The organism is Escherichia sp. MOD1-EC5990 (assembly GCF_002965285.1).
Classification (GTDB): domain Bacteria; phylum Pseudomonadota; class Gammaproteobacteria; order Enterobacterales; family Enterobacteriaceae; genus Escherichia; species Escherichia coli_F.
In genome coordinates, this window is the sequence record NZ_PTRV01000025.1 from 1 (window position 1) to 57322 (window position 57322).

Here is a 57322-nt window from a genome sequence, read left to right on the forward strand (position 1 = left end):
GGGTTGACGCCGGAAGAATCAGAGAACAGATACCGTTTTTACTGTAAAACCGTGGCCAATATTACTTGACCACTACAATTTGCATGGTCTTGTAGGCCAATAAGACGTTCATGTCGCATCCGGCATGAACAAAGCGCACTTTGTCAACAATCTGACCTACTTTTTGAGTCAGGGAATTACCGCAAAGCCCACGCCATCATACCCAACGTAACAAAACTCAGGCACGTTCCCCACTCACTCCACTTCCGTATCTGGCTTCTATTTTTGCTACGCCACTGGCAATAATATCCCAACGCAAAACCAAGCTGTGCGCTTATTGGACCGACAAAGTCAATCCACGGTTGAGACCAAAATGGCGAAAAATTCAGTGGGAGCCAGACAACTGTCAGAAAGAAACTGCGCATATTCTCCAGCAACGCAATATTCGCTGGCGCGACATAGAAAATGATATTCCACAGGAGCAACCAGAAATAAACTGGTGCAAATACCAGCCAACAATGCAGTCTGCTTTTCAATTCAGGTGGCGTTCTGCGCGCAAATTGCCAACCAACGCCCACCATTGCACAGAAGAAAAGCGCATATTCAGCCGATAACCATAGTTGTAATTGCAGAAGTGAAATACGCCTGATCATGAGCGGGATAGAGAACAGTATCTCTCCCAGAAAACTCAGCGTGATAACAGAAGCAGCCAGCGCAACCACCGTCGGCCACACCAACAACGGCACAATAACAAAACCAAGAATTAACGGAGGAATATAAAGTCTGATTTTATTCATCATTATTGCACTGATGATTCGTATGATGCGTCATGAATCGGCACATACCCCACATCCTCTACCAATTGCTGTCCCTGCGGGCTTAAAAACCAGTCGACGAATTTCTGCGTTTCCAGCGCAGGGGTTTCGTGCGTCACCATATAAGCATCAATTATGTACGGATAAGTGCCGTTACGGATATTTTCCTCTGTAGGCGCAATGCCAGTTATAGCTAGCAGTTTGATCTGTTTGCGCATTTTGAGCATATTGTCATTCATACGTGTGACGTAATAGTGGAAGGTGTATCCAATGGAAGATGTTGTGTTTTGGTAGTCGGCGACTTCGGTAATTAAACCGCCCATAAGATCGATAACAGTGGATTTTTTGGCTGGCAGCATTGGAGTATCTTGCATAACCAGTCCCTTCATAACCGTTTGGCTTCCAGAATCTTCTGGCCGCTGCCAGACTTTTATACTTTCGTCACCGCCGCCCACTTTATTCCAGCGACTCACTTTACCGCTAAAAATGTCTTTGACCTGCTGTTCGCTAAGTGAATTAACCGGGTTTTTGATATCAACGATAAAGACAAAGGCTTCGCGGGCAAACGCGGTATATTTCAGTTTAACGCCTGCTTCTTCTGCACGTTTTTTCTGTCCTTCCGACGGTTGTGCAACAAAAATAACCGTCGCGGTACCCTTGATCAGACTATCGTAGGCTTCAGCTGTTCGGGTTTGTTGCAAACCATACGCCTGCCAGGCCAGCGAGGTTCGATCCTTATCTTTTGGCTCGGGTACTAATTCATAATACGCGGAGGCATACAGCGGGTATAAGGCTGTAGCGCCGTATACTCTCGGCCATCTTGACCAATCATCGTTGTAACGTAATTCAGGTTGCCCCCGCAGAGTCGTCAGTCCATGGCTGTCTTCTTCCCTGACGCTGTTATAGTAGCCTTCCCGGTCGACACATCCCGCCAGTAAAACCGCACCTAGCAGTAAAACGCCTATGAATTTATTCATCGCGCTGATTCCGTTCTCTCAAAAGTTATTTCATTGTTGTATGCAACGGTACATAACCCACATCTTCCACCAGACTCTGCCCCTGCGGCGTTAAAAACCATTCGACCAGTTTTTGTGTTTCTGACGTAGTATTTTCCCGCGTTACCATAAAGGCATCGACGATATATGGATATTTGCCGTTACGAATATTTTCCGCAGTCGGTGCAATACCGTTAATAGCTAGCAGTTTTATATTTTTATCGGCATTCATTTGTGTTGCGTAATAGCGGAAGGTGTAGCCTATTGAGTTGTTTGTATTACGGTATTCGGCAACAACTTTAATCATTCCCTCCATCATGCTTGCCACTTCGGTTTCCTGCGGCGAGATCATGCGGACATTTTTCATGACCTGCGATTGCATCACTGTCTGGCTGCCAGAGTCTTCCGGGCGTTGCCAGGTCTGGATCTCCTGATCGTTACCGCCAACAGTACGCCAGTTGGTAATTGCGCCACTGAAGATGTCACGCACCTGTTGGTCAGTCAGGGAATTAACCGGGTTATCCGCATTGACGATGAAAACGAATGCTTCACGGGCGAAAGGAGTGTAGTTCAAAGTGACGCCCGATTCCTCTGCACGTTTTTTCTGCCCACCGGAAGGTTGCGCCACAAAAATAATATCGGCATCACCTTTAACAATCCTGTTATATGCATCGGGGGTACGAGAGTTCTCCAGATATTCCCATGTGTGGAAATCTTCCGGTATAACGCTCAACGCATAAAAGGCAGAAGCATAAATTGGGTACGCCGCCGTAGCACCATCGAGTCGCGGCCAGTTTTGTGTAAACTGAATTTGCGGTTTACCACGCAGTGGCGTCAGTTGATTATTGAGTTTATCGGGTCGCCAGGCCCAGGTATCAATATTTTCACGCACACCGACGCCGGGATTAATCTGTTTATATAAATAAGCCTGATAACCAGCGATAAAACCAAGCATGAGAAGGATAAACAGGAGGGAATTACGGCAACGTAACCCGTACGTGCCGGTTAAAGGATATCTGGTCGGCCAGCCATACCCCAGCGAAAAACTAATATGCGCACCAACGGGTATAATGACTATCCACCAGAACTCACCTCCGACTAATGAGACTAACAAAACTCCCAGCCAGGGGAGCATAAGCTCTGCCAACCAACCTGCTCCCATTTGGCGAAATTGATAATCTGCCAGATGTAGCGTGATTATCCAGCCAACCAGAGTTAACAGTGCAGGTAAAAGAAAAAAGCATTGCCGCCAGACGGCTATTTCTCTGTTTTCTGGTGCGCTATCACCGGCCCACACGCGACCAGAGAAAAATAGGATTATCGCCCCCAGCGTCAGCATAAAGACGTTGAGTAGAAGATAAATTGTTGGCGTAAAGAGTAAATTGCAAGCCTCAAGAATAGCGGCAAGCCCGGCCCCCAGCATGGCAATAACCGCTGCCAAAAATTGCGCCAGTATGGGGATGCCGAAAAAAGTCATTATCAGCGAGGTCAAAATCCATTTTCTGTTTTGCATTATTCTTTCCATTCTTTCTGAATGGCGAAATTATACTCCCCCGAATCCCCTTGCCCCTCTGGACACTTCTCCGAAATAAAGGCGAAAAAAAACGGGACCGATTTGGCCCCGTTCTATTTTATAGTGAACTTACAATCTCACTGGATCAATATGCCAGATATGATCGGCGTACTCTTTGATAGTACGATCAGAAGAGAAGTAGCCCATATTGGCAATGTTCAGCATCGCTTTTGCGGTCCACTCTTCCTGAAGCTCGTAAAGTTCGTCGACTTTATCCTGACAATCGACATAGCTGCGATAATCCGCCAGTACCTGGTAGTGATCGCCGAAGTTGATCAACGAATCAACCAGATCGCGATAACGCCCCGGATCTTCCGGACTGAATACACCGCTGCCGATTTGCGTCAGCACCTGATGCAGCTCCTCATCTTTCTCGTAGTATTCACGCGGTTTGTAGCCCTGACGACGCAGTTCTTCCACTTCTTCCGCAGTGTTACCAAAGATAAAGATATTGTCAGCACCGACATGATCCAGCATCTCAACGTTCGCACCGTCCAGCGTACCGATAGTCAGCGCGCCGTTAAGTGCAAACTTCATATTACTGGTGCCGGAAGCTTCCGTCCCTGCCAGAGAAATCTGTTCAGATAGATCGGCCGCCGGAATGATCAACTGTGCCAGGCTAACGCTGTAGTTCGGGATGAACACCACTTTCAGCTTGTCGCCAATCTGCGGATCGTTGTTGATCACTTTCGCTACGTCATTGATCAAATGGATAATGTGCTTCGCCATGTAGTAAGCCGAAGCGGCCTTGCCGCCAAAAATATTCACGCGCGGTACCCACTTCGCATCCGGGTCGGCCTTGATGCGGTTATAGCGGGTGATCACGTGCAACACATTCATCAATTGACGTTTGTATTCGTGAATACGTTTGATTTGCACATCGAACAGCGCTTTCGGATTTACCACCACATTCAGCTGCTGGGCGATATACTCCGCCAGACGCTTTTTGTTCTCCAGCTTCGCCTGATGCACCGCGTGATTAACCATTGGGAAATCACAGTGTTGTTGCAGCTCATTAAGCAGGCTAAGGTCGGTGCGCCAGTTACGGCCCAGGTGTTCGTCTAGCACAGCTGAAAGCGATGGGTTCGCTACCGCTAACCAGCGACGCGGGGTCACACCATTGGTGACATTGGTAAAACGTCCAGGGAAGATTTTCGCAAAATCAGCAAATAGCGACTGCACCATCAGGTTAGAGTGTAATTCTGATACACCGTTAACCTTGTGGCTCACCACAACCGCCAGCCAGGCCATACGCACGCGACGACCGTTGGATTCATCAATGATCGACGCCCGTCCCAGCAGGTCGGTATCGTTCGGATACTGTTCCTGCAAGGTTTTCAGGAAATAGTCGTTAATTTCAAAGATGATCTGCAGGTGACGCGGCAGAATTTTACCCAGCATATCAACCGGCCAGGTTTCCAGCGCCTCGCTCATTAGCGTGTGGTTGGTGTAGGAGAAGACCTGACAACACACTTCAAATGCGTCGTCCCAGCTAAATTGATGCTCATCAATCAGCAGACGCATCATCTCAGGAATCGACAACACCGGGTGGGTGTCGTTGAGGTGAATCGCGATTTTATCCGCCAGGTTATCGTAGGTTTTATGCAACTGATAATGGCGACTTAAAATGTCCTGGATGGTCGAAGAAACCAGGAAATATTCCTGACGCAGACGCAGTTCACGCCCGGAGTAGGTGGAGTCGTCCGGATACAGTACGCGGGATACGTTCTCGGAGTGGTTTTTATCTTCCACTGCCGCGAAGTAGTCACCCTGGTTGAATTTACCGAGGTTAATTTCGCTACTGGCTTGCGCACTCCACAAACGCAGCGTGTTGGTCGCGTCGGTGTCGTAACCTGGGATAATCTGATCGTAAGCCACTCCCAGAATCTCTTCGGTTTCGATCCAGCGCGTTTTTTTACCTTCCTGCTGAATGCGACCACCAAAACGGACTTTATAGCGCGTGTTGTGGCGTTTGAATTCCCACGGGTTACCGTATTCCAGCCAGTAGTCAGGCGACTCTTTCTGGCTACCGTTAACGATGTTCTGCTTGAACATACCGTAGTCATAGCGGATACCGTAACCACGCCCCGGCAACCCTAACGTCGCCAGAGAATCGAGGAAGCAAGCCGCCAGACGTCCCAGACCACCGTTACCGAGGCCCGGGTCATTTTCTTCATCAATCAGCTCTTCGAGATTTAATCCCATCGCTTCCAGTGCGCCCTGTACATCTTCGTAAATTCCTAGCGACAACATGGCGTTGGAAAGCGTACGGCCAATCAAAAATTCCATCGACAGGTAGTAAACCTGACGCGTTTCTTGCGACAACTGGGCACGGTTTGAACGTAACCAGCGCTCCACGAGACGATCGCGCACAGCAAATAATGTTGCGTTCAGCCATTCATGTTTATTGGCGACGACCGGGTCCTTGCCAATCGTAAACATCAGCTTGTAAGCGATAGAATGCTTAAGAGCTTCTACGCTAAGCGTGGGCGATGAATATGTAAACGGAGCATTCATATAGGCGTTTCCTGAAAACTATTTCAAGCGATAGTAAAGCTCACGGTACGACTTCGCCGCGACCTGCCAGCTAAAATCCATTGCCATAGCCTGACGTTGCACAAACCGCCACAGTGAAGGACGGGACCACAGTACAAAAGCACGTCGAATAGCCCGTAACAGCGACCAGGCATTACTATCTTCAAAGACAAACCCACTGGCGACGCCATCTGCAAGGTTCTCAAGAGAACAGTCAGAAACCGTATCAGCAAGCCCACCGGTGCGCCGCACTAACGGCAGCGTACCGTACTTCAATCCATAAAGTTGCGTTAAGCCGCACGGTTCAAAACGGCTGGGCACCAGAATGACGTCCGCGCCGCCCATAATGCGATGCGAAAATGCTTCGTGATAGCCAATCTGAACGCCCACTTGTCCGGGATATTCCGCGGCCGCGGCAAGGAAACCTTCCTGCAGCACCGGATCACCCGCGCCGAGTAGCGCCAGCTGTCCGCCCTGCTCCAGAAGGCCTGGTAAGGCTTCCAGCACCAGGTCGAGACCTTTCTGGCTGGTCAGACGGCTCACCACTGCAAAAAGCGGCACTTTATCGTCAACCTTAAGCCCCATTGCGATTTGTAACTGGCGCTTATTCTCCGCTTTATCTTCCAACGTATCGCGGGTGTAACGCGAGGCCAACAGTAAGTCCGTCTCTGGACTCCAGATTTTTTCATCCACGCCGTTTAGTACGCCGGAAAGACGCCCTTCACGGTGACGCTGTTGCAACAGACCTTCCATACCGTAGGCAAACTGCGGTTCGGTGATCTCGCGAGCGTAGGTCGGGCTGACCGCCGTAATATGATCGGCATAGTACAGACCAGCCTTCAGGAAAGAGATTTGTCCGTTGAATTCCAGCCCATGAATATTAAAGAATGACCATGGCAATTGAATGTCATTCATGTGATGTGCATAAAACATGCCTTGATAGGCCAGGTTGTGCACAGTAAACACCGACTTCGCCGGACGCCCACGCGCCGCCAGATACGCAGGCGCAAGGCCCGCATGCCAGTCGTGCGCATGCACCACATCAGGGCGCCAGAATGGGTCAAGCCCGCTGGCCATTTCTGCCCCAACCCACCCCAACAGCGCAAAACGCAATACGTTGTCAGTGTAGGCAAATAAGTTGGTATCGTGATACGGGCTTCCCGGACGATCATAGAGATGCGGCGCGTCAATCAGGTAAATGCCAACCCCGTTGTAATGGCCGAACAACAGCGTGATATGCCCAGCGAAGGTATCACGGCGAGATACCACCTGCGCATCGGTTACGCCACGGCGAATATCGGGAAATGCAGGCAACAGTACGCGAGCGTCAACGCCGTCTGCGATTTGTGCTGCGGGTAATGCCCCAATAACATCAGCCAGACCGCCGGTTTTAAGCAGCGGGAACATCTCTGAACATACATGTAAAACCTGCATTATCGCTCCTGTTTATGCCCTAACTTCCGTAGCATTTCGCGCGTTACCAGCACGATGCCTTCTTCTGAACGATAGAAACGACGTGCATCTTCCTCTGCGTTTTCACCAATCACCATGCCTTCCGGAATAACACAAGCACGATCAATGACGCAGCGGCGCAGACGGCACGAGCGACCTACCCATACTTCCGGTAACAATACGGCGGAATCAATGTTGCAGAATGAATTCACGCGAACGCGCGAGAACAGAACGGACTGCACCACCACCGAACCGGAGATCACACAACCGCCGGAAACCAGTGAGTTAAGGGTCATCCCGTGGCTACCGGAGCGATCTTGCACGAATTTCGCTGGCGGTAATGATTCATTGTAGGTGCGAATTGGCCAATTGCGATCGTACATATCCAGTTCCGGCACCACTGAGGCCAGATCGAGGTTCGCTTTCCAGTAAGCTTCAAGCGTACCCACATCGCGCCAGTACGGCTCGGCATCCGGGTCGGATTGTACGCAAGAGAGCGGGAACGGGTGCGCATAGGCCAGACCGGCTTCGGTGATTTTGGGAATCAAATCTTTACCAAAGTCGTGGCTGGAGTTCTCATCGCGATCGTCTTCTTCCAGCAGTTCATACAGATAGTCGGCGTCAAAGACGTAGATACCCATGCTCGCCAGAGATTTGCTCGGATCGTTCGGCATTGACGGCGGGTTAGCGGGTTTTTCAACGAATTCGATAATTTTATCGTTCTCATCAACCGCCATAACGCCAAATGCGGAGGCTTCTTCAATCGGTACAGGCATACAAGCGACGGTGCAACGTGCGCCTTTTTCGACGTGGTCGATAAGCATACGCGAGTAGTCTTGCTTGTAGATATGGTCGCCCGCCAGGATCACCACATATTCCGCTTTGTAACGGCGAATAATGTCGAGGTTTTGCGTGACCGCATCTGCGGTGCCGCGATACCAGTTTTCCCCTTTCATTCTCTGCTGCGCTGGCAACAGATCGACAAACTCGTTCATTTCTTCATTGAAGAATGACCAGCCGCGCTGAATGTGCTGCACCAGAGTATGGGACTGGTACTGGGTGATCACGCCCATACGACGGATCCCGGAGTTGATGCAGTTAGACAGTGCAAAGTCGATAATGCGGAACTTACCGCCGAAGTGTACGGCCGGTTTTGCTCGCTTATTGGTTAAATCCTTCAGGCGGGTACCACGTCCTCCCGCCAGTATCAGGGCAACAGATTTCAATGGCAGCTGGCGCGCCAACATTAAGTGATCGTTCTTCTCTAAACTAACCATGACTAACTCCTTTTTTATCATCTCTGGAACACACACAATCCGTGTGCAGGTCCCTGCCAGACAGCCGTAATCACTGGGTTATCCTCTCCAGCGAATGGGGGAATGGCGTGCCACTCCCCAGCAGGTAAAACAATCTCTGTTACCTCAAGCGTGGCGTTAATTGCGATCAAAAAGCGATCCGAGAGCAGAATTTGCAGCTGTTTCGGCCCGTTTTGCCACTCATCCGTGCTTAAAGGTTGAGCATATCGATTTAGCCAACGGACATTGCCGTCGCCTTCTTCCCACCAGCGATTCTCCACCAAAGCGGGAATGCGCTTGCGCAGATGGATTAACGCGGCGGTAAATGCGGTTAAACCACTGCTTGCCTGCGACCAGTCCAACCAGGTTAATTGATTATCCTGACAGTAGGCATTGTTATTGCCATGCTGGCTATGACCATGTTCGTCACCGGCCAGTAACATCGGCGTACCCTGGGAGAGCAACAACGTTGTTAACAGGGCGTGAATGCTGTCGCGCCGCCGTTCAACCAGGTCAAGAGTACCGCCTAATCCTTCTTTACCATGATTGTTACTGTAATTGTTGTTGGTCCCGTCGCGATTTTCTTCTCCGTTTGCTTCATTGTGTTTATGGTTGAAGCAAACGCAGTCGCGAAGCGTAAAACCGTCATGCGCGGTGACGAGATTAATCGCGGCACTCGGCAGACGACCATTACGTTTAAAAACATCGCTGGAGGCAGCAAAACGCCCGGCAAACGCCCCCAGAGGCAAATCATAATGCAGCCAGAAACGACGGGCAGCATCACGGAAATGATCGTTCCACTCAGCAAACAGTGGCGGGAAATTTCCCACCTGATAACCACCAGGCGCAATATCCCACGGTTCGGCAATTAACTTCACCTGCGAGAGCACCGGGCAGTTCTGAATTGCGGTAAACAACGGAGCATCCTGACGGAACTCAGGCGTACGGCCCATGACTGCCGCCAGATCAAAACGGAAACCATCGACGTGGCAGGTTTCTACCCAATAACGCAGGCAGGCGCTGGCATAATCCACCACCGCCGGATGACTCAAATTGAGCGTGTTGCCACAGCCTGTCCAATTGTGATAATCACCATCTTCTCTTATCCAATAATAGCTACGGTTGTCGATCCCACGCAGAGAGAATAACGGACCGTCGAGGTCCAGTTCCGCACTATGGTTAAGCACGATATCAAGAATGACTTCGATACCCGCTTTATGCAGTGCTTTGATTGCATCGCGAAACTCATTCAGCGCCGTTTCTGGCGAGCAGGCATACGCCGGATGCAGGGCAAACATCGCCACCGGGTTATAGCCCCAGTAGTTACTTAACCCCATACGTTGCAGGCGTGGTTCGCTGGCAAATTGTGCCACCGGCAGCAACTCCAGCGCAGTAATGCCCAACTGTTTCAAATAGTTGATCATCACCGGATGCCCCAGGGCTTTATAAGTGCCGCGGATATCGACCGGGATCTCCGGGTGCAGATACGTTAATCCTTTGACATGGGCTTCATAAATGATAGTGCTGCCCCACGGCGTGCGCGGCGGGGCATCATCCTCCCAGTCATAGTGATCAACCGCCACTACACATTTCGGCGCAATGGCGGCGTTGTCGCGATAGTCAGGTTCATTATGACCTGCGTGCAGCAGCGGGTTATCTTTAAACTCCCCGTCAATTTGCCGCGCGCAAGGATCAATCAACAACTTCGCCGGGTTAAAGCGATGTCCCTCGGCGGGTCGCCAGGGGCCATGAACGCGATAACCATAACGCAAACCCGGACGCGCATCCGGCAGATAACCGTGCCAAATGTCGCCACTGTGCCCTGGCAAGTCATAGCGATGTTCCTGGCCATTGGCGTCAAAGATACACAGTTCTACCCGCTCGGCATGAGCGGAGAAAAGTGTGAAGTTGACGCCCTGACCGTCGTAATGCGCGCCGAGGGGTGCGGGTTTGCCAATGGCGAGTTGTGTCATTCTGCCTCCCGAACCAGCCAGATAGTGGCCAGCGGTGGTAGTGTCAGGCTTAGTGAATGCTGACGACCGTGGCTGGCAATCTCATCGCTGTGTACCGTGCCGCCATTGCCTGCATTACTGCCGTGATAGTGCATGGAATCGGTATTGAGGATCTCACGCCATTTACCCGGCTGGTTAATGCCGAAGCGATAATCATGACGCGGCACTGGCGTAAAGTTACTGGCAACGATGATTTCATTCCCGGCTTTGTCGCGGCGAACAAAGATCAGCACCGAGCGTTCTTTGTCATCCACCACCAGCCATTCAAAGCCATACGGGTCAAAATCCAGTTCATGCATTGCTTTATGGTGGCGGTAGGTGTGGTTCAGATCGCGCACCAGACGCTGGACACCGTGGTGCCAGTTATCGCCGCCTTCCAGCAGATGCCAGTCGAGGCTGGCGTCATGGTTCCACTCGCGGCCCTGGGCAAATTCGTTCCCCATGAACAGCAGTTTCTTGCCCGGGAATGCCCACATCCAGCCATAGTACGCGCGCAGGTTAGCGAATTTCTGCCATGCGTCGCCTGGCATCCTGTCGAGAATCGATTTTTTACCGTGGACCACTTCATCATGCGACAACGGCAGGACGAAATTTTCAGTGTAGTTGTAGAGCATCCCGAAGGTGAGCTTACCGTGATGATACTGACGATAAATCGGGTCGAGCTTCATATAGTCCAGGGTGTCATGCATCCAGCCGAGGTTCCACTTGTACCAGAAGCCCAGACCGCCCATATCCTGCGGACGAGAAACGCCAGGGAAATCGGTAGACTCCTCAGCCATTGTCACCGCACCGGAAACCTGCTCACCAAGAATACGGTTGGTATTACGCAAGAATTCAATCGCTTCAAGATTCTCGCGCCCGCCAAATTCGTTCGGGATCCACTCCCCCTCTTTGCGGCTGTAGTCGCGATAAATCATTGATGCCACAGCATCGACGCGCAGCGCATCAATACCAAAACGTTCGATCCAGTAAAGCGCATTACCGACAAGGAAGTTACTGACTTCACGGCGACCATAGTTGTAGATCAGCGTATTCCAGTCCTGATGGTAGCCTTCGCGCGGATCGCTGTGTTCATACAAGTTCGTGCCATCAAATTCGGCAAGCGCAAAGTCATCGGTCGGGAAGTGGCCTGGCACCCAGTCGAGAATCACGTTCAGACCAGCTGCGTGTGCGGCATCAATGAAATAACGGAAGTCGTCGCGAGTACCAAAGCGGCGGGTCGGCGCATACAGGCCGGTTGGCTGATAACCCCAACTACCATCGAACGGATGCTCGTTAATGGGCAGCAGTTCGAGGTGGGTAAAGCCCATCCATTTAGCATAAGGCACCAGTTGATCGGCCAGCTCGCGATAGCTCAACCAGAAATTGTTGTCGGTGTGGCGACGCCAGGAGCCCAGGTGAACTTCATAAATAGAGATTGGCGCATCAAACTGATTCGCCTTTTTGCGCTCTTCAGTCTGCACAACCTTTTCCGGCAGCCCGCAAATAAGAGACGCGGTTTCCGGGCGCATTTGCGCTTCGAAGGCATAAGGGTCGGACTTCAGACGCAAGTTGCCATTGGCATCAATCATCTCGTATTTATAGAGCTGACCGTTATGCGCCCCAGGGATAAACAGTTCCCAGATGCCGCTCTCTTTACGCAGGCGCATCGGGTGACGGCGACCGTCCCAGTAGTTGAATTGACCGACTACCGAGACCCGGCGGGCGTTTGGAGCCCAGACAGAAAAACGCGTCCCCGTGACGCCATCCATAGTATCTGCATGCGCGCCTAAGGTTTCATATGGGCGCAGATGCGTACCTTCAGATAATAGCCAGGCATCCATTTCCTGGATTAGCGGACCAAAACGGTAAGGATCATCAATCAGGTTTTGCTGACCATGCCAGACAACAGCCAACTGATAGCGGAAAAAATTCTTACGCCGCGGAATGACGCCGCTAAAGAATCCACGTGAGTCGAGACACTCCAGTTTTGCGAGTTTGCGCCCAGTTTTCGGTTCAATCACCCACACATCGGTAGCGTCGGGTAAAAGGGCACGGACTTCCAGTCCCGCGGTGGTTTTATGCATTCCCAGTACGGAAAAAGGATCCGCAAAATGGCCTGCAATTAGCGCGTTAATCACGTCTCTATCGATACGATCGGACATGCTTGTCTTCCTGTTTTATTGTGTCACCCCATCCAACTGGATTTTTGACTTCTGGTTGTGACATTTTTTTGACCTGAACGGCGCAGCACTCTGTGCATCCTCTCTGCGTCGTCCTCACTTCAGGTAAGGCTGTAAATACTCTTGTATTCCGCCACCCTTAAAGAATAGCCAATGCTCTATTTAACTCCCGGTAAATCATGAAACATCTGCGCTTACTCCTGTATTACGCACTAACAGGGGCGGCAACGCGCCCCAGATTTAATGAATAAAGATTACGCCAGTTGACGAAGCATCCGACGCAGCGGCTCCGCGGCCCCCCACAGCAGCTGGTCGCCCACGGTAAAGGCTGACAGGAACTCCGGCCCCATATTCAGCTTACGCAGACGGCCTACCGGCGTGGTCAGCGTGCCGGTAACGGCAGCTGGGGTTAGCTCACGCATAGTGATTTCCCGATCGTTCGGAACGACTTTCGCCCACGGATTGTGCGCAGCCAGTAGTTCTTCCACGGTCGGAATAGACACATCTTTTTTCAATTTAATAGTGAATGCCTGGCTGTGGCAGCGCAATGCCCCGACACGCACACATAAACCATCTACCGGAATTACGGAAGATGTGTTGAGGATCTTGTTGGTTTCCGCCTGCCCTTTCCACTCTTCGCGGCTCTGACCGTTATCGAGCTGTTTGTCGATCCACGGAATCAGGCTACCCGCCAGCGGCACGCCAAAGTTATCCACCGGCAGCTCACCGCTACGGGTTAAGGTTGTGACTTTGCGTTCGATATCGAGAATAGCAGAGGACGGGGTCGCGAGTTCATCTGCCACATGGCCATACAGATGGCCCATCTGGGTTAATAACTCACGCATATGTCGCGCACCACCGCCGGAAGCGGCCTGGTAGGTTGCAACGGACACCCAATCAACAAGATCATTGGCGAATAAACCACCCAACGACATCAACATCAGGCTTACGGTACAGTTACCGCCAACAAAAGTCCTGATGCCATTATTTAATCCGTCGGTAATAACGTCCTGATTGACGGGGTCAAGAATGATGATGGCGTCATCTTTCATGCGCAGAGATGATGCTGCGTCAATCCAGTAACCTTGCCATCCGCTTTCACGAAGCTTTGGATAGATTTCGTTGGTATAATCGCCGCCCTGACAGGTCACAATGATATCGAGGGCCTTTAGCGCCTCCAGATCAAAGGCATCCTGAAGTGTGTCAGTGGTTCCGCCAAAAGACGGCGCAGCCTGACCAAGCTGAGAAGTAGAAAAGAAGACAGGGCGAATGGCGTCGAAGTCGCGCTCTTCAACCATGCGTTGCATGAGAACGGAGCCGACCATACCGCGCCAGCCGATAAAACCAACATTTTTCATAAGCGTTTTTTTCCTGCAAAGATGTGTGCTGTATAAATGTGCCGGTCTCCTCGTGGCACATCTTTCACCATACAAAAAGCAGCCAAAGTCGCAAGTGAAATTAATCAATGATAGCGAAGCCATCAGTAATGCGACTTATCCTGCTTTGTTAGCACGCAGAAAGTCCGCGGCAATTATCAGGGAATTTGAGTTATGAATGAAATCATTTCTGCAGCAGTTTTATTGATCCTGATTATGGATCCGCTCGGAAACCTACCTATTTTCATGTCCGTACTGAAACATACTGAACCGAAAAGACGGCGGGCAATCATGGTGCGAGAGTTGCTTATTGCTCTCCTGGTGATGCTGGTGTTCCTGTTTGCGGGCGAGAAAATTCTGGCATTTCTTAGCCTGCGGGCAGAAACCGTCTCCATTTCTGGCGGCATCATTCTGTTTCTGATCGCCATTAAGATGATTTTCCCCAGTGCTTCAGGAAATAGCAGCGGGCTTCCGGCAGGTGAAGAGCCGTTTATCGTGCCGTTGGCAATTCCGTTAGTCGCCGGGCCGACTATTCTCGCCACGCTGATGTTGTTGTCTCATCAGTACCCGAATCAGATGGGACATCTGGTAATTGCTCTGCTGCTGGCCTGGGGTGGCACCTTTGTCATCCTGCTACAGTCTTCGCTATTTTTACGTCTGCTGGGCGAGAAAGGGGTGAATGCACTTGAACGCCTGATGGGATTGATTCTGGTGATGATGGCAACTCAGATATTCCTCGACGGCATTCGAATGTGGATGAAGGGGTAACGAGGAGAGTTTTTCGAAAAGAGCCCGGTAGCGTCACAACTACCGGGCGAACAAACTTAACTCAACAGCTGGAACGCAATCATCCCGACGATGGCACCAACGGTGCCGAGGATGGTTTCCATCATGGTCCAGGTTTTCAGCGTTTCGGCTTCGGTCGCGCCGGTAAATTTACCGAACAACCAGAAACCGGCGTCGTTAACGTGGCTGACAACAATCGAACCACCGGCGATACAAATTGACAGCGCCGCCATTTGCGCACCGGAGTAGTTCAGCTGTTCAATAACCGGCATCACCAGTCCCACCGCCGTTAAACAGGCAACGGTGGCAGAACCCTGAATGATGCGCACTGCAGCTGCCAGCACGAAGCAGGTGATGGCAATCGGCAGGCCCATGCCGGTTAACGCTTCGCCCAGCGCCGGACCTACGCCAGAGTCAACCAGCACCTGTTTGAACACGCCGCCTGCACCAATCACCAGCAGAATAATCCCCGCCGGTTGCAGCGCGTGACCGCAAATCTCCATCACTTTGTCTTTCGGCATACCCTGACGCATCGCCAGGCCGTAAATTGCTACCAGGCAAGCGACCAGAATTGCGGTAAACGGATGACCGATAAACTCGAACCATTCGTAAGCGGTAGAGCCTTCCGGCACAAAACGTGCGGCAATGGTTTTCAGCCCCACCAGCACCAGCGGCAGCAGGATCAGCGACAGGCTGAATCCGAAGGACGGCATTTTGCCTTCGCCGAGATGCGGTTCGCTGATATCGTCAGGAATATGCAGCTCCACATAGCGGCTGATGAAATTACCCCACAGCGGCCCGGCAATAATCATTCCCGGGATTGCCGCACACAGGCCAATCAGGATCATCCAGCCAAAGTCAGCATTCATCTGCGATGCCAGCAGCATTGGCGCTGGCCCCGGTAGTAAGAACGCCGCTGCTGCCGCCACGCCCGCGAATAACGGGATAACCAGCTTCACCAGGTTCGTGCCAGTATGGCGCGCCATTGAGAAAGCAACGCTAATCAGCAGAACAATCGCCACTTCAAAGAACAGTGGTAGCGCACAAACCAGGCCCGCAAGGCCAATGGCATAATGCGCACGACTGTGACCGAAGGATTTGAGCATTTTGACGGCAATCTGATCGACTGCGCCGGTTTCATGTAAGATCTTGCCAAACATGGCTCCCAGGGCGACAACTACCGCCAGGAAGCCGAGGGTGCCTCCCATCCCTTTTTCCATCGTCGCTGCGATTTTATCGAGCGGCATACCGGAAAAAAGGCCAGCCCCCATAGACACCACCATCAAAGCCAGGAAAGCGTGCATACGCGCCTTCATGACTAAAAACAGCAGCAGTAAAACAGACCCTACTGCTGTTAAAACAAGCGTTAATGTAGTCACTACTTATTTGCCTTTTTTAATAACCTCAATGGTGCTTGCCACAACACCTTCCAGCGGTTGATCGATATCCACCACCAGTACATCGGTTTCGTCCGCACCCGGCTCCTGCAGCGTTTCAAACTGCGTCACCAGCATTTGGGTTTTAAAGAAATGGCCTTTGCGCGCTTTCAGACGGCTTTCAATTACATCAAAATCGCCTTTCAGGTAGATGAAAGAGAGATTCGGATTACCTTCACGCAGCAGGTCGCGATAGTGCTTTTTCAGTGCAGAACAGACGATCAGCGACACTTTATTGGTGCGCTGCATGGCAAACGCGGCGTCGTTAAGCGCCTGTAACCACGGTTTGCGATCGTCGTCATTCAGCGGTTCGCCAGACGCCATTTTTTCGATATTGCAGCGCGGATGGAGGAAATCGCCATCAAGAAACGCGGCATGAAGTTGATGCGCCACTTCACTGGCGACTGCAGATTTGCCGCTGCCCGATACGCCCATCAAGACGTAAATGTGGTGATCATGGTTAGTCGTGCTCAAAGTGGTGCCCCCACAATACAAGAATCAGAAAATGTTACGGGTAACCGTTATCGGTAACATTGTCCAGCCGGACAAAAACAGAAGCAATATCCATCCGTGCCTTAAGTGTATAAGTGTGAGCTACTTCAAATTTGTGAGCTTAAATAGATCCGCCTGGTGACAAGGTGAAACCTAAATCTAACATTTTCGGTGTCACAGATTCGCCACGAATACGCGCCAGCAGGCGCTCAGCGCCAATGCTGCCCATCCGCTCACGCGGCGTCAGCACGCTCGCCAGCCGTGGCTCCATCACCTGACCAATGTCATGACCGTGGAAACCGGCAATCGCCATATCGTCAGGAACTTTCAGCCCCAGACGCTGACATTCAAACGCCGCGCCGACCGCCAGGTCATCATTAGTACAAAATACGCCATCCAACTGCGGATATTCCCGCCGCGCCTGGCGAATCAGTTCAATACCGGAAGAGTAAGAAGAAGATTGCTCGACCATCACGCTATACGGCACCAGGCCTGCATCCAGCATCGCCTGCTCATATCCCTTCTGTTTGATGATAGTACGTTCGTCGAGGCGTGCGCCGAGATAGGCAATGTGACGATGCCCGCGAGCAATAATGGCGGTGGTCATCTGGCGTGCCGCTTCAAAGTTATCAAAACCGACGGCGATATCGAGGCACGGCGACTTACTGTCCATCAGCTCCACCACCGGAATACCCGCTACTTCAATCATCTTTAAGGTGCGGGGCGTGTGGGTACGTTCGGTGAGAATAAGTCCGTCGATATTCCAGGAAAGCATTGATTCGAGGCGTTCTTGCTCCATTTCCGGTTTGTAACCGTAGTGCGCCAGCATCGTCTGATAACCGTGTGCGTCCGTGACGCTTTCGATACCGCGTAATACTTCAGCGAAAACCTGGTTGGTGAGTGAAGGTAACAGGACGCCAATCGCCCGGCTGGTGGCATTAGAGAGGATATCGGGCGCGCGATTGGGAATATAACCCAGTTCATCAAGAGCGGCGGCAATCTTGCCACGTAGAGCGACGGAAACCTGCTCCGGGTTGCGTAAAAAACGGCTGACCGTCATTTTGGTCACGCCAACACGGTCAGCCACATCCTGAAGTACGGGTCTTTTCTTTTTCATCGTCCTGAAGGTACAAAAGAGATAGATTCTCTTAGTTTAACACGGACGCATCAGAACCTTCCCGGAGAAAACAGTGCTTGTTTACAATAATTAGATATACACTAAATCAATTGCATCGCATTGTACTAAAGACGCGACGAAACCCCGGTCGCGTACATCAGCACGCGACCGGGGCGAGCGATGAAGCCCGCAAAAAGGCAGGCTTCAAAAATGCCGTTAAGTTTTAAACCGGCGGCAGATCGAACAGTAACACTTCGCTGTCGCTATCCGCATGGATGGAGATTGCCTGCTCATCCCAGATTGCCAGACCATCGCTGGTCGAGGCTTTCACGCCGTTAATGGTGACATTGCCTTTCACCACCTGGATCCAGACGCGGCGTTCAGCGGCAATCTGATGCACCGACTGCTCATCTTTCACCAGCGCCCAACGGTACAGCTCCATATCCTGATGCACTTTCAACGAACCATCTCGCGCATTAGGCGAAAGCACCAGCTGTTTACCCTGTACGGCATCGAAGCGACGTTGTTCATAACGTGGCGTAATGCCGTTTTCTTCTGGCATGATCCAGATCTGATACAGATGCAGACGCTCGGTACTGCTTGGGTTGTACTCTGAGTGACGAATACCCGTACCCGCACTCATAATCTGGAACTCGCCCGCCGGAACCTGCTCTTTATTGCCCATGCTGTCCTGGTGCTCAACAGTACCTTCCAGCACGTAGGTCAAAATTTCCATATCTTTATGCGGGTGAGTGCCGAAGCCCTGCCCTGCTTCAATCACGTCGTCGTTAATCACGCGCAGCGCGGAAAAGCCCATAAAGTTCGGGTCGTAATAGTTGGCAAAAGAGAAAGTATGCCAGGAGTCCAGCCAGCCATGATTTGCATGACCACGTTCATTTGCTTTGCGTAAGTAGATCATTTGTATTCGCCCCCTGAATGATTTCGATGGGCTTAGTGTGGACCCGATCCGCCTGGGATGATAGAGGGTGAAAATTGACCCCTCTGTTCAAAAAAATTGAACTATTCGAGAGGTCATCAAACTTACTTCGCAAGAGTCACTGTGGAGGGAGAGGCTTGCTCAAAACCGCGTTCAAGGATTTCCAGATTGGTAAGAACTTCAGATTCCTTGACGTAATTTGGTGCACCGTTGGTGATGGTTTGGTACAACGCATCATAAACGCGTCCGTAATCGCCCATCTCCGGCTTCATCTCTTCTCTGACCGTAACGCCCTCGTCATTGACATACTCCAGCACACCGACCGAATCATCCGCTGCGAATCCCGGCTCGCCCGGCATAATATTAGCCTTCAGGCTGGTTTCCTGCTGGTCGATACCATATTTAATAAACGAACCTTTCTTCCCGTGAACGATAAATTTCGGATAATCGATTTTCACCAGATGGCTGGTTTTGACGATGGCTTTTAGATCGCCATAAAACAGCTGCGCTTCGAAGGTGTCGTCAGGATTGGCTTTATTACGCAGGCTGCGGATGTCATAAGCGACGTGATCCGGGCGACCGAACAGCGAGATTATCTGGTCGAGGGTATGCACACCAAGGCCATAGAACGCGCCATCCTGCGGCAGTCCAGGTTTGGTTTCTGCCACCGGGCGGTAATAGTCAAAATGGCTTTCCACTTCGACAATCTCTCCCAGCTTGCCGCTTTCAATCGCTTTTTTCGCCATCAGAAAACAGGAGTCAAAGCGACGATTCTGATACGGCGTAACGGTCAGCCCTTTGCTTTTCGCCAGCGCAAACAGCTCTTTCGCCTGCGCAAGTGTCGGGGTGAACGGTTTTTCGACCAGCACATTTTTCCCGGCTTCCAGCGCGCGTTTCGCGTACTCGAAGTGGCTGTCCGCATGAGTGCAGACGACAATCAACTTAACGTCGGGATCGTTTAGCACTTCGTCGAGATCGCTGGTGAAATGAATATGGGAATAAATGGGAGCCTGTTCTTCCGGCTTCGCATGGCGGCGAAAAATATGCGCGACATGCCAGCTATCCTTGCGGTTAAGTACATACGGCAGATGGTAACGGGTGGTGCTTTTGCCGAAGCCAATAAAGGCGCAGTTGATGACCATGATTTCGTCCTTTTTAAGGTGGTTATCTACCACCTTAGCGCAAAGCGGACGCGGTTCCTACAGGAGTGCGCATAACAAACACAAGCACTTCCCGTGGATAAATTGAGAACGAAAGGTCAAAAAAAAAGCCAGCACCCGGCTGGCTAAGTAATACTGGAAGCAATGTGAGCAATGTCGTGCTTTCAGGTTCTCCGCGAGGGTCTTCCTGATCGCGAGACAATAATAATCATTCTCATTCGCACTTGTCCAACACTTTTTGCAAAAAAATGCATTTGACTCGCATTTGAAAGTCAATGATGTTGAAAGGGACATTTACCCCAAAGAGGACAAAGGAATGAGTGAGATAGTAATACGCCATGCAGAAACACGGGATTACGAGGCCATCAGGCAGATTCACGCCCAGCCGGAGGTGTATTGCAACACACTACAGGTGCCTCATCCTTCCGATCATATGTGGCAGGAGCGACTCGCCGATCGTCCCGGCATCAAGCAACTCGTCGCCTGTATTGATGGAGACGTTGTGGGTCATCTCACTATTGACGTGCAACAACGCCCACGCCGCAGTCATGTTGCCGACTTTGGTATCTGTGTCGACTCCCGCTGGAAGAACCGCGGCGTCGCCAGCGCCCTGATGCGAGAGATGATTGCAATGTGCGACAACTGGTTGCGGGTAGATCGTATTGAACTAACGGTGTTCGTTGATAACGCGCCAGCAATTAAGGTCTATAAAAAATTCGGCTTTGAGATTGAAGGGACTGGCAAGAAGTACGCATTACGAAACGGTGAATATGTCGATGCGTATTATATGGCGCGTGTGAAATGAACATCATTAACACTTATTGTAAATTACAATATTTTATTAAGGCTTTGTTGGATATGTTGCGCTTGAAAAAAAGCATGACCTAACTGCCCCATCGGAAAATCCAGAATCATTATGATTAATTATCAGGAAGCATTCGCGAAAGCGAACCATTACCTTGATGATGCAGATCTCGCCGTCGTCATTACTCTACATGGACGCTTTAGCCAGGGCTGGTATTTCTGTTTCGAAGCACGAGAATTTCTCGAAACTGGTGATGAGGCCGCGCGCTTAGCTGGTAACGCACCTTTTATTATTGATAAAGACAGTGGTGAAATTCATTCGCTGGGAACGGCAAAGCCGCTGGAAGAATATCTACAGGATTATGAAATAAAAAAAGCTACCTTCGGCTTGCCCTGACAATACGGCCCTCTTCCCACGAAGAGGGCCGCTAACCTTAGTACCCCGCCGTTAAATCATCCACCGAGCGCGGGTCGGATGCACCGTACAACTCACCGTCAGGCCCAACCATAATGCTTTGTGTACTGCCCATCGCCTCTTTCAGCGCCACTTTCTGACCTTTTGCTTCCAGCAGCTTGAGCGTATCCGGACTAAATCCTTTCTCGACACGCAGCTCGTCCGGCAACCACTGATGGTGGAAACGCGGCGCATTGGTCGCTTCGGCGACATTCATGCCATAATCGATGCTGTTCACCACCATTTGCAGCACAGTGGTGATAATTCGGCTTCCGCCAGGGCTACCGGTCACCAGCCAGGTTTTTCCGTCTTTCACCACAATGGTTGGTGACATCGATGACAGCGGACGTTTATTCGGCCCGACAGCGTTAGCATCGCCGCCCACCAGCCCGTAAACGTTCGGTACGCCTGGTTTGGCGGAGAAATCATCCATCTGATTATTAAGCAAAATACCGCTCTCGCCCGCGACAATGCCCGTACCGAAGGTGGTGTTCAGCGTATAGGTCACCGCCACGGCGTTACCGTCTTTATCCACCACTGAGTAATGGGTAGTTTGATTACTCTCATAAGGCGCAAGCTTGCCAGGACGAATTTCGCTGGATGGCTTCGCTTTATTGATATCGATTTGATCGGCAATAGATTTGGCATAGGCTTTATTGGTCAGCGCCTGCCACGGTACTTTGACAAAATCCGGGTCGCCAAGATATTCCGAGCGGTCGGCGTAGGCGTATTTCTCCGCTTCTGCCATGATTTGCATCGCATCGGCGCTGCCAAAGCCGTATTTCTGCATATCGAAGTTTTCCAGAATATTGAGGATCTGCACGATATGAATCCCGCCGGAAGATGGCGGTGGCATGGAGTAAACCTGATACCCGCGATAATCGCCACTTATTGGTGTACGTTCGACCGCTTTATACGCCGCTAAATCTTCTTTAGTGATCAAGCCACCGTTTTTCTGCATCTCCAGGGCGATTTGTTCCGCTATCGTGCCTTTGTAGAATTCATCCGGGCCGTTTTCGGCAATCATCTCCAGGCTCTTTGCCAGATTCGTCTGTACCAGCTTGTCGCCCTTTTTCAGCGGTTCGCCCTCTTTCCAGAAGATAGCTTTGCTGTTTTCGTGATTTGGTAGCACTTCACTGCCGTAGGTTTTGAGATCGTCTGCCAGCGCATCGTTAACGATAAAACCATCGCGTGCCAGTTTAAACGCAGGCTGCACAACTTTGTTCAGCGGCATGGTGCCGTATTTCTCCAGCGCCAACGAGAAGCCCGCTACCGTACCGGGTGTGCCAGAAGCAAGATGCGAAGTGAGAGATTTTTTGCTGTCCGGGTTGCCCTGATCATCAAGGAACATATCGCGGGTCGCTTTGGCGGGTGCCATTTCGCGGAAATCGATGGCGGTGGTATTGCCATCTTTAGTGCGGATCAGCATAAAACCGCCGCCGCCCAGATTCCCTGCCTGCGGATGCGTTACCGCCAGCGCGTAGCCCACTGCCACGGCAGCATCAACGGCATTCCCGCCCTGCTTAAGGATATCTACCCCCACCTGAGTGGCAGTGGCGTCCACAGATGCTACCATCCCCTGCTTCGCGCGTACCGGATGGAAGACATCCTCCTCCACGCCATACGAGACTGGCGGCGGCGCAGGTGGCGCGGCGACAGCACTAAAACAACTTCCTGTGAGCAGAGCAGCAATAGCCACCCGGCGTAAAAACGTCGGTTTTATCATCGTTATACTCCAGAGATTAAGGGGCAACCCCAGCTAAGCCTGGTATATAACTCTGAATTAATCCTGATGATTGCAGGAAAGGAGTAAACTTAAAGAATATCTTCAGAGGAGGATACGCGATGAAACGACTTCTGCTTTTGACGGCACTCCTGCCTTTTGTCGGCTTTGCACAGCCCATTAATACTCTGAACAACCCTAACCAGCCGGGGTATCAGATCCCCAGCCAGCAGCGAATGCAAACTCAAATGCAAACGCAGCAAATCCAGCAAAAAGGGATGCTGAATCAGCAACTGAAAACGCAAACGCAGTTGCAACAGCAGCATTTAGAAAATCAGCTTAATAGCAACTCTCAGCGGGTATTGCAGTCACAGCCGGGGGAGCTAAATCCCGCCCGGCAGCAAATGCTGCCCAACACCAACGGCGGAATGTTAAACAGCAACCGTAATCCGGATAGTTCGTTGAATCAGCAGCATATGTTGCCAGAGAGAAGAAACGGCGACATGCTGAATCAGCCCAGCACGCCGCAGCCTGATATTCCGTTGAAAACTATTGGGCCGTAAAGTTCGGGCCAATCACATCAATCGCATCGGTACAGATGCAATCCACGCCCCAGCGCAGCAACTCTGCCGCGCGCTGGGGTTTGTTGACGGTATAAACCAGAATCCGTAATCCAGCGTCTTTCAACTGCATCACTCGCGCTTTATCGAGCAACTTATGATTGAGATGAATAGAGACGCAGTCCAGCCGCGTGGTCAGTTCGCGCCAGTCGTCGCGCCACTCATCCAGCAACAAACCGCGCGGCAGTTCCGGTGCAGCCTGGTGTGCGGCGTCTAAAGCATCAATCTCAAACGATGACAGCAGCGGCGGCGTCATACCAGCCCACAGTTCGCGCGCCGCCAGCGATACCATTTTGCCCGTTAATGGACCAGTGCCAGTGGTGGGTTTGATTTCAATATTTGCCATCATCCCATGTTCACGGCAGCGTTCCGCCACCTGCGAAAGCAACGGCAGCGGCTCACCTTTAAACGCTTTGCTGTACCAACTGCCCGCATCCACGCGCAGTAAATCCTGCCAGTTCAGTTCGCCCGCGACGCCCCAACCATTGCTGGTACGCTCGAGATTGTCGTCATGCAGCAGGAAGATCTCGCCATCTTTCGATAACTTCGCGTCAAATTCGATCATCTTATGACCGTATTTTGCCCCAACGTCGATTGCCGCCAGGGTGTTTTCCGGGGCCAGTTTACCGCCGCCACGGTGGGCGACGATGCGGGGATAAGGCCAGTTACTCATACTCGTTGTCCTGTTTCACCATCAAAAAGATGCAGCTGATTTTCCGGCAGATGCAGCCACAGCGTGCTGCCTGTCGTCGGGCGCTCCTGATGCGCCAGTCGCACCACCAGCTTCTGTTCGCCCCAGCGTCCGTGCGCCAGGTTATCTGCGCCGAGGATCTCCAGCGTGTCCATCACCAGCGGTATGCCGCCTTCTGCCTGCGAGCTTAACGCAATATGTTCCGGGCGAATGCCAAGAGTCATTTTACGCCCGGCATACTGACGGTAGCCACCGTTTAGCGGTAGCGCGATACCGCCATCCAGTTCGAAATGCGTGCCTTCGTTATTCACGCGGCCTGTCAGCAGGTTCATCGCCGGACTGCCGATAAAACTCGCCACAAACAGAGTGGCGGGCTTTTCGTAGACTTCAACTGGCGTGCCAATCTGTTCGGCAACGCCGCCGTTCATCACCATTACCCGCTGAGCGAGCGTCATCGCCTCAACCTGATCGTGAGTAACGTAGAGTGAAGTCGTTTTCAGGCGACGGTGCAGTTGTTGCAGCTCAAGGCGCATCTGAACACGCAGCTTGGCATCGAGGTTAGAGAGCGGCTCATCAAACAGGAACACCGCCGGATCGCGCACAATCGCACGGCCCATCGCCACACGCTGACGCTGACCGCCAGAAAGCTCACGCGGACGGCGCTTGAGCAGGCCATCCAGCTCCAGAATGCGCGCCGCTTCTTTAACACGTTCGGCAATTTGTTGCTTGCCCATGCCGCGAATTTTCAGCCCCCACGCCATGTTTTCTTCGACACTCATATGCGGATAAAGAGCGTAGTTCTGGAACACCATCGCAATCCCGCGATCTTTCGGCTCCATTTCGGTCACGCGTTGGTCGTTAATCCAGATATCGCCTTCGGTGACCCGCTCCAGCCCGGCAACCATGCGCAGCAACGTGGATTTCCCGCAGCCAGACGGCCCGACCATCACGATAAATTCGCCATCCGCCACATCAAGGGTCAGCGGTTTAATGACCTGGGTTTTGCCATCCCAGCTTTTGGTTACTGCCTGTAATTTCAGTCCTGCCATCTTATTTCTCACTATCGACCAGGCCGCGCACGAAGGCACGCTGCATCACTAAAACAATCACCACCGGAGGGATAAGCGTTAACAACATCGCCGCCATCACCGAATTCCATTCCGTGGTGCCTTCGCCTGTAGCGATCATCCCTTTGATCCCTGCCACAGTGGTGCCGAGATCAACGTCGGTAATAATCAACAACGGCCACAAATACTGGTTCCAGCCGTAAATAAAAGTGATCACAAACAGCGCCGCCAGATTGGTTTTCGACAGCGGGAAAACGATGTCGCAAAAGAAACGCATTGGTGACGCGCCGTCGATCCGCGCGGCTTCCACCAGCTCATCCGGCAGCGTCATAAAGAACTGGCGGAACAGGAAGGTAGCAGTTGCCGAGGCCATCAGCGGCAGCGTTAAACCAGCGTAGCTGTCGAGCATGTTCAGGTTGGCGATGACTTCTACTGTCGGGAAGATACGCACTTCAACTGGCAGCATCAGGGTGATAAAAATCATCCAAAAGAAGAGGTTACGCAGCGGAAAACGAAACCAGACAATGGCAAATGCCGAGAGCATCGAGACGGTAATCTTGCCGAGCGTAATGCTGAACGCCATCACGAAGCTGTTAAGCAACATCCGCCAGAACGGCGCGCTATTTGTGCCTACCCCGTTCACCCAGATGTTGTGGATGTTTTCCAACAGATGCGTGCCGGGGATGAGCGTCATCGGCGCGGCGTAGACGGCCTGTTTATCCAGCGTCGCCGCGACAAACGCCACGTACAGCGGGAAGAGGATCACCGCGATCCCGAGGATCAGCATGGTATGGCTGAATATTGTCAGCCACGGACGGTTCTCAATCATTGGTAACGCACCTTGCTTTCAACATAGCGGAACTGCACCACCGTCAGCACGATGACGAGGCACATCAACACCACCGACTGCGCGGCAGACGAAGCCAAATCCAGCCCGGTAAAGCCTTCGCGGTAGATCTTATAAATCAGCGTCGTGGTAGCCTGAACCGGTCCGCCGGACGTGGCGGCATCGATCACCGGGAAGGTGTCGAAGAAGGCGTACACCAGGTTCACCACCAGCAGGAAGAAACTCACCGGCGCGATAAGCGGCAGCGCAATCTTAAAGAAGCGGCGAATCGGGCCAGCCCCGTCGATGGCTGCGGCTTCAATCAACGAACGGGGAATGGATTGCAGCGCGGCATAGAAGAACAGAAAGTTGTAGCTGATTTGCTTCCATACTGAGGCAAACACCACCAGGAACATTGCCTGACCGCTGTTTTGCGCATGGTTCCAGTCGTAGCCGAACTCAGCGAGAAAATGAGTGATCAGCCCGCGACCAGGGTTAAACAGGAAGATCCACAATACGGCGGCAACGGCGGGAGCCACGGCATACGGCAGCAGCATTAAGGTTTGATAGAAACGGCTGCCGCGCACGATGTACTCCACCAGCGCCGCGAAGAACAGCGACACCAGCAAACCGCTGACCGTGACAAAGGTGCTGAATTTTATCGTCGTCCAGAAGGAGTCGAGATAGTAGCTGTCATGAAACAGCGTGACGAAGTTATCCAGGCCGACAAACTGGCTGGAAAAGCCAAACGGATCGACGCTTTGTAGCGAGTACCACAACGCTTCGCCCGCAGGCCAGATAAAAAAGATAACGGTGATGATAAGCTGCGGCGCGACCAGCAAATAAGGCAGCCAGCGCGAGCGGAACACCGGACGGGATGATGACATTACGGTTAATTCCTGAACTGTGCCGGATGCGCTTCGCTTATCCGGCCTACACGCGATGCCAGGTCAGATAAGCGAAACGCATCCGACATTTCACTGGTTAAGACTTCGTAGACTGCTCAAAGCGGCGCAGTAACTGGTTCCCACGCTCAACGGCGGTATCCAGCGCCTGCTGTGGTGTCTTCTTACCGGTCCACACGCTCTCCAGCTCTTCATCCACAATCACGCGGATCTGCGGCATGTTGCCCAGACGCAGCCCTTTGGTGAACGGTAACGGCGGCTTGTTCAGCATCTGACGCGTCGCGGTATCCGCCCCGGGGTTTTTCTCGTAAAAGCCCTGCTCACGGGTCAGGTCATACGCCGCTTTGGTGATTGGCAGATAACCGGTTTTCTGATGCCACTCGGCAGCGTTTTCTGGCTTCGCGAGGAAGTCGAGGAACTTCGCCACGCCGGTGTAAGTTTCTTTATCTTTGCCCTGCATCACCCACAGGCTGGCCCCGCCGATAATGGCGTTTTGTGGCGCATCTTTCGCATCGGCGTCGTAAGGCATCATACCTACGCCGTAGTTGAATTTGGCATACTCGCGAATGTTGGCAAGAGAACCGGAAGAAGCGGTCGTCATCGCGCAATCACCGTTATAGAACTTCTCGGTGGATTCATCCTTACGCCCGACGTAACTGAAATCGCCCTTCTTGTTCATCTCTTCGAGCATGGCGATGTGTTTCACCTGCTCCGGCTTGTTGAACTCAAGCACCGCGTCCGTGCCGTCAAAGCCGTTGTTTTTGCTGGCAAACGGCAGACCGTTCCAGGCGCTAAAGTTTTCCAGTTGGATCCAGCCCTGCCAGCCGCTTGCGTAGCCGCACTTCATGCCGGAGGCTTTCAGTTTCGCGGCATAGTCTGCCAGATCCTGCCAGGTTTTCGGCGGCTGTTCCGGGTCTAATCCCGCTTTCTTGAAAGCATCTTTGTTGTAATAGAGAACGGGAGTCGAGCTGTTGAACGGCTGGGAGAGTAAGTGACCGGTTTTGCTGTCGGAGTAGTAGCCTGAAACCGTCGGCACAAACTGCGACTCATCGAATTGAATCCCCGCTTCTTTAAACACGTCATACACCGGTTTAATGGCTTTCGACGCCATCATGGTGGCGGTGCCAACTTCATAAACCTGCAAAATAGCCGGCGCGTTGCCGGTACGAAATGCGGCAATCCCCGCGCTTAAATTCTGTTCGTAGTTGCCTTTATAGGTCGGTACAATTTTGTAATCCGGGTTTTCGGCGTTAAAACGTTGGGCCAGAGAATCCACCTCTTTACCCAATTCCCCTTCCATAGAATGCCAGAACGGAATGGTCGTCACTGCCTGTGCATTCCCCATTAACGCCAGTCCGAGCGCCAGTGCTGAAGCTGTATAATGTAACGGTTTCATCGTTTATCTCTCTTGTTGTACCGAATGCGCGAATTCACGCGTTTTATGCTCGCGGGGTAACATGACATGCTCGAATTACATAAAAATAACTTTTTTGTTACATTTGTAAGATAGTAAGGTGTCAGAAAGATGACAAGGCGGTGACGGTACGGGTGAGGGAAAATGGGAGATGGGGCACGGATAATGCTACGTTGGGAAAAATTAATGCGCCAGAGACTATCTGGCGCAGCACTTATCGAACAATACTCTGCTTCAGCCGGTCATTGGCGGTCTTAATCCATTCCCGGTGGTGTTTTCTATAATGTGGTCTTGAGCGTTTAGCCGTATCAACCACAGCAACATATTGCTCGTTGGCTTCACGTAGTCGACTCATTTTCGCCAGCATTTCCGCATAGAAAATACGTGCCTGCGGGCCGGGGTAATAAGAAATCAATACTTCAAACTCGCTTTCCGCGTCAGCGTATTTCTCCTGGGCGGCTAAGGTTCTGGCGAATAACAAGTGTCCGTCTGCCGACTGAAAATCGGGGTTATAACGCATCACATCTTCCAGCGTCTGCTGACAGGCGGCGAACTCCTGAATGGCAAACTGCGCCTGCGCCAGGCTTAGCATCATTGCCGCTTCATGGACGAATATCCCGCTTAACGCCTGCTGATAATGGGGAACGGCTTCGTGGTAACGCTCCAGACGCGCCAGCTCGTTGGCAAGTTGATAGTGGTTTTGATTGGTCTCGGCAATCGCCAGCTCTTCGGTTAATTTGCGCAGGTGACGTTCCGGATTGATTTTGTCCTGCAGGCGCATCAGAAAGGTACGCCCGTGACGGTCAGCGCCCGTTTCTGGCAGCATCACCATGACAAAATACGCCACGCAGCCAATCACCGGAAAACAGAAGATGATAAAAATCCAATACCGCTCTTGTCCAGTACGGTAAGCGTGAATACAGCAAAGCAGTTCAAGCATGACGACAACGGCATAATGCATGGGAGGGAACCTTTCCGTGGCAAATAAGTGGTCTGGTTTTAATCCTCCCGGTCTGTTGAAACAAGTCTGTATACGGACGAAGAGCCCGGCAGAACGTGGCTGCCGGGTATTCGATAATTTACCCGCCTAAATATGCACTTCTCACTGCTTCATTCGCCAGCAGCGCGTCGCCGGTATCGGAGAGCACTACATGACCGTTTTCCAGCACGTAGCCGCGATCCGCCAGCTTTAGCGCCTGGTTGGCGTTCTGCTCGACGAGGAAGATGGTCATCCCCTGCTCGCGCAGTTGTTCGATGGTGTCGAAAATTTGCTGGATGATAATCGGTGCCAGCCCGAGCGATGGCTCATCAAGCAGTAGCAAACGCGGGTTACTCATCAAAGCGCGACCAATCGCTAGCATCTGCTGTTCACCGCCAGACATAGTGCCCGCTCGCTGAACACGGCGCTCATGCAGACGCGGAAACAGTTCATACACCCACTTTATGCGCTCCTGGAACTGGTCGCGTTCGGCAAAAAAGCCGCCCATCGCCAGGTTCTCTTCCACCGTCATGCGTGAGAAGACGCGACGTCCTTCCGGGACAATCGCTACCGCTTCGCGCATGATTTTCGCCGTCTGCCAGTCGGTAATGTCTTTATCATCAAACACAATTCGCCCGCTGGTGGCGCGTGGGTCGCCGCATAACGTGCCGAGCAAGGTGGTTTTCCCCGCCCCGTTCGCGCCAATCAGCGTGACAATTTCGCCCTGATTGATATGCAGGCTCACCTCATGCAGCGCCTGGATTTTGCCGTAGTGGGCGCTGACTTTGTCAAAGGACAACATGACTTTTTCCATCTTATGCCTCACCTAAATAGGCACGGATCACGTCCGGGTTATTACGGATCTGCTCCGGCGTACCGTTTGCCAGCGGCGTCCCCTGATTGACCACGTAAATTCTGTCTGAAATCCCCATCACCAGCTTCATATCGTGTTCAATCAACAAGATAGTGGTGTTGTGATGGTTACGCAGTTCGGCAATCAGCTCATCCAGCTCTTTGGTTTCTTTCGGGTTAAGACCTGCCGCTGGTTCGTCGAGCATTAAAATCTCCGGCTGCGTTACCATGCAGCGGGCGATCTCCAGACGGCGCTGGTCACCATAGGCCAGGTTGCTCGCCTGGCGGTTGGCGTGTTCCAGCAAACCAATGCGCTCAAGCCAGGTGGCGGCGCGGTCGAGCGCTTCACTTTGGGCGCGACGGAAGGATGGCGTTTTCAACAGGCCGGAGAACAGCCCGGTTTTCAGTTGCTGATGCTGCGCCACCAGCAAGTTTTCAATCACCGTCATTTCACGGAACAGACGCACATGCTGGAAGGTGCGCACCACGCCCATGCGGGCGATTTGCTGGCCGGGCAAACCTTCCAGATGCTGATCGCGCAGTAAAATAGTGCCACCGGTGGGTTTGTAGAAACCGGTCAGGCAGTTAAAAACCGTGGTTTTTCCGGCACCGTTAGGGCCGATTAACGAGACGATCTCCTGCGGGTACAGTTCAAGATTGACGTTATTCACCGCCAGCAGGCCGCCGAAGCGCATCATCAGGCCGTTAACGGATAATAATGGCTGACTCATGCCTGCTCTCCTTTCGCTGCGCCGTTTTTCAGCTTCAGTTGCGGGCGCGTCATGGGCAGCAAGCCCTGCGGACGCCAGATCATCATCAGCACCATCAAACCACCGAGCATTAACATGCTGTATTCGTTGAAATCACGCATCAACTCGCGCGACACCACCAGCAAAATTGCCGCCAGAATCACCGCAAATTGCGAACCCATACCACCGAGCACCACTATCGCCAGCACAAACGCCGATTCGGCAAAGGTGAAAGATTCCGGGCTGACAAATCCCTGACGCGCCGCGAACAGCGTTCCGGCAAAACCGGCAAACGCAGCGCTGATGGTAAAGGCAGTCAGCTTGATACGACGCGGGCTTAAGCCCAGCGAACGACAAGCGATTTCATCTTCACGCAACGCTTCCCAGGCGCGGCCCAGCGGCATCCGCAGTAAGCGATTAATGACAAACAGGCTTAACACCACCAACAGTAACGCCACCAGGTAGAGGAAGATGACGCGATCGGACGGGTCGTATTTCAGGCCAAAGAAATTGCTGAACGTATCCCAGCCGCCTTCGCGGGCGGTGCGACTGAACTCGAGTCCGAAGAGTGTCGGTTTCGGGATCTGACTGATTCCGTTCGGACCGCCGGTGATTTCCGTGTTATTGAGCAGCAATATGCGCACAATTTCGCCGAAACCGAGGGTAACGATCGCCAGATAGTCGCCACGTAAACGCAACACCGGGAAGCCGAGCAGGAAGCCCGCCGCCGCCGCCATCAACCCGGCAATCGGCAAACAGGTCCAGAAGCCAAGACCGTAATAGTGATTGAGCAGCGCAAAGGTGTAAGCGCCGATGGCGTAAAAACCACCGTAACCCAGTACCAGTAAGCCAGACAGCCCCACCACCACGTTCAGCCCGAGGCCGAGGATAATGTAGATCATGGTCAGGGTGGCGATATCCACCGTCCCGCGCGACACCATAAACGGCCACGCCACCGCAAGCACCAACAGTGCGACGAGGAACAGCTTTTGCTTCACCGTGGAGCCATCAATCGCGGGCAGAATAAACTTCGGCCCGGAAACGCTTTTCAATCCTTTCTGAAACGCAGGTCGCACAAGCTGGAAGAAAAAGACCACCGCAGTGCCAATAAACACCCACTGCCAACGGATGTCTGAAGCCGTATCGACCACCAGTTTGGTGCCGTCCAGCTCCAGTTGCACACCCATAAAGACGCCCGCGAGAACAAAGAACATGGCGGCAGAGAGCAGCGCCATTGCAATATGCATCGGTTTCATACTTTCTCTACCTCCGGGCGACCCAGAATACCGGTCGGCATCACCAGCAACACCAGAATCAGCAGGGCAAATGAAACCACATCCTTATATTCCGTACTCAGATAGGCAGAAGAGAGCGCCTCCGCAATCCCCAGGATCAAGCCGCCAATCATCGCTCCCGGAATACTGCCAATCCCACCGAGTACCGCAGCAGTAAAGGCTTTCATCCCGGCCATAAAGCCGATGTAGGGATTAATTACGCCGTAGAACTGGCCGAGCAACACGCCGGCCACCGCCGCCATCGCCGCGCCAATCACAAAGGTCAGCGCAATCACCCGGTCAGTGTTGATGCCAAGCAGGCTCGCCATTTTCAGGTCTTCCGCGCAGGCACGACAGGCGCGCCCCATGCGGGAATAGCGGATGAAAATTGTCAGCGCCAACATGGCGAGGAAGGTAACAATCCAGATCACCGCCTGCATGGTGGTAATAGAGGCAGAGAAGTTTTCACTATGGCCCACAACCCACTGACCGTTAAACAGGCTGGGTAGCGCCACGTCGCGCGAACCTTCGGTCAGGCTGACGTAGTTTTGCAGGAAGATGGACATGCCGATTGCCGAGATGAGCGCAATCAGGCGCTTAGAGTTACGCACCGGGCGGTAAGCCACACGTTCGATACTCCAGCCATAGGCGCTGGCAATGACGATTGCGCCGACGAATCCCGCCGCCACCAGCAGCCAGCCGGTATCAATACCCAGCATCATCAGTGCGGCGATGATCATAAAGGAGACGTAGCTGCCGATCATATAAACCTCGCCGTGGGCGAAGTTGATCATGCCGATAATGCCGTAAACCATGGTGTAGCCGATGGCTATCAGCGCGTAGGTACTGCCCAGCGTGACGCCGTTAAACATCTGCTGCAAGAAATACAAAAACTGCTCAGACATAAGGTAACCTTTCTAAAACCGCCCGCATTTCACGGGCGGTGGGATGATCACTTGGCTGCCGTCGATGAACCGTCGGCGTGCCACTGGAAGACACCAAAATCAAATCCCTTAAGATCGCCTTTTTCATCCCAGTTCAGCGGCCCAATCACGGTGTTTGCACCGTTAGCTTTTAAATCTTTCACCAGCGCCAGCGGCTCATCGCTGCCGGTACGCTCAAGGGCAGTCGCCAGAGATTGCACCGCCGCGTAGGTGATCCAGACATATGGCCCGGACGGATCTTTCTTGTCTGCTTTCAGCGCATCAACGATGCCTTTGTTTGCCGGGTCCTGGTCATAGCGTTTTGGCATAGTGACCAACATACCTTCGGCGGCATCACCGGCAATGTTCGACAGCGACGCATTACCCACCCCTTCCGGCCCCATAAACTGAGTTTTCAGGCCAACGGAACGGGCCTGGCGCAGCATCTGCCCCATTTCCGGGTAGTAACCGCCGTAGTAAACGAAGTCGATGTTTTCTTTTTTCAGGCGTGCGATCAGCGCGGAGAAATCTTTCTCACCAGCGGTAATACCGTCGAAGAAGACGACGTTGGCATTGGCTGCTTTCAATCCGTCCTGCACCGAACGCGCCAGCCCTTCGCCATACTGTTGTTTGTCGTGAATGATGGCGATGCGCTGGGGCTTCACCGTCTCAAGAATGTATTTTGCCGCCGTAGGCCCCTGGGAAGAGTCCAGCCCGGCAGTCCGCATGATGTGTTGATAACCGCGTTGAGTCAGTTCCGGGTTGGTCGCCCCCGGCGAGATCATCAAAATACCTTCATCTTCGTAGATATCTGATGCAGGTTGGGTAGAAGAAGAACACAGATGACCAATAACGTATTTAATGCCGTCGTTAACGATTTTGTTGGCGACCGCAACGGCTTGCTTCGGGTCGCAGGCGTCGTCATATTCCACGCCCACCAGCTTATCGCCCTTAATTCCCCCTTTGGCATTAATGTCTTTAATCGCCTGACGCGCGCCGTTAAATTCCATATCGCCCCACTGGGCAATCGGACCGGACATCGCGCCGACAACGGCAACTTTAATATCGTCGGCCATAGCGGTGTGTGAAATTGTCAGTGCAATCATCCCTGCGATGATAGTTTTCGCATTCCGTTTCATAGTCAAAAATCCCCATTCGTGATGTTGTGTTGCTTTGTTTTTATGTGTTAACAAATCAGACTGTACTTTTTTTATACTGCACTGTTTTTGCCTGTCTGATTAAGGGTTTAGCGCAGTGTTTTGTGATAATAGCGATTAAAATCCCTATTTTTCAGTCGATTAAGAACAGATAATATTCTGAATTTATTGATAGATAAACAGAAAAAAGCGCCGTTGTCAGCATAAAATAACGGTACAAAGGGCGGAATAATTCACTACCATTCAGGGGATTATGCTGGACATTTTTCATTCTCTAATGTTTTTAATTTGTAATTATTGCTGTTAAAAAATTAATCACCTGCCAAAAGAAATAAAAAAGAGAAAGCCTCCGATTAAATTATTTCGCTACACTGGTTCCACTTTTGTGATTTACACGGGTTCCCCATGAAGCTGACCATCATTCGATTAGAACACTTTAGCGACCAGGACCGGATTGATCTGCAAAAGATCTGGCCGGAGTATTCATCTTCCTCTTTACAGGTTGACGATAACCACCGCATCTACGCCGCGCGTTTTAACGAGCGCCTGCTTGCTGCCGTGCGCGTAACCTTAAGCGGCACCGAGGGGGCACTGGATTCCCTGCGCGTGCGGGAAGTCACCCGACGTCGCGGTGTGGGGCAATATTTGCTGGAAGAGGTTTTGCGTAACAATCCCGGCGTTTCAGGCTGGTGGATGGCGGATGCAGGCGTGGAAGATCGCGGCGTGATGACGGCGTTTATGCAGGCGCTGGGGTTTACGGCACAACAGGGCGGCTGGGAGAAGCGTTAATCGTCAAGTTTGATTTCAAAAGTGATGACCAACGAGAAATTGCCTGATGCGCTACGCTTATCAGGCCTACAATGTGTGCTGCAATTTACTGATTTCTTTGGATCTTGTAGGCCGGATAAGGCGTTTACGCCGCATCCGGCATGAAGCATGCGTACTCGATATTAGCAATTTGGCGGCAACCCAAAGTTGCCGATTAATGATTACTTCGCATCGGTCGCCGTGCCGTTGGCGTGCCAGTCAAATACGCCGAACTCAAAGCCTTTCAGATCGCCTTTCTCATCCCAGGTCAGCGGCCCCATCACGGTATCCACGGAGTTCGCTTTCAGGTATTTGGCGATTTCAGCCGGATCGTCAGACTGATTCAGGCCCGCCTGCAAAGATTGCAGCGCGGCGTAGGTGGTCCAGACGAACGCGCCGCTTGGGTCCTGTTTTTTCGCTTTGATCGCGTCAACAATGGGTTTGTTCGCCGGAACCTGATCGTAGTTCTTCGGCTTGGTTACCAGCAGCCCTTCCGCTGATTCGCCCGCAATGTTAGACAGCGAGACGTTAGCCACGCCTTCCGGCCCCATAAACTGAGTTTTCAGCCCTGCCGCGCGTGCCTGACGCAGGATCTGCCCCATTTCCGGGTGATAACCGCCGTAGTAAACGAAGTCGATATTCTCTTTTTTCAGACGCGCCACCAGCGTTGAGAAATCTTTTTCCCCGGCGGTGATGCCATCAAAGAACACCACGTTAGCATTGCCTTTCTTCAGGCCGTCCTGCACCGCACGCGCCAGACCTTCGCCGTATTGCTGTTTATCATGAACGATAGCAATACGCTGCGGTTTCACTTTCTCAAGAATATATTTCGCCGCCGTCGGTCCCTGGTCGGAGTCCAGGCCGGTGGTGCGCAGGATCAGCTGATAGCCACGGGCGGTCAGCTCTGGTGCGGTTGCTGCTGGGGTGATCATTAAAATGCCTTCGTCTTCGTAGATGTCAGACGCTGGCTGCGTTGATGAAGAACAGAGGTGGCCAATGACATATTTAATGCCGTCGTTAACGACTTTGTTCGCCACCGCAACCGCCTGTTTCGGGTCACAGGCATCGTCATATTTTACGATTTGCAGTTTGTTGCCTTTGATACCGCCTTTAGCGTTAATATCCGCAACTGCCTGCTCTGCGCCAGTAAACTCCTGGTCGCCGTACTGGGCCACCGGACCGGACATTGCGCCCACAACCGCGACTTTAATATCTTCTGCCAGAGCCATATTGCTGAATGCCAGCGCGATACATCCTGCCAGTAACGCTTTACCCTTTATATTCATCCTGAGAATCCCCATTCATCTGGTTATTACGTGTGTTGTGATGTTGTTGTTCAGCACTTTATTTCGTTTTATGCATGACTACCCGTGCTTTAGCAGCATACTCTGCTAAAACATACCCGATTTTTATGATATTGGAATAGCTATTTTGACAGTTTATTAACAATCTGCGTGGGGATTGGCGTTTTGTCGGAGGGGGTAATTGATTATTGCAGAGGTCCAAAAAACAAAAACCCCGGACTCTCATCCAGGGTTCTCTGATTAATAGTGGAAATTACGCTTCAATAGCAGCGCGAAGTTTTTTCATCGCGTTCTTTTCCAGCTGGCGCACACGCTCAGCGGAAACACCGTAACGGTCAGCCAGTTCCTGCAACGTGGACTTGTTGTCTTCGTCCAACCAGCGTGCGCGGATAATGTCCTGGCTACGCTCATCCAGGCCCTGCATCGCGTCGGTCAGACGGTTTGCCGCCTGCTCTTCCCAGTTATCATCTTCAATGCCGTCGGCAAAGTTGGACGATTTATCCTGCAGATAAAGCACCGGAGCCATCGGCTGGCTGTCGGAATCGTCATCGGAAGACAGGTCAAAGGTCATGTCCTGTGCCGCCATACGCGATTCCATCTCACGTACGTCTTTGCTGGTTACGCCCAGTTCACGGGCCACCATTTCGACTTCATCCTGATTAAACCAGCCCAGACGCTGCTTGGTTTTACGCAGGTTGAAGAACAGTTTGCGCTGCGCTTTGGTGGTCGCAACTTTGACGATACGCCAGTTGCGCAGAACGTATTCGTGGATCTCTGCTTTGATCCAGTGAACGGCGAAGGAGACCAGGCGCACACCCACTTCCGGGTTAAAACGGCGCACTGCTTTCATCAGGCCGATGTTACCTTCCTGAATCAAATCCGCCTGTGGCAGGCCATAGCCCGCATAATTACGAGCAATATGAACAACAAACCGCAGGTGAGACAGGATCAGCGTTTTTGCTGCTTCCAGATCGCCATGGTAATGCAGCTTTTCAGCCAGCGCCCGCTCCTCGTCAGCCGACAACATCGGCCACGCGTTAGCTGCCCGGATGTAGGAATCCAGGTTGCCAACTGGGGCTAAAGCTAAACTTTGCATTTTGTCAGTCATTCAAATCCTCTCAATCGATATCTTCTGGCGCTTCAGTGGTAGCAACAACTGTGCCAGAGCTTAAGAGCAACGAGGTTATCATTCACTGTTTTATCAGACCGTGATTTTATCCACAAGTTCAATGCAACGCTGTGAATAAATTACGCACAAAATGTGACATAGAGATGAAATACCGGGAAGAGACAACGGGGTCTCTTTCCCTGCTACGGAACCCATTGCAGGGAAAGAGTATAACACGCTTTTATTATTCAGGCGTAAAGTGGCGTAAATGTTGTACCGTGGCAAGCCAGGCTGCCACCCAGCCAATCATCGAACACACCAGCAGCAAAAGCAGACATTCATCGAAAGATAAGCCATTGATATCAAACTTCGTTCCGAAAACCTGTGCCACTTCCGCAACCGCCGAAGACAAACGCAGGACCAGAATTTCCGACAAAATTAATGACAGCAATGCGCCAGAAAATCCCAGCAATGCGCCACCGTACAGGAATGGGCGCAGGATGAAACCATCTGTCGCACCAATCAGTTTCTGTACGTTAATGGAGTCACGGCGAGCAAAGATGCTCAGACGCACACTGTTACCGATGACGAGGAACACTGCCGCCACCATCAATACGCCGATCATTGCCGAAACGCGCCCGACCAGCCCGGTCAACGCCGCCAGACGGGCAAACCAGCTGTCATCCATTCGCACTTCGTCAATGCCGTTGATCTGGGTGATACGATCGCGCAAGGTATTCAGTGACTCGGTCCCCTGAAAATCGAGTTTCGGGATCACCACCGCCACTGCCGGAAGCGGGTTTTCTTCCAGCATATCCAGCGCACCACCAAAACCAGACCAGTTACGGAACTCGCCCAGTGCGTCTTCACGAGAAAGATAATTCACTTTCTCTACACCTTGCTCGGCCTGCAACTGTGCCACCACGCCCGCAGCGGCGTCATCGTCCAGCGTTTTTTGCAGATAAACGGTGATTTGCGGTGACGGATAATACTGCGTCGCCGCCTGGTTAACGTTTTTGTACACCATATAACAGACGCTGGGCAGCGTCAGGGAGATGGCGATAACCATCACCGTTAAAAACGTGGCGAACGGTTTACTTTTCAGATCCTGCAATGCGCCGTGGAAGGCATAGCGCACCTGTTCGTTGAAAACGTTGGTTTTGCGATTTACCGGTTTTGGCGAGGATTTCGCCCGTTTTGGCGCGTTACGACCGCCGTCGCCAGAGCCGCCGACCGATTTACGGAAGCGATCCAGACGCCCGCCAAACTGCCGGATATGATTGATTGCATCGCGCTTATTCATGGCCCACGCCTCCATGCAAGTGACCATCGCTCAGGGTGAGCATGCGATAGGAACGCCGCGAAATCAGGTTGATGTCGTGCGTTGCCATCAATACGGTTACCCCAACGCGGTTAAATTCTTCAAACAGACGTAGAATTCCTTCTGACAACGCGTCGTCAAGGTTACCGGTCGGTTCATCCGCCAGCAGTACCGCGGGCTTGTTCACCACCGCGCGGGCAATGCCAACACGCTGTTGTTCACCGCCGGAAAGCTGAATAGGGAAGTTCTTCGCTTTGTCCAGTAGCCCGACTTTATCCAGCGCCGCCGATACACGACGACGAATATCGTCACCGCTGGCACCGGCGATAATCAGGGGTATCGCCACGTTATCGTAGACAGTACGGTCCATCAGTAGATGGTGATCCTGGAAAATCATGCCAATCTGGCGGCGCAGAAACGGAACTTCACGGTTTTTCAGACGCGTGATGTCATGGCCGCTAAACCAGATTTTCCCGGCGCTGGGCCGCTCAATCCCACAGATCAGCTTCAGGAGGGTACTTTTCCCTGCGCCGGAATGACCGGTCAGAAACGCCATCTCACCCGGCTGCATATGGAACGTAACGCCCTGCAGCGCCTGTCTCCCACCGAGATAAGCCTTGCTGACATGTTCAAAGCGAATCATTGTTAATCCTCTCGGGCAAAAAGTGCCTCTATAAAGTCGTCCGCTTTAAACGGACGCAAATCCTCAATACGTTCGCCGACACCAATGTAGCGGATAGGGATACCAAACTGGTCAGCCACCGAGAAAATTACCCCGCCTTTCGCCGTGCCGTCCAGTTTCGTTAGCGTGATGCCGGTTAAGCCAACGGCTTCGTGGAACAGTTTGGCCTGGCTTACTGCATTCTGCCCGGTACTGGCGTCGATAGTCAGCATAACTTCATGCGGAGCTTCAACGTCGAGTTTCTTCATCACGCGGACGATTTTCTTCAACTCTTCCATCAAGTGCGATTTGTTCTGCAGGCGTCCGGCGGTATCGGCAATCAAAACGTCGATGTTACGCGCTTTAGCGGCCTGAATGGCGTCGAAGATAACAGAAGCGGAATCCGCACCGGTATGCTGGGCAATCACCGGAATATTATTACGCTGACCCCAGACCTGAAGCTGTTCAACCGCTGCTGCACGGAAAGTATCGCCCGCCGCCAGCATCACTGATTTACCCTGCTGCTCAAACTGACGCGCCAGCTTACCAATCGTCGTGGTTTTACCCACACCGTTGACGCCCACCATCAGGATCACGAACGGCGTTTTACCTTCAACGTTCAGCGGTTCATCGACTTTCGCCAGAATCTCGCCCATCTCTTCTTTCAGCAGGCCATAGAGCGCCTCGGCATCACGTAGCTGCTTGCGGGTCGCACCTTCTGTCAGATTGGTGATAATTTTACGCGTGGTTTCCACGCCCACATCGGCGATGAGCAATTGCTCTTCCAATTCTTCAAACAGATCATCGTCGATTTTTTTACCGCGGAACAGGCTGATAAATCCGGAACCGAGGTTTTCTTTGGTTTTTAACAGGCTGCGTTTCAGGCGCGCGAAGAAACCTTCTTTGGTCGGTTTTTCCTGCTCCTGAGCGATTTCTTCCACCGGCTGCTCTTCTTCTGCCGGAGGAACCACCATCATCGCCTCTTCTGCCGCTTCGGCAGCCAGCGCCTGTGCTTCCAGCTCTTCGTCGGTGATTTCGTCTTTAGCCGCTTCTTCTTCCGCCGCTTCGACAATCTCTACGGTTTCCGCTTCGGCCTGCCACTCTTCTGGCGAAACCTCTTCGGCTTTGACGTCTTCCGGCAACGGCAGCTCTTCACGCTCGATAGCCACAGGCTCTGGCGTAACTTCAGGTTCAATGACTGACGCTGGCGTTTCTTCAACTATCGTTTCCGGCTCAGTAATAACTTCCGGTTCAGCAACAGCTTCAGGCTGCGCTTTTTCACTTTCAGCAACCTGTTCAGTGACTTCCACAACTTCGGCAGCAAAAGTTTCCGCCTCGGCATCAGTATACGCCTGCGGCTGCTCTTCAACGGCTTGTTCAGAAGCCTTCGCAGGCTCTTGCGCCGGAACGATTTCTTCTACAACCGGTTGTTCGTTCTGGACTTCTGTCTCTTTTTCCGGGGTCTGCTCTTTTTGACCAAAGCCCAGCCAGGAAAAAAAGCCACGTTTTTTTTCTTTCGCCATTTGCGACTACACTCCTCGCTGTTGCTTCATGGCACAGCGTTAACGCTATGTACATAGCAGCTAAAAAAATGATGAAATAGTCTATCACTTAACTTAATTCACATCACCGCCTGCAAGTATGTGTTATCTGGCGGATTGAGCAATTTATCATGAAAAAACCGAATCATTCCGGCAGCGGCCAAATCCGCATTATTGGCGGGCAGTGGCGAGGCCGTAAACTCCCGGTTCCTGATAGCCCAGGCCTGCGCCCCACCACCGACCGCGTACGCGAAACGTTGTTTAACTGGCTGGCTCCGGTCATTGTTGACGCCCAATGTCTGGATTGCTTCGCCGGGAGCGGCGCGCTGGGGCTGGAAGCGTTATCGCGCTACGCTGCGGGGGCCACGTTGATTGAGATGGATCGCGCGGTTTCTCAACAGTTAATTAAGAATCTGGCGACACTAAAAGCAGGCAATGCACGCGTGGTGAACAGCAACGCGATGTCATTCCTGGCGCAAAAAGGCACACCGCATAATATCGTGTTTGTCGATCCACCGTTCCGCCGTGGCTTGTTAGAAGAGACGATAAATTTACTGGAAGATAACGGCTGGCTGGCTGACGAAGCCCTGATTTATGTCGAAAGCGAAGTCGAAAACGGTCTGCCCACTGTTCCGGCGAACTGGTCATTACATCGGGAAAAAGTGGCAGGTCAGGTGGCTTACCGCCTGTATCAACGCGAAGCACAAGGAGAAAGTGATGTTGATTAATATTGGACGTTTGTTAATGCTCTGCGTTTGGGGATTTTTAATCCTCAACCTGGTGCATCCCTTCCCGCGTCCGCTGAATATTTTCGTTAACGTGGCGCTGATTTTTACCGTGCTGATGCATGGTATGCAGCTGGCGCTATTGAAATCCACTTTGCCGAAAGATGGCCCGCAGATGACCACCGCCGAAAAGGTGCGGATTTTCCTTTTCGGCGTGTTTGAATTGCTGGTCTGGCAGAAGAAATTTAACGTTAAAAAATAACCTTATTGTTTGCTGACAAAGCTGACAAAGCGCGTTCCTTTATAGCTCAGCGTACCTTTATCGCCCACTGTCAGGGCATGGTACTGCTGGGCGTCGAGGCGAAACGTCTGTTCCATTCCTCCGCTTTGCGGTTTGAAGCTCGCCTCATAGCGCATGCTGGTACCAGCCGGTGTCACTTCCTGCTGGCGCGAACGGCGATCGTTAATCGGTTTTTCCCGCTTATTGCTCACCACCACCAACTTTTGCTGGAGTGGCGCTATATCATTATCAGCTTTTTCCCGTCGCTGTTGCATAAAACGAAACGATGCGGCGACGATAATTAAGCCAATGATAACAATAAAGAAAAGAGGTGGTTTGCTCATCTTTATCCCTCATCGGAAAATGCGGAAATAAGCATACCCTGCCAGTTATGGTGTTGTCATCCGTCCACCCTCGCCACTAAACTGGAAGCAAGACCGTAGGCATTCCGCTTACGAAAAAATAACGAATTCAAGGAACTAAGATGCTTTGGTCGTTTATCGCTGTCTGTCTTTCCGCATGGCTATCTGTGGATGCATCGTATCGTGGGCCAACCTGGCAACGCTGGGTATTTAAACCATTAACCCTTCTTCTCCTGCTGTTGCTGGCCTGGCAAGCGCCGATGTTCGACGCCATTAGCTATCTGGTGCTGGCGGGACTGTGCGCCTCACTGCTGGGCGATGCGCTAACCCTGTTGCCACGTCAACGTCTGATGTACGCCATCGGCGCGTTTTTCCTCTCGCACCTGTTGTACACCATCTATTTCGCCAGCCAGATGACGCTCTCTTTCTTCTGGCCTTTGCCGCTGGTGTTGCTGGTGCTGGGTGCGCTGTTACTGGCGATTATCTGGACGCGTCTGGAAGAGTATCGTTGGCCTATCTGCACGTTTATCGGCATGACGCTGGTGATGGTGTGGCTGGCAGGTGAACTGTGGTTCTTCCGTCCGACCGCTCCGGCGCTCTCTGCGTTTGTCGGCGCTTCGTTGCTGTTTATAAGTAACTTTGTCTGGCTGGGTAGTCACTATCGCCGACGCTTCCGTGCGGACAACGCGATTGCTGCGGCCTGCTACTTTGCCGGACATTTCCTCATCGTCCGCTCGCTGTATCTCTGATAAAACTTGACTCTGGAGTCGACTCCAGAGTGTATCCTTCGGTTAATGAGAAAAAACTTAACCGGAGGATGCCATGTCGACTCCTGACAATCACGGCAAGAAAGCCCCTCAATTTTCTGCGTTCAAACCGCTAACCACGGTACAGAACGTCAACGACTGTTGCTGCGACGGCGCATGTTCCAGCACGCCAACGCTCTCTGAAAACGTCTCCGGCACCCGCTATAGCTGGAAAGTCAGCGGCATGGACTGCGCCGCCTGCGCGCGCAAGGTAGAAAATGCCGTGCGCCAGCTTGCAGGCGTGAATCAGGTGCAGGTGCTGTTCGCCACCGAAAAACTGGTGGTTGATGCCGACAATGACATCCGTGCACAAGTTGAATCTGCGGTGCAAAAAGCGGGCTATTCCCTGCGCGATGAACAGGCAGCCGTAGAACCGCAAGCATCACGCCTGAAAGAGAATCTGCCGCTGATTACGCTAATCGTGTTGATGGCAATCAGCTGGGGTCTGGAGCAGTTTAATCATCCGTTCGGTCAACTGGCGTTTATCGCGACCACGCTGGTTGGGCTGTACCCGATTGCTCGTCAGGCATTACGGCTGATCAAATCCGGCAGCTACTTCGCTATTGAAACCTTAATGAGCGTAGCCGCTATTGGTGCGCTGTTTATTGGCGCAACGGCTGAAGCTGCGATGGTGTTGCTGCTGTTTTTGATTGGTGAACGACTGGAAGGCTGGGCCGCCAGCCGCGCGCGTCAAGGGGTCAGCGCGTTAATGGCGCTGAAACCGGAAACCGCCACGCGCCTGCGTAATGGCAAGCGTGAAGAGGTAGCAATTAACAGCCTGCGTCCGGGCGATGTTATCGAAGTTGCGGCAGGTGGGCGTTTACCTGCCGACGGTAAACTGCTCTCGCCCTTTGCCAGTTTTGATGAAAGCGCCCTGACCGGCGAATCCATTCCGGTGGAGCGCGCGACGGGTGATAAAGTTCCTGCAGGCGCCACCAGCGTAGACCGTCTGGTAACGCTGGAAGTGCTGTCAGAACCGGGTGCCAGCGCCATTGACCGGATTCTGAAACTGATCGAAGAAGCCGAAGAGCGCCGCGCGCCCATTGAGCGGTTTATCGACCGTTTCAGCCGTATTTACACGCCAGCGATTATGGCCGTCGCCCTGCTGGTGACGCTGGTGCCACCGCTGCTGTTTGCCGCAAGCTGGCAGGAGTGGATTTATAAAGGGCTGACGCTGCTGCTGATTGGCTGCCCGTGTGCGCTGGTGATCTCAACACCTGCGGCGATCACCTCCGGGCTGGCGGCAGCAGCGCGTCATGGGGCGTTGATTAAAGGCGGTGCGGCGCTGGAACAACTAGGTCGTGTTACCCAGGTGGCGTTTGATAAAACCGGCACGCTGACCGTCGGTAAACCGCGCGTTACCGCGATTCATCCGGCAACGGGTATTAGTGAATCTGAACTGCTGACACTGGCAGCGGCGGTCGAGCAAGGCGCGACGCATCCACTGGCGCAAGCCATCGTACGCGAAGCACAGGTTGCTGAACTCGCCATTCCCGCCGCCGAATCACAGCGGGCGCTGGTCGGGTCTGGTATTGAAGCACTGATTAACGGTGAGCGCGTGTTGATATGCGCTGCCGGAAAACATCCGGCTGTTGCATTTGCTGGTTTAATTAACGAACTGGAAAGCGCCGGGCAAACGGTAGTACTGGTGGTGCGTAACGATGAAGTGCTGGGTGTCATTGCATTGCAGGATACCCTGCGCGCCGACGCCGCAACTGCCATCAGCGAACTGAGCGCCCTGGGCGTCAAAGGAGTGATCCTCACTGGCGATAATCCACGCGCAGCGGCGGCAATCGCCGGTGAACTGGGGCTGAAATTTAAAGCGGGCCTATTACCAGAAGATAAAGTCAAAGCGGTGACCGAGCTGAATCAACATGCGCCTCTGGCGATGGTCGGTGACGGTATTAACGACGCGCCCGCCATGAAAGCTGCCGCCATAGGGATTGCAATGGGCAGTGGCACAGATGTGGCGCTGGAAACCGCCGACGCTGCATTAACCCATAACCACCTGCGCGGCCTGGTGCAGATGATTGAACTGGCACGCGCCACTCACGCCAATATCCGCCAGAACATCACCATTGCGCTGGGGCTGAAAGGGATCTTCCTCGTCACAACGCTGTTAGGGATGACCGGACTATGGCTGGCGGTGCTGGCAGATACGGGTGCGACGGTGCTGGTGACAGCGAATGCGTTAAGATTGTTGCGCAGGAAGTAAAAGTGTTGCCTGATAGCCTCTGGCTATCAGGCTTAGTGCTGAGGCGGGAACGGCGGCATAGTCAGGAAAGCATAATAAAGCGCTAACATCAGAATGACGGAGATAACACAGCATGCAGCAACCAGGCGGGATGCTATGGATGGCCTTTTGAACATCAACCACAGGGCATAAGCAAGCCCGACACCGTTAAGTAAAGGTAAAAAAATCATTAGCCAGAGCCAACCCCAGGCAAGTACCCCCAGCCATCCCCCCACGACGATAAAAACAGGGATCAGCCAATTGGGGGTGAAGATCGCGAGCAATCCCAGCAATACCAGACAAACTGGAATTAAATAATCCATTTGTGCATTCCATTACGTTTGCGTGCCGGATGCGGCGTAAACGCCTTATCTGGCCTACACAGGGCATTGAACTCGTAGGCATGATAAGACGCGACAGCGTCGCATCAGGCATTGCGCACCGTATCGCCAGATGCAGCTTGAACGTTTTATCCGTCCTACAAACCGGTTGCAAGCCGCAAAATTGAGCGCGATCGGTCCGCTAGCCTGATCCACCTTACCCCGATTTACGAATCAAATAACGATAAGGCAGTCCATCCGTTTCTTTAGCAACCAGTTCGTGTTCCATAAAGGTACAAAACCCAGGAATATCGCGTGTCGTCGCCGGATCATCAGCAATAATCAGCAACGTTTCGCCAGGTTGCATATTGCGCACAGTTTTGCGCACCATCATCACGGGTTCCGGGCAGCGCAGGCCAAGTGCGTCGAGTGTGTGGTCAGGGCTGGAAAAGAGATCGGTCATTTTCTTCTCATCACATAAAAAACGGCGCTAGTTTACGCCCTGTGAGTCCGTAAGCAAACCAGGTTAACGATTGCGCGAAAATTAACCATTGCATTGTCAACGTAAAGCAGTATCATGCGGCGGCTCGAAAAAAGGGTCAGCACGTTATTATGTTAAGGTAACAGACGTGTCGTACGTATTGGGTTCCCTCACCCCAATGGTTAATCAAAAAGGTACAATATGAACGTTTTCTCGCAAACTCAACGCTATAAAGCGTTGTTCTGGTTATCGTTATTTCATCTGTTGGTGATCACCTCCAGTAACTATCTGGTTCAGCTTCCCGTATCCATTTTTGGTTTCCATACCACCTGGGGCGCGTTTAGCTTTCCGTTTATTTTCCTTGCTACCGACCTGACTGTGCGTATTTTTGGCGCACCGCTGGCCCGTCGTATCATCTTTGCGGTGATGATCCCGGCGTTACTGATCTCCTACGTCATCTCGTCGCTGTTCTATATGGGTTCCTGGCAGGGATTCGGCGCGCTCGCCCACTTCAACCTGTTTGTCGCCCGTATCGCCACCGCCAGTTTCATGGCCTACGCGCTGGGGCAAATCCTCGACGTGCACGTTTTTAACCGCCTGCGTCAGAGTCGTCGCTGGTGGCTGGCACCGACGGCTTCCACCCTGTTTGGTAACGTCAGCGACACGCTGGCCTTCTTCTTCATTGCCTTCTGGCGCAGCCCAGATGCCTTTATGGCTGAACACTGGATGGAAATCGCGCTGGTCGATTACTGTTTCAAAGTGTTAATCAGTATCGTTTTCTTCCTGCCAATGTATGGCGTATTACTCAATATGCTGTTGAAAAGACTGGCAGATAAATCCGAAATCAACGCTTTGCAGGCGAGTTAAAGGTTCGTTATCAGAGTTGTGATAAGATGGATGAATGAGCCGTTATGGCCGTTTATCGAAAGGAAGAAGTCAATGCGCAATCTGGTTAAATATGTCGGAATTGGCCTGCTGGTTATGGGGCTTGCGGCCTGTGATGATAAAGACACTAACGCTACGGCGCAGGGTTCGGTCGCGGAAAGTAACGCTACCGGGAATCCCGTCAACCTGCTTGATGGCAAGTTAAGTTTCTCGCTGCCAGCGGATATGACCGACCAGAGCGGTAAGCTGGGAACGCAGGCTAATAACATGCATGTCTGGTCCGACGCCACCGGGCAAAAAGCAGTCATCGTCATCATGGGCGATGATCCGAAAGAAGATCTGGCGGTGCTGGCGAAGCGCCTGGAAGATCAGCAACGTAGCCGCGATCCACAGCTGCAAGTAGTGACCAACAAAGCCATTGAGCTGAAAGGTCACAAAATGCAGCAGTTAGACAGCATTATCTCCGCGAAAGGCCAGACGGCGTACTCTTCCGTTATTCTGGGTAACGTGGGTAATCAACTGCTGACCATGCAAATTACGCTGCCAGCTGACGATCAGCAAAAAGCACAGACCACCGCAGAAAACATCATTAATACGCTGGTTATTCAGTAAGTTTTAAGATGATGAGATGGCCTCAGGTACTTCCACCGGAGGCCGTTTTTTTAATCGCCACGTCAGTAATAACGCGATTGCGACCAGTCCCGCCGCCGCCAGATAAATCACCGGGACGCCCGCCCAACTCATCACCAGCCCAGCCAGTGGTCCGGTCACGCCAAGCGATAAATCCATAAATACGGTGTAAGTTGCCAGCGCCGCCCCCTGATTCTGCTGCGGCACTGCTTTTACCGCCACTACGCCCAATGCCGGGAACACCAGCGAAAACCCCGCCCCCGCGAGTAAGACGCCGATTTTCGCCATCCACGGCATAGTCGCCACGCCAACCAGTAGCAGGCCGATTATCTCAACGCTAAAGCAAATCATCGCCACATTTAAGCCGCCGATACGATTTATGCCGTTAGGGAATAACAATCGCGTTCCAACAAATGCACAGCTAAACAGCGTCAGCGCAAAAGCCGCACCGTCCCAGCCTTTAGCGTCATAAAACAATGTGATAAAGGTGGCGATAACGCCAAATCCGGCAGAAGCCAACGCCAGCGCCATGCCGTATAACCAGACGCGCCCAAGCACCGCGCGAAACGGCAGTGGTTTGCCTTTACTGGCTTTTACCGTCGGACGCGGGATCGCTAACAAAATGGCCACCAGCGCCACACCCATAATGATTAACGCTAACGCCTGCAAGCCGCCCCAGTGATAAAACACGACACCTAACGGCGCACCCATCGCCATCGCCCCGTAAGTGACAATGCCGTTCCACGAAATCACCCGCCCGATATGCAGCGAACCAACCACGCCAACGCCCCACAGTGTCGACCCTGTTCCGGCAAAACTTTGCCCAATGCCGAGAATCACACGTCCCAGGCAAAGTAATAACAGGCTGATGACGGGCAGACTGGCGGTTAATCCTGCCGTCAGATACCCCAAACCGCTTAAAAAGCAGCCGCATAAACCGAAGACGACAATCTTTTTGGGTCCCAGCAAATCGGCGTAACGTCCGGCATGAGGGCGGCTCAGCAAGGTGGCGAAATATTGCAGGCTGATAACCAATCCTGCCCAGAAAGCGCTAAAGCCCATCACATCATGGACATAGCCCGGTAATACAGCGAGCGGCAACCCGATGGTGAGGTAGCTGGCGAAGTTAAACATGACAATGGAGACAATGCGCAAATTCAGGCGCAATCCGTTTAGCGCGGGTTCGGCTACGGGTTCGGGCATGAGGATCACCACATTTTTACAACAGTGTTTCATTTTTACCACGTGCTGACGTGAAAATCAGCAGTAAGAATCAGAATATTGCTGGCGTGACTCCCGCTACACTTAATACAAAAAGTCACAAGGAAGCCCCAATGGAAACCCCTCAACCCGATAAAACGGGCATGCACATTCTGCTTAAACTGGCCTCGCTGGTAGTAATCCTCGCGGGCATTCACGCAGCGGCAGATATCATTGTGCAACTGTTACTGGCGCTGTTTTTTGCCATCGTCCTCAACCCGCTCGTCACCTGGTTTATTCGTCGCGGAGTACAACGCCCCGTTGCAATTACGATTGTGGTGGTGGTGATGCTGATCGCACTTACCGCACTGGTCGGTGTACTGGCAGCTTCGTTTAACGAATTTATCTCTATGCTGCCGAAGTTTAATAAGGAGCTGACGCGCAAGCTTTTTAAATTGCAGGAGATGTTGCCTTTTCTTAATTTGCATATGTCGCCGGAGCGAATGCTGCAGCGGATGGACTCGGAAAAAGTGGTTACCTTCACCACGGCGCTAATGACCGGGCTTTCCGGGGCAATGGCGAGCGTGCTTTTGCTGGTGATGACCGTAGTTTTCATGCTGTTTGAAGTGCGCCACGTCCCTTACAAAATGCGTTTTGCGTTGAATAATCCACAGATTCACATCGCCGGACTACACCGCGCCTTAAAAGGTGTTTCGCACTATCTTGCATTGAAGACACTGCTAAGTTTATGGACAGGCATTATCGTCTGGCTGGGGCTGGAACTTATGGGTGTACAGTTTGCGCTGATGTGGGCGGTACTGGCGTTTTTGCTTAACTACGTCCCCAATATCGGCGCGGTAATTTCCGCCGTACCGCCAATGATTCAGGTGCTGCTGTTTAATGGCGTTTACGAATGTATTCTGGTCGGCGCATTGTTTTTAGTTGTCCATATGGTCATCGGCAATATTTTAGAACCGCGGATGATGGGCCATCGCCTGGGGATGTCCACCATGGTGGTATTTCTTTCATTGTTGATTTGGGGATGGCTGCTCGGCCCGGTTGGAATGCTACTTTCGGTACCATTAACCAGCGTGTGTAAAATCTGGATGGAAACCACCAAAGGCGGTAGCAAACTGGCGATCTTACTGGGGCCGGGCAGACCGAAAAGTCGGTTACCAGGTTAATAGCACCTCCTGAGCAGGCAATGGCCACCGTTTATCTAACAGTGGCCATTTGATTTGAGGAAATGAAGAAACATTATTCAGACAATTAATTTATAAAAACCATTCCTTAAGTCAAATATATATAAACGCCGAATAGCGATTAAATCCCTCTCAAAGAATGCACTGATAACAATCTGTTATTTTTATTGCCTCATTTTTCTCACTCACTTATAGTTGGTCCCCGCTGGCAGTAATTTAGTCATTTCAGAAATTTTTACTCTGATGTGCACTTACTGACTTATCTCACAAGTAATTTTTTCGCTAAATAAAGAATAGTGATGCCAGCAATTACAGTTAAATCTTGCTTTACTCGTAAAAACAATACTTTAATGGGATTCTAATGAGACATTACATGAAATGGTTTGCGGCTATTGCTGTTGTGGGTGCTTTAGCGGGTTGCGCGCGTACTGCGCCAATTGATCAGGTTCACTCAACCGTCAGTGCTGGTCATACCCCGGAACAAGTGAAAAAAGCGATTCTGAAAGCTGGCGTTGAACGCAAATGGATTATGTCCGAAGCCGGACAAGGCGTAATTAAAGCACGTCAACAGTCACGCGATCATTCAGCCGAAATTCGCATTAACTACACGGCATCCAGCTACGATATCAATTATGAAAATAGTCAGAACCTGCAAGCATCAGGCGGACAAATTCATAAAAACTATAATCGCTGGGTCCGCAATCTCGACAAAGATATTCAACTGAATTTGTCGGCTGGCGCAGATTTGTAATTTCCCCTAAAGTCGGGCCGCTTCGGTCCGATAATAATTTAATTCCCTCTTAACAGGTTGTGCCCAACATGTACGAACAGGATTCTCTTAGCGCACTGGATGCGATTACCGAAGCTCAACGCATTGCCTTTGCCCCCATGCTTTTTCAAACAGCTCTCTGCCTACGTAATGCGGGTGTACTTTCATATCTGGATCGGCAAGGCAAACATGGCGCAACGCTGGCTGATATCACCGAACATAGCCATATCAACGAATATGCGGCCAGCGTTCTGTTAGATATGGGCTTAAGCGGGCGAATTATTACCTGTAAAGAGGGAATGTATTACCTGGCGAAAATCGGTCATTACCTCCTGCATGACACTATGACTCGCGTGAATATGGATTTCACCCAGGATGTCTGCTATCAGGGGCTCTTCTTCCTCGCCGATTCACTCAATGAAGGAAAACCGTCCGGGTTAAAAGTATTTGGCGACTGGTCGACGATATATCCCGCACTTTCACAATTACCAGATGCCGCTCGTGAAAGCTGGTTTGCGTTTGATCATTACTATTCAGATGGCGCATTTAACGCCGCACTGCCTTATGTATTCGCCAACAACCCCACAACATTGTACGATGTAGGCGGCAATACGGGTAAGTGGGCTTTGCGTTGCTGCAAATACAATGAAAACATCGCCGTGACGTTATTAGATCTGCCACAACAAATCGTACTAGCGAAAGAAAATATCGCGAATGCAGGTTTTTCTGATCGCATAGATTTCCATGCGGTGGATATGCTAAGCGATGCCCCATTACCGGGCGAGGCTGATATCTGGTGGATGAGCCAATTTTTAGACTGTTTTTCACCCGAACAAATAATTAGCATACTCAGCAAAATCGCCAGCGTAATGAAGCCTGGCGCAAAAGTTTGCATCATGGAGTTGTTCTGGGATGCGCAGCGGTTTGAAGCAGCATCATTTAGCCTGAACGCGTCCTCACTTTATTTCACCTGCATGGCAAACGGTAACAGCCGTTTCTATAGTGCAGAGAAATTTTACGACTATCTGAATAAAGCAGGATTTCAGGTAGCAGAGCGCCACGATAATTTAGGCGTTGGGCATACTCTTTTGATATGCCAAAAGAAATAATCGTCACTTAATAATTTTGGTTTACCGCGGGCGCGCGTTGATGAAATTTACATTAAATATTACCGACTGGCAGGCACTGGCGCCTGGACTTAGCGAAGCGCAGCAATGGCAAGCATGGTCGCGCCAGCCGTGGGCGATTGACCCTGCCGCGCCGTTGGCAAAATTAAGTGAACTGCCAATGATGACCGCCCGCCGCCTCAGTTCAGGCAGCAAACTGGCTGTTGAATGCGGCCTGGCAATGCTACGCCGCCATCAGCCAGACGCCGTTTTGTATACCAGTCGTCATGGCGAACTGGAGCGCAATTACCGCATTGTTCATGCACTGGCAACTGAACAGGCGCTTTCCCCCACCGACTTTGCACTTTCAGTACACAACTCTTCCGTGGGTAACCTGACCATTGCGGCCAAACAGCCGATCGTTTCGTCATCGCTTTCGGCTGGTCGCGACACTTTCCAGCAAGGTTTGAGTGAAGTGCTTAGCCTGCTACAAGCGGGATACCAGCGTGTGTTGATGGTCGATTTTGATGGCTTTCTACCTGAGTTCTATCATCCGCAGCTCCCAGCAGAAATGCCGACCTGGCCATATGCTGTTGCGCTGGTGATTGAAGCTGGCGATGAGTGGCAATGTGAAACACAGCCAGCCATTGCGGGCAATGAAACAACACTGCCGCAAAGCATGTTGTTTTTACAGCACTATTTACAAAATTCAGATACTTTTTCACTTCCTGGCGAGCGCGTACAGTGGCGCTGGAGCCGTGGATGAGTAATCTGATGTCACGCCTGGAATGGACATGGCGACTGGTTATGACCGGGTTGTGTTTTGCCCTGTTTGGCCTCGGCGGACTACTGCTCTCTGTGGTGTGGTTTAACGTATTGTTAGTTTTGGTGTGGGATACTTCCCGCCGCCGTCGTTTGGCGCGTCGCAGCATTGCCGCCAGTTTTCGTCTGTTTTTAACAGTCGCAAAAGGGCTTGGCGTGCTGGATTATCGGATTGATGGGGCTGAAATTTTACGTCAGGAACGCGGTTGCCTCGTCGTAGCCAATCATCCTACGCTTATCGATTACGTACTACTGGCATCAGTCATGCCAGAAACTGACTGCCTGGTAAAAAGCGCGCTGTTAAAAAATCCTTTTCTTGGCGGCGTCGTGCGGGCGGCAGATTATTTAATCAACAGCGAAGCTGAAACTCTCTTACCCCGTTGCCAACAGCGACTGGCACAGGGCGACACTATCTTGATTTTCCCCGAAGGCACGCGGACGAAGCCTGGTGAAAAAATGACGTTACAGCGCGGTGCGGCGAATATTGCCGTGCGCTGCGCCAGCGATTTACGCATCGTGACGATCGGCTGTAGCGAGCATCTGCTGGATAAACAAAGTAAATGGTATGACGTTCCACCTGCCAGGCCACTTTTTACGGTTGAAGTCCATGGTCGGGTTGAAATCAATAAATTTTACGATGCAACTTCACAAGAACCGGCGCTGGCAGCAAGGCAGTTAAACCGGCATCTTTTGCTTCAATTACGACAAGGTTGTTTACCTCTCTCAGGAATAAATAATGCAAGCGCTTTATCTGGAAATTAAAAATCTCATCATCAGCACCCTCAATCTGGACGAGTTGGCTCCTGATGATATCGATACCGACGCGCCACTGTTTGGCGACGGTTTAGGGCTGGACTCTATCGATGCCCTGGAACTGGGGCTGGCAGTGAAAAATGAATATGGCGTTGTACTTTCTGCGGAAAGTGAAGAGATGCGTCAGCACTTTTTCTCTGTCGCCACTCTGGCCTCTTTTATTGCTGCACAACGTGCCTGAGGAAAGCCATCATGACAGAACAACAAACCGTCTATCAGGAAGTCTCAGCTCTGCTGGTTAAGCTGTTTGAAATCGATCCGCAGGACATCAAACCTGAAGCGCGCCTGTACGAAGATTTGGAGCTGGACAGCATCGACGCCGTTGACATGATTGTGCACCTGCAAAAGAAAACCGGTAAGAAAATCAAGCCGGAAGAGTTTAAAGCAGTGCGTACAGTCCAGGATGTCGTAGAGGCCGTAGAACGCCTGCTACAAGAAGCCTGATCTGATGTCGGGCATTCGCTCGCTACCGATTATTAAACTGCTGACTGGATTATTGCTGCTCGCCTGGCCGTTTGTGATTTGGCTTGGTTTGGCACATAACGGCCTGCACTGGCTGTTGCCGCTGATGGCGCTGCTGCTTTTATTGCGCCTGCGCCAGACTCGTTGCCAGGCCGGGCCGCTACAAGCCGTCACACAAATCGTCGCTGTTGTGGGTATCGCCTTGTGTGTTGCCAGCTTTCTGTTGAAAACGCACCAGCTACTGCTGTTTTACCCGGTAGTGGTTAACGCGGTAATGCTGGCGGTTTTTGGCGGTTCGCTGTGGTCGGCAATGCCAATTGTTGAGCGGCTGGCGCGTTTGCAGGAGCCAGACCTCCCGGAAAAGGGCGTGCGCTATACCCGCCACGTCACGCAAATCTGGTGCGGCTTTTTCATCATCAACGGCGGAATTGCCCTCTTTACCGCGCTGCATGGCGATATGTCGTTATGGACTGCCTGGAACGGCATGATTGCTTATTTGTTGATGGGGACGTTAATGGCTGGTGAATGGCTGGTGCGCCGTCAGGTGATGAAAAGAGATCGCTCATGAAGCAGACCTTACCGCTTGCACGCTGGCTGACTGCGCCACGCTCTGATGACACGCCCATTGCGTGGCTGGACGAAAGCACCTGGACGCTGGGCGATTTGCGTCACGATGTCTCGCAACTTATCTGCCGTTTACAGCAACAACCAGGTGAACGCTGGGCGCTGTGCTTTGAGGACTGCTATCTGTTTATCGTTGCCCTGCTCGCCACGCTACACGCCGGAAAAACACCGGTGCTTCCGGGGCATAACCGCGTCATCCAGCTTAACGAGCAACGTGAACTGTTCGATGGTGTGCTTAGCGACAGCGAACTTAACTGGCAAGGTTCATTGCTGTTGGTAGCAAGCTCCCCACAAGTCGCGACACAATCATTCACCTTTGCCGCTATAGTGCCAGACGCTTATATCGAGCTGTTTACCTCTGGTTCCACAGGGCAGCCGAAGCGGGTGATTAAACCTGTTCGTTTGTTGGACCGTGAAGCAGAACTGCTGGCTGAACGATTAGGCGCACGTCTTGCCGGATGTCGTGTCGTCGGTTCCGTATTGCCGCAGCATTTGTACGGCCTGACTTTTCGCGTTTTCCTGCCAATGGCGCTGGGATTACCGCTGCACGCCGCCATGCTCTGGTATGTCGAACAGTTTGCCGCATTGAGTCACCAGCATCGCTATATCTTCATCAGCAGCCCGGCATTTTTGAAACGGCTGGATACCCAGCTTTCTCCGCCGCCCGTTCAGGTGCTTCTCTCTGCTGGCGGTGAGCTGCCGTGGCAGGACGTACAATATACCGCGAGCTGGCTGCGCGTCTGGCCTGATGAAATCTACGGCAGCACGGAAACCGGCGTCATCGCCTGGCGTTACCGCGAACAAGAGCAACGCCGCTGGCGGCCCTTTCCAGGTATGCAGTTCCAGGCCGAAGATGATGCCTTTCGTCTCTTTTCACCTCTGATGGAGGAAGATAGCGGCCTGTTACTCGACGATATCTTGCAGTTTAGCGAAGACGGCCAGTTCCATCTGATGGGGCGTCGCGGACGCATCGTTAAGATTGAAGAAAAACGCATTTCACTCCAGGAAGTAGAACAACGTCTGCTGGCGCTGGACGGTATTCACGAGGCGGCGGCAGTTCCCGTTACGCGCGGCGGGCGTCAGAGTATTGGCGTTTTGCTGGTGCTGGATGACGAAGCTCGCCTGCAATGGCAAAACGGCGGCGGGCACAGCCAGGAAATGGCCTGGCGGCGATTACTGCGCCCGACGCTGGAGCCAGTTGCTATTCCGCGTTACTGGCGCGTTATTGATGAAATGCCAGTAAACAGTATGAACAAGCGTGTCTATGCGCAATTACAGGAGTTATTTCATGAAGCCCCATGAAATCGAGCGCCATCAGGCACAAGTGAATCACCTTGAGATTGTTTTGCATCTCAGGGCAGATCTGTTCTGGTTTCGCGGTCATTTTGCCGTACAACCATTACTCCCCGGCGTGGCACAAATCGACTGGGCGATGAGTTACGCGCTTGCCCTGCTCGCGCCCGGTTGGCGTTTTCACTCCATTCAGAACATCAAATTCCAGGCCCCATTGCTGCCGGATAACCGCGTCACACTCACGCTTAGCTGGCAGGAAGAACGCCAGACTCTGAGCTTTAGTTATCAGCGTCACGACGGTGACGCCCGCCACACCGCCAGTAGCGGGAAGATCCGCCTATGTCGGTAAACTTTTCTCCCTGCGTGTTGATCCCCTGCTACAACCACGGCGCAATGATGCCGGGCGTGCTGGCGCGTCTTAAGCCATTTAATCTGCCCTGTATTGTGGTGGATGACGGCAGCGATGCCGCCACGCAACAGCAACTGGATAATCTGGTTGCCGAACAGCCTGGCGTGACATTAATTCGCCTGGCAGAAAACGCAGGCAAAGGCGCGGCGGTAATGCGCGGCTTACAGGCAGCGGCAGACGCGGGGTTCAGCCATGCGGTACAGGTGGATGCTGACGGTCAGCACGCGATTGAAGATATCCCCAAACTGCTGGCACTCGCTGAACAACACCCTGCGGCACTGATCTCCGGCCAGCCAATTTACGATGACTCCATCCCCCGCTCACGGCTGTACGGGCGCTGGGTCACCCACGTCTGGGTGTGGATCGAAACGCTCTCCCTGCAACTGAAAGACAGCATGTGCGGCTTTCGCGTTTATCCGGTTGCGCCAACGCTGCAACTGGCAAAACACGCCACCATCGGCAAGCGGATGGATTTCGACACCGAAGTGATGGTGCGCCTCTACTGGCAGGGAAATACCAGTTATTTCGTGCCGACCCGCGTCACCTATCCGCTGGACGGGCTTTCGCACTTTGATGCCCTGAAAGATAACGTCCGCAT

57 protein-coding genes (1 of these 57 cut by a window edge) are annotated in these 57322 nt (G+C 52.2%); 22 read left to right on the top strand and 35 right to left on the bottom strand.

Annotation, left to right across the window (positions count from 1 at the left end; translation table 11 throughout):
• Positions 1-176 precede the first annotated feature (176 nt).
• From BEB42_RS21590 to asd, 9 genes are all read right to left on the bottom strand, one after another.
• Entirely contained in the window at positions 177-779 is a 603-nt protein-coding gene (locus BEB42_RS21590) for a hypothetical protein (protein WP_000981270.1), read from the bottom strand.
• Positions 779-1771 carry a PstS family phosphate ABC transporter substrate-binding protein gene (locus BEB42_RS21595; RefSeq protein ID WP_001031830.1) on the bottom strand — a complete coding sequence of 331 codons (993 nt, stop codon included), beginning with the start codon at positions 1769-1771 and terminating at the stop codon, positions 779-781. Before BEB42_RS21595 ends, BEB42_RS21590 begins: the two co-directional genes overlap by 1 nt.
• Before the next feature lie 25 nt (positions 1772-1796).
• On the bottom strand, positions 1797-3305 hold the full coding sequence (locus BEB42_RS21600) for a PstS family phosphate ABC transporter substrate-binding protein (RefSeq protein WP_123058319.1): 1509 nt from the start codon (positions 3303-3305) through the stop codon (positions 1797-1799).
• 126 nt (positions 3306-3431) lie between these two features.
• A complete protein-coding gene (glgP, locus tag BEB42_RS21605) occupies positions 3432-5879 on the bottom strand; it encodes a glycogen phosphorylase (protein ID WP_000993449.1) in 2448 nt (815 codons plus the stop codon).
• A gap of 18 nt (positions 5880-5897) precedes the next feature.
• Positions 5898-7331: a glycogen synthase GlgA gene (glgA, locus tag BEB42_RS21610; RefSeq protein WP_001197646.1), complete on the bottom strand. Its 1434-nt coding sequence runs from the start codon at positions 7329-7331 to the stop codon at positions 5898-5900.
• Positions 7331-8626, bottom strand: a complete 1296-nt coding sequence (glgC, locus tag BEB42_RS21615) for a glucose-1-phosphate adenylyltransferase (RefSeq protein WP_000253975.1) — start codon at positions 8624-8626, stop codon at positions 7331-7333. Before glgC ends, glgA begins: the two co-directional genes overlap by 1 nt.
• A gap of 17 nt (positions 8627-8643) precedes the next feature.
• Positions 8644-10617, bottom strand: a complete 1974-nt coding sequence (glgX, locus tag BEB42_RS21620; protein WP_000192513.1) for a glycogen debranching protein GlgX — start codon at positions 10615-10617, stop codon at positions 8644-8646.
• Positions 10614-12800: a 1,4-alpha-glucan branching enzyme gene (gene glgB, locus BEB42_RS21625; RefSeq protein ID WP_001283721.1), complete on the bottom strand. Its 2187-nt coding sequence runs from the start codon at positions 12798-12800 to the stop codon at positions 10614-10616. The genes glgX and glgB overlap by 4 nt, the downstream gene beginning before the upstream one ends.
• Before the next feature lie 272 nt (positions 12801-13072).
• Complete coding sequence (gene asd, locus BEB42_RS21630) at positions 13073-14176, bottom strand: aspartate-semialdehyde dehydrogenase (protein WP_000799946.1); 1104 nt, start codon at positions 14174-14176, stop codon at positions 13073-13075.
• Between the two features lie 192 nt (positions 14177-14368).
• Here asd and yhgN point away from each other — a divergent pair, with 192 nt between their 5' ends.
• The gene (gene yhgN, locus BEB42_RS21635; RefSeq protein WP_105267557.1) at positions 14369-14962 is read left to right on the top strand and encodes an NAAT family transporter YhgN; all 594 of its coding nucleotides are present in this window, start codon (positions 14369-14371) and stop codon (positions 14960-14962) included.
• A 56-nt stretch (positions 14963-15018) separates the two neighbouring features.
• Here the strand turns inward: yhgN and gntU are convergent, their stop codons facing one another.
• The 5 genes from gntU to BEB42_RS21660 all read right to left on the bottom strand — a co-directional run bounded on the left by gntU (position 15019) and on the right by BEB42_RS21660 (position 20104).
• Complete coding sequence (gene gntU / locus BEB42_RS21640; RefSeq protein WP_000210102.1) at positions 15019-16359, bottom strand: gluconate transporter; 1341 nt, start codon at positions 16357-16359, stop codon at positions 15019-15021.
• Positions 16360-16362: 3 nt separating this feature from the next.
• Positions 16363-16890, bottom strand: a complete 528-nt coding sequence (gntK, locus tag BEB42_RS21645; protein ID WP_000108320.1) for a gluconokinase — start codon at positions 16888-16890, stop codon at positions 16363-16365.
• A gap of 139 nt (positions 16891-17029) precedes the next feature.
• A complete protein-coding gene (gene gntR / locus BEB42_RS21650; protein ID WP_000730252.1) occupies positions 17030-18025 on the bottom strand; it encodes a gluconate operon transcriptional repressor GntR in 996 nt (331 codons plus the stop codon).
• Positions 18026-18248: 223 nt separating this feature from the next.
• On the bottom strand, positions 18249-18944 hold the full coding sequence (gene yhhW / locus BEB42_RS21655; protein ID WP_000639823.1) for a quercetin 2,3-dioxygenase: 696 nt from the start codon (positions 18942-18944) through the stop codon (positions 18249-18251).
• Positions 18945-19066: 122 nt separating this feature from the next.
• Entirely contained in the window at positions 19067-20104 is a 1038-nt protein-coding gene (locus BEB42_RS21660; RefSeq protein WP_000236268.1) for an oxidoreductase, read from the bottom strand.
• Between the two features lie 334 nt (positions 20105-20438).
• Between BEB42_RS21660 and yhhY the strand changes: the two genes are divergently transcribed.
• Together yhhY and BEB42_RS21675 are read left to right on the top strand one after the other, a co-directional pair.
• Positions 20439-20927 carry an N-acetyltransferase gene (gene yhhY / locus BEB42_RS21670; protein WP_001353623.1) on the top strand — a complete coding sequence of 163 codons (489 nt, stop codon included), beginning with the start codon at positions 20439-20441 and terminating at the stop codon, positions 20925-20927.
• A 111-nt stretch (positions 20928-21038) separates the two neighbouring features.
• Positions 21039-21323 carry a YrhB family protein gene (locus BEB42_RS21675; RefSeq protein ID WP_000611634.1) on the top strand — a complete coding sequence of 95 codons (285 nt, stop codon included), beginning with the start codon at positions 21039-21041 and terminating at the stop codon, positions 21321-21323.
• Between the two features lie 37 nt (positions 21324-21360).
• Here BEB42_RS21675 and ggt read toward each other — a convergent pair whose 3' ends face one another.
• The gene (gene ggt / locus BEB42_RS21680) at positions 21361-23106 is read right to left on the bottom strand and encodes a gamma-glutamyltransferase (protein ID WP_000595124.1); all 1746 of its coding nucleotides are present in this window, start codon (positions 23104-23106) and stop codon (positions 21361-21363) included.
• Positions 23107-23225: 119 nt separating this feature from the next.
• Here ggt and BEB42_RS21685 point away from each other — a divergent pair, with 119 nt between their 5' ends.
• Positions 23226-23666 carry a DUF2756 family protein gene (locus BEB42_RS21685; protein ID WP_000826138.1) on the top strand — a complete coding sequence of 147 codons (441 nt, stop codon included), beginning with the start codon at positions 23226-23228 and terminating at the stop codon, positions 23664-23666.
• Here the strand turns inward: BEB42_RS21685 and ugpQ are convergent.
• The 11 genes from ugpQ to livK all read right to left on the bottom strand — a co-directional run bounded on the left by ugpQ (position 23653) and on the right by livK (position 34542).
• Positions 23653-24396, bottom strand: coding sequence for a glycerophosphodiester phosphodiesterase (gene ugpQ, locus BEB42_RS21690; RefSeq protein WP_000073600.1), 744 nt, complete (start codon positions 24394-24396; stop codon positions 23653-23655). The genes BEB42_RS21685 and ugpQ overlap by 14 nt on opposite strands.
• Positions 24393-25463 carry a sn-glycerol 3-phosphate ABC transporter ATP binding protein UgpC gene (gene ugpC, locus BEB42_RS21695; RefSeq protein ID WP_000907804.1) on the bottom strand — a complete coding sequence of 357 codons (1071 nt, stop codon included), beginning with the start codon at positions 25461-25463 and terminating at the stop codon, positions 24393-24395. The genes ugpQ and ugpC overlap by 4 nt, the downstream gene beginning before the upstream one ends.
• Position 25464: 1 nt before the next feature.
• On the bottom strand, positions 25465-26310 hold the full coding sequence (gene ugpE / locus BEB42_RS21700; RefSeq protein ID WP_000572172.1) for a sn-glycerol-3-phosphate ABC transporter permease UgpE: 846 nt from the start codon (positions 26308-26310) through the stop codon (positions 25465-25467).
• Entirely contained in the window at positions 26307-27194 is an 888-nt protein-coding gene (gene ugpA, locus BEB42_RS21705; protein WP_000099288.1) for a sn-glycerol-3-phosphate ABC transporter permease UgpA, read from the bottom strand. Before ugpA ends, ugpE begins: the two co-directional genes overlap by 4 nt.
• 97 nt (positions 27195-27291) lie before the next feature.
• Positions 27292-28608: a sn-glycerol-3-phosphate ABC transporter substrate-binding protein UgpB gene (gene ugpB, locus BEB42_RS21710; RefSeq protein ID WP_000803191.1), complete on the bottom strand. Its 1317-nt coding sequence runs from the start codon at positions 28606-28608 to the stop codon at positions 27292-27294.
• 232 nt (positions 28609-28840) lie between these two features.
• Entirely contained in the window at positions 28841-29587 is a 747-nt protein-coding gene (locus BEB42_RS21715) for a hypothetical protein (RefSeq protein WP_000558846.1), read from the bottom strand.
• A gap of 118 nt (positions 29588-29705) precedes the next feature.
• Positions 29706-30419 (bottom strand): high-affinity branched-chain amino acid ABC transporter ATP-binding protein LivF, encoded by a 714-nt coding sequence (livF, locus tag BEB42_RS21720; RefSeq protein WP_000416895.1) that lies wholly within the window; start codon positions 30417-30419, stop codon positions 29706-29708.
• Between the two features lies 1 nt (position 30420).
• Positions 30421-31188, bottom strand: a complete 768-nt coding sequence (gene livG / locus BEB42_RS21725) for a high-affinity branched-chain amino acid ABC transporter ATP-binding protein LivG (RefSeq protein ID WP_000082101.1) — start codon at positions 31186-31188, stop codon at positions 30421-30423.
• A complete protein-coding gene (livM, locus tag BEB42_RS21730; RefSeq protein WP_000803807.1) occupies positions 31185-32462 on the bottom strand; it encodes a branched chain amino acid ABC transporter permease LivM in 1278 nt (425 codons plus the stop codon). The genes livG and livM overlap by 4 nt, the downstream gene beginning before the upstream one ends.
• Complete coding sequence (gene livH, locus BEB42_RS21735) at positions 32459-33385, bottom strand: high-affinity branched-chain amino acid ABC transporter permease LivH (protein ID WP_001295097.1); 927 nt, start codon at positions 33383-33385, stop codon at positions 32459-32461. The genes livM and livH overlap by 4 nt, the downstream gene beginning before the upstream one ends.
• Before the next feature lie 47 nt (positions 33386-33432).
• Positions 33433-34542, bottom strand: coding sequence for a high-affinity branched-chain amino acid ABC transporter substrate-binding protein LivK (livK, locus tag BEB42_RS21740; protein WP_001353622.1), 1110 nt, complete (start codon positions 34540-34542; stop codon positions 33433-33435).
• 423 nt (positions 34543-34965) lie between these two features.
• On the opposite strand from livK, the gene panM reads away from it, so the two are divergent.
• Positions 34966-35349, top strand: a complete 384-nt coding sequence (gene panM / locus BEB42_RS21745) for an aspartate 1-decarboxylase autocleavage activator PanM (protein WP_000778767.1) — start codon at positions 34966-34968, stop codon at positions 35347-35349.
• 200 nt (positions 35350-35549) lie between these two features.
• Here panM and livJ read toward each other — a convergent pair whose 3' ends face one another.
• The 5 genes from livJ to ftsY all read right to left on the bottom strand — a co-directional run bounded on the left by livJ (position 35550) and on the right by ftsY (position 41284).
• Positions 35550-36653 (bottom strand): branched chain amino acid ABC transporter substrate-binding protein LivJ, encoded by a 1104-nt coding sequence (gene livJ, locus BEB42_RS21750; RefSeq protein WP_001021996.1) that lies wholly within the window; start codon positions 36651-36653, stop codon positions 35550-35552.
• A gap of 271 nt (positions 36654-36924) precedes the next feature.
• A complete protein-coding gene (gene rpoH, locus BEB42_RS21760; RefSeq protein ID WP_000130217.1) occupies positions 36925-37779 on the bottom strand; it encodes an RNA polymerase sigma factor RpoH in 855 nt (284 codons plus the stop codon).
• 244 nt (positions 37780-38023) lie between these two features.
• Complete coding sequence (gene ftsX, locus BEB42_RS21765; protein WP_001042003.1) at positions 38024-39082, bottom strand: permease-like cell division protein FtsX; 1059 nt, start codon at positions 39080-39082, stop codon at positions 38024-38026.
• Positions 39075-39743, bottom strand: coding sequence for a cell division ATP-binding protein FtsE (gene ftsE / locus BEB42_RS21770; RefSeq protein ID WP_000617723.1), 669 nt, complete (start codon positions 39741-39743; stop codon positions 39075-39077). The genes ftsX and ftsE overlap by 8 nt, the downstream gene beginning before the upstream one ends.
• 2 nt (positions 39744-39745) lie before the next feature.
• Complete coding sequence (gene ftsY, locus BEB42_RS21775) at positions 39746-41284, bottom strand: signal recognition particle-docking protein FtsY (protein ID WP_001040622.1); 1539 nt, start codon at positions 41282-41284, stop codon at positions 39746-39748.
• 149 nt (positions 41285-41433) lie between these two features.
• On the opposite strand from ftsY, the gene rsmD reads away from it, so the two are divergent.
• Both rsmD and BEB42_RS21785 read left to right on the top strand, forming a co-directional pair.
• Positions 41434-42030: a 16S rRNA (guanine(966)-N(2))-methyltransferase gene (rsmD, locus tag BEB42_RS21780; protein ID WP_000743195.1), complete on the top strand. Its 597-nt coding sequence runs from the start codon at positions 41434-41436 to the stop codon at positions 42028-42030.
• Positions 42020-42289, top strand: a complete 270-nt coding sequence (locus BEB42_RS21785) for a DUF1145 family protein (protein ID WP_001353621.1) — start codon at positions 42020-42022, stop codon at positions 42287-42289. The genes rsmD and BEB42_RS21785 overlap by 11 nt, the downstream gene beginning before the upstream one ends.
• 2 nt (positions 42290-42291) lie before the next feature.
• On the opposite strand, the gene BEB42_RS21790 is transcribed toward BEB42_RS21785, so the two are convergent.
• Positions 42292-42651 (bottom strand): DUF2500 domain-containing protein, encoded by a 360-nt coding sequence (locus BEB42_RS21790; RefSeq protein WP_000042870.1) that lies wholly within the window; start codon positions 42649-42651, stop codon positions 42292-42294.
• Between the two features lie 140 nt (positions 42652-42791).
• Here BEB42_RS21790 and BEB42_RS21795 point away from each other — a divergent pair, with 140 nt between their 5' ends.
• Positions 42792-43418 (top strand): lysoplasmalogenase, encoded by a 627-nt coding sequence (locus BEB42_RS21795; protein WP_000964718.1) that lies wholly within the window; start codon positions 42792-42794, stop codon positions 43416-43418.
• Between the two features lie 73 nt (positions 43419-43491).
• Positions 43492-45690, top strand: a complete 2199-nt coding sequence (gene zntA / locus BEB42_RS21800) for a Zn(II)/Cd(II)/Pb(II) translocating P-type ATPase ZntA (protein ID WP_000106609.1) — start codon at positions 43492-43494, stop codon at positions 45688-45690.
• 32 nt (positions 45691-45722) lie between these two features.
• On the opposite strand, the gene BEB42_RS21805 is transcribed toward zntA, so the two are convergent.
• Both BEB42_RS21805 and tusA read right to left on the bottom strand, forming a co-directional pair.
• Positions 45723-46031 (bottom strand): hypothetical protein, encoded by a 309-nt coding sequence (locus BEB42_RS21805; RefSeq protein WP_000385061.1) that lies wholly within the window; start codon positions 46029-46031, stop codon positions 45723-45725.
• Between the two features lie 214 nt (positions 46032-46245).
• Complete coding sequence (gene tusA / locus BEB42_RS21810) at positions 46246-46491, bottom strand: sulfurtransferase TusA (protein ID WP_000130623.1); 246 nt, start codon at positions 46489-46491, stop codon at positions 46246-46248.
• 219 nt (positions 46492-46710) lie between these two features.
• Here tusA and BEB42_RS21815 point away from each other — a divergent pair, with 219 nt between their 5' ends.
• Together BEB42_RS21815 and dcrB are read left to right on the top strand one after the other, a co-directional pair.
• Positions 46711-47376 carry a 7-cyano-7-deazaguanine/7-aminomethyl-7-deazaguanine transporter gene (locus BEB42_RS21815; protein ID WP_001100467.1) on the top strand — a complete coding sequence of 222 codons (666 nt, stop codon included), beginning with the start codon at positions 46711-46713 and terminating at the stop codon, positions 47374-47376.
• Between the two features lie 72 nt (positions 47377-47448).
• Entirely contained in the window at positions 47449-48006 is a 558-nt protein-coding gene (gene dcrB / locus BEB42_RS21820; RefSeq protein ID WP_001245295.1) for a phage sensitivity protein DcrB, read from the top strand.
• Between the two features lie 3 nt (positions 48007-48009).
• On the opposite strand, the gene BEB42_RS21825 is transcribed toward dcrB, so the two are convergent.
• Entirely contained in the window at positions 48010-49260 is a 1251-nt protein-coding gene (locus BEB42_RS21825; protein WP_001322923.1) for an MFS transporter, read from the bottom strand.
• Between the two features lie 98 nt (positions 49261-49358).
• Between BEB42_RS21825 and BEB42_RS21830 the strand changes: the two genes are divergently transcribed.
• The 11 genes from BEB42_RS21830 to BEB42_RS21880 form a co-directional block, all read left to right on the top strand.
• Positions 49359-50408, top strand: a complete 1050-nt coding sequence (locus BEB42_RS21830) for an AI-2E family transporter (RefSeq protein WP_001353619.1) — start codon at positions 49359-49361, stop codon at positions 50406-50408.
• Between the two features lie 391 nt (positions 50409-50799).
• Positions 50800-51177: a hypothetical protein gene (locus BEB42_RS21835; RefSeq protein ID WP_001353618.1), complete on the top strand. Its 378-nt coding sequence runs from the start codon at positions 50800-50802 to the stop codon at positions 51175-51177.
• Between the two features lie 68 nt (positions 51178-51245).
• The gene (locus BEB42_RS21840) at positions 51246-52304 is read left to right on the top strand and encodes a methyltransferase (protein ID WP_000273198.1); all 1059 of its coding nucleotides are present in this window, start codon (positions 51246-51248) and stop codon (positions 52302-52304) included.
• A 40-nt stretch (positions 52305-52344) separates the two neighbouring features.
• On the top strand, positions 52345-53067 hold the full coding sequence (locus BEB42_RS21845; RefSeq protein ID WP_001353617.1) for a beta-ketoacyl synthase chain length factor: 723 nt from the start codon (positions 52345-52347) through the stop codon (positions 53065-53067).
• Complete coding sequence (locus BEB42_RS21850) at positions 53064-53885, top strand: lysophospholipid acyltransferase family protein (RefSeq protein WP_001353616.1); 822 nt, start codon at positions 53064-53066, stop codon at positions 53883-53885. Before BEB42_RS21845 ends, BEB42_RS21850 begins: the two co-directional genes overlap by 4 nt.
• Positions 53860-54117 (top strand): phosphopantetheine-binding protein, encoded by a 258-nt coding sequence (locus tag BEB42_RS21855; RefSeq protein ID WP_001148681.1) that lies wholly within the window; start codon positions 53860-53862, stop codon positions 54115-54117. The genes BEB42_RS21850 and BEB42_RS21855 overlap by 26 nt, the downstream gene beginning before the upstream one ends.
• An 11-nt stretch (positions 54118-54128) precedes the next feature.
• Positions 54129-54380, top strand: a complete 252-nt coding sequence (locus BEB42_RS21860) for an acyl carrier protein (RefSeq protein ID WP_000139646.1) — start codon at positions 54129-54131, stop codon at positions 54378-54380.
• Between the two features lie 4 nt (positions 54381-54384).
• The gene (locus tag BEB42_RS21865) at positions 54385-54966 is read left to right on the top strand and encodes a hypothetical protein (protein ID WP_000014364.1); all 582 of its coding nucleotides are present in this window, start codon (positions 54385-54387) and stop codon (positions 54964-54966) included.
• Complete coding sequence (locus BEB42_RS21870; RefSeq protein WP_000815062.1) at positions 54963-56324, top strand: AMP-binding protein; 1362 nt, start codon at positions 54963-54965, stop codon at positions 56322-56324. Before BEB42_RS21865 ends, BEB42_RS21870 begins: the two co-directional genes overlap by 4 nt.
• The gene (locus BEB42_RS21875; protein WP_001353615.1) at positions 56311-56664 is read left to right on the top strand and encodes an ApeI family dehydratase; all 354 of its coding nucleotides are present in this window, start codon (positions 56311-56313) and stop codon (positions 56662-56664) included. The genes BEB42_RS21870 and BEB42_RS21875 overlap by 14 nt, the downstream gene beginning before the upstream one ends.
• A protein-coding gene (locus tag BEB42_RS21880; protein ID WP_000115626.1) for a glycosyltransferase family 2 protein crosses the window boundary here: on the top strand, positions 56655-57322 show its start. 1009 nt of this gene lie beyond the right edge of the window; 668 of the gene's 1677 nt are visible here — the first part of the coding sequence; the start codon lies at positions 56655-56657; its stop codon lies off the right edge, out of view. Before BEB42_RS21875 ends, BEB42_RS21880 begins: the two co-directional genes overlap by 10 nt.

Bases quoted from the DNA above. Each gene is read 5' to 3' on its own strand.
- BEB42_RS21590 (WP_000981270.1), bottom strand. From the start codon at position 779: ATGATGAATAAAATCAGACTTTATATTCCTCCGTTAATTCTTGGTTTT.
- BEB42_RS21595 (WP_001031830.1), bottom strand. From the start codon at position 1,771: ATGAATAAATTCATAGGCGTTTTACTGCTAGGTGCGGTTTTACTGGCG.
- glgP (WP_000993449.1), bottom strand. From the start codon at position 5,879: ATGAATGCTCCGTTTACATATTCATCGCCCACGCTTAGCGTAGAAGCT.
- glgA (WP_001197646.1), bottom strand. From the start codon at position 7,331: ATGCAGGTTTTACATGTATGTTCAGAGATGTTCCCGCTGCTTAAAACC.
- glgC (WP_000253975.1), bottom strand. From the start codon at position 8,626: ATGGTTAGTTTAGAGAAGAACGATCACTTAATGTTGGCGCGCCAGCTG.
- glgX (WP_000192513.1), bottom strand. From the start codon at position 10,617: ATGACACAACTCGCCATTGGCAAACCCGCACCCCTCGGCGCGCATTAC.
- glgB (WP_001283721.1), bottom strand. From the start codon at position 12,800: ATGTCCGATCGTATCGATAGAGACGTGATTAACGCGCTAATTGCAGGC.
- asd (WP_000799946.1), bottom strand. From the start codon at position 14,176: ATGAAAAATGTTGGTTTTATCGGCTGGCGCGGTATGGTCGGCTCCGTT.
- yhgN (WP_105267557.1), top strand. From the start codon at position 14,369: ATGAATGAAATCATTTCTGCAGCAGTTTTATTGATCCTGATTATGGAT.
- gntR (WP_000730252.1), bottom strand. From the start codon at position 18,025: ATGAAAAAGAAAAGACCCGTACTTCAGGATGTGGCTGACCGTGTTGGC.
- yhhW (WP_000639823.1), bottom strand. From the start codon at position 18,944: ATGATCTACTTACGCAAAGCAAATGAACGTGGTCATGCAAATCATGGC.
- BEB42_RS21660 (WP_000236268.1), bottom strand. From the start codon at position 20,104: ATGGTCATCAACTGCGCCTTTATTGGCTTCGGCAAAAGCACCACCCGT.
- yhhY (WP_001353623.1), top strand. From the start codon at position 20,439: ATGAGTGAGATAGTAATACGCCATGCAGAAACACGGGATTACGAGGCC.
- BEB42_RS21675 (WP_000611634.1), top strand. From the start codon at position 21,039: ATGATTAATTATCAGGAAGCATTCGCGAAAGCGAACCATTACCTTGAT.
- ggt (WP_000595124.1), bottom strand. From the start codon at position 23,106: ATGATAAAACCGACGTTTTTACGCCGGGTGGCTATTGCTGCTCTGCTC.
- BEB42_RS21685 (WP_000826138.1), top strand. From the start codon at position 23,226: ATGAAACGACTTCTGCTTTTGACGGCACTCCTGCCTTTTGTCGGCTTT.
- ugpQ (WP_000073600.1), bottom strand. From the start codon at position 24,396: ATGAGTAACTGGCCTTATCCCCGCATCGTCGCCCACCGTGGCGGCGGT.
- ugpC (WP_000907804.1), bottom strand. From the start codon at position 25,463: ATGGCAGGACTGAAATTACAGGCAGTAACCAAAAGCTGGGATGGCAAA.
- ugpE (WP_000572172.1), bottom strand. From the start codon at position 26,310: ATGATTGAGAACCGTCCGTGGCTGACAATATTCAGCCATACCATGCTG.
- ugpA (WP_000099288.1), bottom strand. From the start codon at position 27,194: ATGTCATCATCCCGTCCGGTGTTCCGCTCGCGCTGGCTGCCTTATTTG.
- ugpB (WP_000803191.1), bottom strand. From the start codon at position 28,608: ATGAAACCGTTACATTATACAGCTTCAGCACTGGCGCTCGGACTGGCG.
- BEB42_RS21715 (WP_000558846.1), bottom strand. From the start codon at position 29,587: ATGCATTATGCCGTTGTCGTCATGCTTGAACTGCTTTGCTGTATTCAC.
- livF (WP_000416895.1), bottom strand. From the start codon at position 30,419: ATGGAAAAAGTCATGTTGTCCTTTGACAAAGTCAGCGCCCACTACGGC.
- livG (WP_000082101.1), bottom strand. From the start codon at position 31,188: ATGAGTCAGCCATTATTATCCGTTAACGGCCTGATGATGCGCTTCGGC.
- livM (WP_000803807.1), bottom strand. From the start codon at position 32,462: ATGAAACCGATGCATATTGCAATGGCGCTGCTCTCTGCCGCCATGTTC.
- livH (WP_001295097.1), bottom strand. From the start codon at position 33,385: ATGTCTGAGCAGTTTTTGTATTTCTTGCAGCAGATGTTTAACGGCGTC.
- livK (WP_001353622.1), bottom strand. From the start codon at position 34,542: ATGAAACGGAATGCGAAAACTATCATCGCAGGGATGATTGCACTGACA.
- panM (WP_000778767.1), top strand. From the start codon at position 34,966: ATGAAGCTGACCATCATTCGATTAGAACACTTTAGCGACCAGGACCGG.
- livJ (WP_001021996.1), bottom strand. From the start codon at position 36,653: ATGAATATAAAGGGTAAAGCGTTACTGGCAGGATGTATCGCGCTGGCA.
- rpoH (WP_000130217.1), bottom strand. From the start codon at position 37,779: ATGACTGACAAAATGCAAAGTTTAGCTTTAGCCCCAGTTGGCAACCTG.
- ftsX (WP_001042003.1), bottom strand. From the start codon at position 39,082: ATGAATAAGCGCGATGCAATCAATCATATCCGGCAGTTTGGCGGGCGT.
- ftsE (WP_000617723.1), bottom strand. From the start codon at position 39,743: ATGATTCGCTTTGAACATGTCAGCAAGGCTTATCTCGGTGGGAGACAG.
- ftsY (WP_001040622.1), bottom strand. From the start codon at position 41,284: ATGGCGAAAGAAAAAAAACGTGGCTTTTTTTCCTGGCTGGGCTTTGGT.
- rsmD (WP_000743195.1), top strand. From the start codon at position 41,434: ATGAAAAAACCGAATCATTCCGGCAGCGGCCAAATCCGCATTATTGGC.
- BEB42_RS21785 (WP_001353621.1), top strand. From the start codon at position 42,020: ATGTTGATTAATATTGGACGTTTGTTAATGCTCTGCGTTTGGGGATTT.
- BEB42_RS21790 (WP_000042870.1), bottom strand. From the start codon at position 42,651: ATGAGCAAACCACCTCTTTTCTTTATTGTTATCATTGGCTTAATTATC.
- BEB42_RS21795 (WP_000964718.1), top strand. From the start codon at position 42,792: ATGCTTTGGTCGTTTATCGCTGTCTGTCTTTCCGCATGGCTATCTGTG.
- zntA (WP_000106609.1), top strand. From the start codon at position 43,492: ATGTCGACTCCTGACAATCACGGCAAGAAAGCCCCTCAATTTTCTGCG.
- BEB42_RS21805 (WP_000385061.1), bottom strand. From the start codon at position 46,031: ATGGATTATTTAATTCCAGTTTGTCTGGTATTGCTGGGATTGCTCGCG.
- tusA (WP_000130623.1), bottom strand. From the start codon at position 46,491: ATGACCGATCTCTTTTCCAGCCCTGACCACACACTCGACGCACTTGGC.
- BEB42_RS21815 (WP_001100467.1), top strand. From the start codon at position 46,711: ATGAACGTTTTCTCGCAAACTCAACGCTATAAAGCGTTGTTCTGGTTA.
- dcrB (WP_001245295.1), top strand. From the start codon at position 47,449: ATGCGCAATCTGGTTAAATATGTCGGAATTGGCCTGCTGGTTATGGGG.
- BEB42_RS21825 (WP_001322923.1), bottom strand. From the start codon at position 49,260: ATGAAACACTGTTGTAAAAATGTGGTGATCCTCATGCCCGAACCCGTA.
- BEB42_RS21830 (WP_001353619.1), top strand. From the start codon at position 49,359: ATGGAAACCCCTCAACCCGATAAAACGGGCATGCACATTCTGCTTAAA.
- BEB42_RS21835 (WP_001353618.1), top strand. From the start codon at position 50,800: ATGAAATGGTTTGCGGCTATTGCTGTTGTGGGTGCTTTAGCGGGTTGC.
- BEB42_RS21840 (WP_000273198.1), top strand. From the start codon at position 51,246: ATGTACGAACAGGATTCTCTTAGCGCACTGGATGCGATTACCGAAGCT.
- BEB42_RS21845 (WP_001353617.1), top strand. From the start codon at position 52,345: ATGAAATTTACATTAAATATTACCGACTGGCAGGCACTGGCGCCTGGA.
- BEB42_RS21850 (WP_001353616.1), top strand. From the start codon at position 53,064: ATGAGTAATCTGATGTCACGCCTGGAATGGACATGGCGACTGGTTATG.
- BEB42_RS21855 (WP_001148681.1), top strand. From the start codon at position 53,860: ATGCAAGCGCTTTATCTGGAAATTAAAAATCTCATCATCAGCACCCTC.
- BEB42_RS21860 (WP_000139646.1), top strand. From the start codon at position 54,129: ATGACAGAACAACAAACCGTCTATCAGGAAGTCTCAGCTCTGCTGGTT.
- BEB42_RS21865 (WP_000014364.1), top strand. From the start codon at position 54,385: ATGTCGGGCATTCGCTCGCTACCGATTATTAAACTGCTGACTGGATTA.
- BEB42_RS21870 (WP_000815062.1), top strand. From the start codon at position 54,963: ATGAAGCAGACCTTACCGCTTGCACGCTGGCTGACTGCGCCACGCTCT.
- BEB42_RS21875 (WP_001353615.1), top strand. From the start codon at position 56,311: ATGAAGCCCCATGAAATCGAGCGCCATCAGGCACAAGTGAATCACCTT.